This is a genomic window from Candidatus Saccharimonadaceae bacterium ML1, from assembly GCA_030253535.1.
GTDB lineage: Bacteria > Patescibacteriota > Saccharimonadia > Saccharimonadales > Saccharimonadaceae > Saccharimonas > Saccharimonas epibionticum.
Genome location: CP124550.1, coordinates 802,933 through 860,603 on the forward strand (window position 1 = coordinate 802,933; position 57,671 = coordinate 860,603).

The 57,671-nt window shown below is 45.5% G+C and carries 54 protein-coding genes, 1 tRNA gene and 2 pseudogenes (2 of these 57 only partly in view); 23 read left to right on the plus strand and 34 right to left on the minus strand.

From position 1 onward, the window contains the following. From SEML1_RS04205 to SEML1_RS04230, 6 genes are all read right to left on the minus strand, one after another. A protein-coding gene (locus SEML1_RS04205) for a GIY-YIG nuclease family protein (protein ID WP_376753966.1) crosses the window boundary here: on the minus strand, positions 1 to 396 show its 5' portion. It extends 27 nt beyond the left edge of the window; 396 of the gene's 423 nt are visible here — the first part of the coding sequence; its start codon is at positions 394 to 396; the stop codon falls past the left edge of the window. Then, positions 393 to 3,149 carry a restriction endonuclease gene (locus SEML1_RS04210; RefSeq protein WP_376753967.1) on the minus strand — a complete coding sequence of 919 codons (2,757 nt, stop codon included), beginning with the start codon at positions 3,147 to 3,149 and terminating at the stop codon, positions 393 to 395. Before SEML1_RS04210 ends, SEML1_RS04205 begins: the two co-directional genes overlap by 4 nt. Before the next feature lie 182 nt (positions 3,150 to 3,331). Further along, the gene (locus tag SEML1_RS04215) at positions 3,332 to 4,165 is read right to left on the minus strand and encodes a DUF3800 domain-containing protein (protein ID WP_376753968.1); all 834 of its coding nucleotides are present in this window, start codon (positions 4,163 to 4,165) and stop codon (positions 3,332 to 3,334) included. Positions 4,166 to 4,339: 174 nt separating this feature from the next. Next, on the minus strand, positions 4,340 to 5,779 hold the full coding sequence (locus SEML1_RS04220; RefSeq protein ID WP_376753969.1) for an ATP-dependent nuclease: 1,440 nt from the start codon (positions 5,777 to 5,779) through the stop codon (positions 4,340 to 4,342). After that, positions 5,779 to 7,623, minus strand: coding sequence for a site-specific DNA-methyltransferase (locus SEML1_RS04225; RefSeq protein ID WP_376753970.1), 1,845 nt, complete (start codon positions 7,621 to 7,623; stop codon positions 5,779 to 5,781). The genes SEML1_RS04220 and SEML1_RS04225 overlap by 1 nt, the downstream gene beginning before the upstream one ends. Before the next feature lie 19 nt (positions 7,624 to 7,642). Further along, the gene (locus SEML1_RS04230) at positions 7,643 to 8,818 is read right to left on the minus strand and encodes a Fic family protein (protein ID WP_376753971.1); all 1,176 of its coding nucleotides are present in this window, start codon (positions 8,816 to 8,818) and stop codon (positions 7,643 to 7,645) included. 199 nt (positions 8,819 to 9,017) lie between these two features. On the opposite strand from SEML1_RS04230, the gene SEML1_RS04235 reads away from it, so the two are divergent. From SEML1_RS04235 to SEML1_RS04245, 3 genes are all read left to right on the plus strand, one after another. Then, complete coding sequence (locus SEML1_RS04235; protein WP_376753972.1) at positions 9,018 to 9,800, plus strand: ADP-ribosyltransferase; 783 nt, start codon at positions 9,018 to 9,020, stop codon at positions 9,798 to 9,800. 112 nt (positions 9,801 to 9,912) lie between these two features. Then, positions 9,913 to 10,158 (plus strand): hypothetical protein, encoded by a 246-nt coding sequence (locus tag SEML1_RS04240; RefSeq protein WP_376753973.1) that lies wholly within the window; start codon positions 9,913 to 9,915, stop codon positions 10,156 to 10,158. Between the two features lie 87 nt (positions 10,159 to 10,245). Then, on the plus strand, positions 10,246 to 11,484 hold the full coding sequence (locus tag SEML1_RS04245) for a polysaccharide deacetylase family protein (RefSeq protein WP_376753974.1): 1,239 nt from the start codon (positions 10,246 to 10,248) through the stop codon (positions 11,482 to 11,484). A gap of 3 nt (positions 11,485 to 11,487) precedes the next feature. On the opposite strand, the gene SEML1_RS04250 is transcribed toward SEML1_RS04245, so the two are convergent. From SEML1_RS04250 to SEML1_RS04305, 12 genes and pseudogenes are all read right to left on the minus strand, one after another. Next, positions 11,488 to 12,840: a hypothetical protein gene (locus SEML1_RS04250; RefSeq protein WP_376753975.1), complete on the minus strand. Its 1,353-nt coding sequence runs from the start codon at positions 12,838 to 12,840 to the stop codon at positions 11,488 to 11,490. Next, a complete protein-coding gene (locus tag SEML1_RS04255; RefSeq protein ID WP_376753976.1) occupies positions 12,830 to 13,567 on the minus strand; it encodes a TIGR03943 family putative permease subunit in 738 nt (245 codons plus the stop codon). Before SEML1_RS04255 ends, SEML1_RS04250 begins: the two co-directional genes overlap by 11 nt. Before the next feature lie 7 nt (positions 13,568 to 13,574). Continuing rightward, positions 13,575 to 14,456, minus strand: a complete 882-nt coding sequence (locus SEML1_RS04260) for a permease (protein WP_376753977.1) — start codon at positions 14,454 to 14,456, stop codon at positions 13,575 to 13,577. 31 nt (positions 14,457 to 14,487) lie between these two features. Beyond that, positions 14,488 to 15,057, minus strand: coding sequence for a non-canonical purine NTP pyrophosphatase (locus SEML1_RS04265; protein ID WP_376753978.1), 570 nt, complete (start codon positions 15,055 to 15,057; stop codon positions 14,488 to 14,490). Further along, positions 15,058 to 15,585, minus strand: a complete 528-nt coding sequence (locus SEML1_RS04270; protein ID WP_376753979.1) for an AAA family ATPase — start codon at positions 15,583 to 15,585, stop codon at positions 15,058 to 15,060. Positions 15,586 to 15,629: 44 nt separating this feature from the next. After that, positions 15,630 to 16,040, minus strand: a complete 411-nt coding sequence (locus SEML1_RS04275; RefSeq protein ID WP_376753980.1) for a hypothetical protein — start codon at positions 16,038 to 16,040, stop codon at positions 15,630 to 15,632. Between the two features lie 147 nt (positions 16,041 to 16,187). Continuing rightward, positions 16,188 to 16,718, minus strand: a pseudogene (locus tag SEML1_RS04280) (Shedu immune nuclease family protein); the annotation flags it as partial. 252 nt (positions 16,719 to 16,970) lie between these two features. Further along, a complete protein-coding gene (locus tag SEML1_RS04285) occupies positions 16,971 to 17,273 on the minus strand; it encodes a hypothetical protein (protein WP_376753981.1) in 303 nt (100 codons plus the stop codon). Continuing rightward, positions 17,266 to 18,423: a hypothetical protein gene (locus tag SEML1_RS04290; RefSeq protein WP_376753982.1), complete on the minus strand. Its 1,158-nt coding sequence runs from the start codon at positions 18,421 to 18,423 to the stop codon at positions 17,266 to 17,268. Before SEML1_RS04290 ends, SEML1_RS04285 begins: the two co-directional genes overlap by 8 nt. Before the next feature lie 796 nt (positions 18,424 to 19,219). Continuing rightward, positions 19,220 to 19,294 (minus strand) — tRNA-Asn (locus SEML1_RS04295). A gap of 57 nt (positions 19,295 to 19,351) precedes the next feature. Next, complete coding sequence (locus SEML1_RS04300) at positions 19,352 to 19,690, minus strand: LexA family protein (protein WP_376753983.1); 339 nt, start codon at positions 19,688 to 19,690, stop codon at positions 19,352 to 19,354. Beyond that, positions 19,662 to 21,014 (minus strand): O-antigen ligase family protein, encoded by a 1,353-nt coding sequence (locus tag SEML1_RS04305; protein ID WP_376753984.1) that lies wholly within the window; start codon positions 21,012 to 21,014, stop codon positions 19,662 to 19,664. The genes SEML1_RS04300 and SEML1_RS04305 overlap by 29 nt, the downstream gene beginning before the upstream one ends. A gap of 40 nt (positions 21,015 to 21,054) precedes the next feature. Here SEML1_RS04305 and SEML1_RS04310 point away from each other — a divergent pair, with 40 nt between their 5' ends. Next, entirely contained in the window at positions 21,055 to 22,491 is a 1,437-nt protein-coding gene (locus SEML1_RS04310; protein WP_146477684.1) for a sugar transferase, read from the plus strand. A 3-nt stretch (positions 22,492 to 22,494) separates the two neighbouring features. Beyond that, complete coding sequence (locus SEML1_RS04315; protein ID WP_376753985.1) at positions 22,495 to 23,031, plus strand: nucleoside/nucleotide kinase family protein; 537 nt, start codon at positions 22,495 to 22,497, stop codon at positions 23,029 to 23,031. Here the strand turns inward: SEML1_RS04315 and SEML1_RS04320 are convergent. After that, positions 22,992 to 24,041, minus strand: coding sequence for a UbiA family prenyltransferase (locus SEML1_RS04320; protein WP_376753986.1), 1,050 nt, complete (start codon positions 24,039 to 24,041; stop codon positions 22,992 to 22,994). The two genes, SEML1_RS04315 and SEML1_RS04320, sit on opposite strands and share 40 nt — an antisense overlap. Further along, the gene (locus SEML1_RS04325; protein WP_376753987.1) at positions 24,032 to 24,640 is read right to left on the minus strand and encodes a hypothetical protein; all 609 of its coding nucleotides are present in this window, start codon (positions 24,638 to 24,640) and stop codon (positions 24,032 to 24,034) included. Before SEML1_RS04325 ends, SEML1_RS04320 begins: the two co-directional genes overlap by 10 nt. 73 nt (positions 24,641 to 24,713) lie before the next feature. On the opposite strand from SEML1_RS04325, the gene SEML1_RS04330 reads away from it, so the two are divergent. After that, positions 24,714 to 25,832: a glycosyltransferase gene (locus tag SEML1_RS04330; protein WP_376753988.1), complete on the plus strand. Its 1,119-nt coding sequence runs from the start codon at positions 24,714 to 24,716 to the stop codon at positions 25,830 to 25,832. On the opposite strand, the gene SEML1_RS04335 is transcribed toward SEML1_RS04330, so the two are convergent. Further along, positions 25,833 to 26,267 carry an adenylyltransferase/cytidyltransferase family protein gene (locus SEML1_RS04335; RefSeq protein WP_376753989.1) on the minus strand — a complete coding sequence of 145 codons (435 nt, stop codon included), beginning with the start codon at positions 26,265 to 26,267 and terminating at the stop codon, positions 25,833 to 25,835. It lies immediately after the preceding gene. A gap of 49 nt (positions 26,268 to 26,316) precedes the next feature. On the opposite strand from SEML1_RS04335, the gene galE reads away from it, so the two are divergent. From galE to rfbA, 5 genes and pseudogenes are all read left to right on the plus strand, one after another. Continuing rightward, positions 26,317 to 27,333 carry a UDP-glucose 4-epimerase GalE gene (gene galE, locus SEML1_RS04340; protein ID WP_376753990.1) on the plus strand — a complete coding sequence of 339 codons (1,017 nt, stop codon included), beginning with the start codon at positions 26,317 to 26,319 and terminating at the stop codon, positions 27,331 to 27,333. Between the two features lie 15 nt (positions 27,334 to 27,348). Then, positions 27,349 to 28,362, plus strand: a complete 1,014-nt coding sequence (gene rfbB, locus SEML1_RS04345) for a dTDP-glucose 4,6-dehydratase (protein WP_376753991.1) — start codon at positions 27,349 to 27,351, stop codon at positions 28,360 to 28,362. A gap of 10 nt (positions 28,363 to 28,372) precedes the next feature. Next, positions 28,373 to 29,808: pseudogene (locus tag SEML1_RS04350) on the plus strand (sugar nucleotide-binding protein). A gap of 86 nt (positions 29,809 to 29,894) precedes the next feature. Further along, positions 29,895 to 31,058: an ATP-binding protein gene (locus SEML1_RS04355; RefSeq protein WP_376753992.1), complete on the plus strand. Its 1,164-nt coding sequence runs from the start codon at positions 29,895 to 29,897 to the stop codon at positions 31,056 to 31,058. Next, positions 31,055 to 31,909: a glucose-1-phosphate thymidylyltransferase RfbA gene (rfbA, locus tag SEML1_RS04360; protein ID WP_376753993.1), complete on the plus strand. Its 855-nt coding sequence runs from the start codon at positions 31,055 to 31,057 to the stop codon at positions 31,907 to 31,909. The genes SEML1_RS04355 and rfbA overlap by 4 nt, the downstream gene beginning before the upstream one ends. 147 nt (positions 31,910 to 32,056) lie before the next feature. Here the strand turns inward: rfbA and SEML1_RS04365 are convergent, their stop codons facing one another. Both SEML1_RS04365 and SEML1_RS04370 read right to left on the minus strand, forming a co-directional pair. Continuing rightward, positions 32,057 to 33,382 (minus strand): DUF6056 family protein, encoded by a 1,326-nt coding sequence (locus SEML1_RS04365; protein ID WP_376753994.1) that lies wholly within the window; start codon positions 33,380 to 33,382, stop codon positions 32,057 to 32,059. A gap of 67 nt (positions 33,383 to 33,449) precedes the next feature. After that, positions 33,450 to 33,845, minus strand: a complete 396-nt coding sequence (locus SEML1_RS04370; protein ID WP_376753995.1) for a GtrA family protein — start codon at positions 33,843 to 33,845, stop codon at positions 33,450 to 33,452. Positions 33,846 to 33,906: 61 nt separating this feature from the next. On the opposite strand from SEML1_RS04370, the gene SEML1_RS04375 reads away from it, so the two are divergent. Further along, positions 33,907 to 34,086: a glycosyltransferase gene (locus tag SEML1_RS04375; protein WP_376753996.1), complete on the plus strand. Its 180-nt coding sequence runs from the start codon at positions 33,907 to 33,909 to the stop codon at positions 34,084 to 34,086. A 41-nt stretch (positions 34,087 to 34,127) separates the two neighbouring features. After that, a complete protein-coding gene (locus SEML1_RS04380) occupies positions 34,128 to 34,976 on the plus strand; it encodes a sugar phosphate nucleotidyltransferase (protein WP_376754435.1) in 849 nt (282 codons plus the stop codon). Here SEML1_RS04380 and SEML1_RS04385 read toward each other — a convergent pair. Beyond that, the gene (locus SEML1_RS04385) at positions 34,973 to 36,556 is read right to left on the minus strand and encodes a hypothetical protein (protein WP_376753997.1); all 1,584 of its coding nucleotides are present in this window, start codon (positions 36,554 to 36,556) and stop codon (positions 34,973 to 34,975) included. The two genes, SEML1_RS04380 and SEML1_RS04385, sit on opposite strands and share 4 nt — an antisense overlap. Positions 36,557 to 37,099: 543 nt before the next feature. Beyond that, positions 37,100 to 37,357, minus strand: a complete 258-nt coding sequence (locus SEML1_RS04390) for a GtrA family protein (RefSeq protein ID WP_376753998.1) — start codon at positions 37,355 to 37,357, stop codon at positions 37,100 to 37,102. A 45-nt stretch (positions 37,358 to 37,402) separates the two neighbouring features. Between SEML1_RS04390 and SEML1_RS04395 the strand changes: the two genes are divergently transcribed. Then, positions 37,403 to 38,356 (plus strand): glycosyltransferase family 2 protein, encoded by a 954-nt coding sequence (locus SEML1_RS04395; protein WP_376753999.1) that lies wholly within the window; start codon positions 37,403 to 37,405, stop codon positions 38,354 to 38,356. Positions 38,357 to 38,361: 5 nt separating this feature from the next. Here SEML1_RS04395 and SEML1_RS04400 read toward each other — a convergent pair whose 3' ends face one another. Genes SEML1_RS04400 through SEML1_RS04420 form a run of 5 tightly spaced genes read right to left on the minus strand, consistent with a single transcriptional unit; the run spans position 38,362 to position 43,066 of the window. Next, the gene (locus tag SEML1_RS04400) at positions 38,362 to 39,006 is read right to left on the minus strand and encodes an HAD family hydrolase (RefSeq protein ID WP_376754000.1); all 645 of its coding nucleotides are present in this window, start codon (positions 39,004 to 39,006) and stop codon (positions 38,362 to 38,364) included. Continuing rightward, the gene (locus SEML1_RS04405; protein ID WP_376754001.1) at positions 38,990 to 39,871 is read right to left on the minus strand and encodes an NAD-dependent epimerase/dehydratase family protein; all 882 of its coding nucleotides are present in this window, start codon (positions 39,869 to 39,871) and stop codon (positions 38,990 to 38,992) included. The genes SEML1_RS04400 and SEML1_RS04405 overlap by 17 nt, the downstream gene beginning before the upstream one ends. Further along, positions 39,872 to 40,951, minus strand: a complete 1,080-nt coding sequence (locus tag SEML1_RS04410) for an ATP-grasp domain-containing protein (RefSeq protein WP_376754002.1) — start codon at positions 40,949 to 40,951, stop codon at positions 39,872 to 39,874. A 17-nt stretch (positions 40,952 to 40,968) separates the two neighbouring features. Next, on the minus strand, positions 40,969 to 41,970 hold the full coding sequence (locus SEML1_RS04415) for a Gfo/Idh/MocA family protein (protein WP_376754003.1): 1,002 nt from the start codon (positions 41,968 to 41,970) through the stop codon (positions 40,969 to 40,971). Beyond that, entirely contained in the window at positions 41,963 to 43,066 is a 1,104-nt protein-coding gene (locus SEML1_RS04420; protein WP_376754004.1) for a DegT/DnrJ/EryC1/StrS family aminotransferase, read from the minus strand. Before SEML1_RS04420 ends, SEML1_RS04415 begins: the two co-directional genes overlap by 8 nt. Positions 43,067 to 43,207: 141 nt before the next feature. On the opposite strand from SEML1_RS04420, the gene SEML1_RS04425 reads away from it, so the two are divergent. From SEML1_RS04425 to SEML1_RS04435, 3 genes are read left to right on the plus strand one after another with little or no spacing between them, the layout of a single operon-like run. Beyond that, positions 43,208 to 45,238 (plus strand): DUF7657 domain-containing protein, encoded by a 2,031-nt coding sequence (locus SEML1_RS04425; protein ID WP_376754005.1) that lies wholly within the window; start codon positions 43,208 to 43,210, stop codon positions 45,236 to 45,238. 47 nt (positions 45,239 to 45,285) lie between these two features. Then, the gene (locus SEML1_RS04430; RefSeq protein ID WP_376754006.1) at positions 45,286 to 45,873 is read left to right on the plus strand and encodes a hypothetical protein; all 588 of its coding nucleotides are present in this window, start codon (positions 45,286 to 45,288) and stop codon (positions 45,871 to 45,873) included. Beyond that, the gene (locus SEML1_RS04435; protein ID WP_376754007.1) at positions 45,874 to 47,571 is read left to right on the plus strand and encodes an FG-GAP repeat domain-containing protein; all 1,698 of its coding nucleotides are present in this window, start codon (positions 45,874 to 45,876) and stop codon (positions 47,569 to 47,571) included. Between the two features lie 126 nt (positions 47,572 to 47,697). On the opposite strand, the gene SEML1_RS04440 is transcribed toward SEML1_RS04435, so the two are convergent. Genes SEML1_RS04440 through SEML1_RS04450 form a run of 3 tightly spaced genes read right to left on the minus strand, consistent with a single transcriptional unit; the run spans position 47,698 to position 51,485 of the window. Beyond that, the gene (locus SEML1_RS04440) at positions 47,698 to 49,500 is read right to left on the minus strand and encodes a glycosyltransferase family 2 protein (RefSeq protein ID WP_376754008.1); all 1,803 of its coding nucleotides are present in this window, start codon (positions 49,498 to 49,500) and stop codon (positions 47,698 to 47,700) included. Position 49,501: 1 nt separating this feature from the next. Further along, a complete protein-coding gene (locus tag SEML1_RS04445) occupies positions 49,502 to 50,674 on the minus strand; it encodes an ABC transporter ATP-binding protein (RefSeq protein WP_376754009.1) in 1,173 nt (390 codons plus the stop codon). Position 50,675: 1 nt separating this feature from the next. Beyond that, positions 50,676 to 51,485, minus strand: a complete 810-nt coding sequence (locus SEML1_RS04450) for an ABC transporter permease (protein ID WP_376754010.1) — start codon at positions 51,483 to 51,485, stop codon at positions 50,676 to 50,678. A gap of 31 nt (positions 51,486 to 51,516) precedes the next feature. Here SEML1_RS04450 and SEML1_RS04455 point away from each other — a divergent pair, with 31 nt between their 5' ends. The 6 genes from SEML1_RS04455 to SEML1_RS04480 are packed head-to-tail and all read left to right on the plus strand — an operon-like array spanning position 51,517 to position 56,904. Next, a complete protein-coding gene (locus SEML1_RS04455) occupies positions 51,517 to 52,542 on the plus strand; it encodes a glycosyltransferase family 2 protein (RefSeq protein ID WP_376754011.1) in 1,026 nt (341 codons plus the stop codon). 1 nt (position 52,543) lies between these two features. Next, complete coding sequence (locus tag SEML1_RS04460; RefSeq protein ID WP_376754012.1) at positions 52,544 to 53,602, plus strand: ATP-grasp domain-containing protein; 1,059 nt, start codon at positions 52,544 to 52,546, stop codon at positions 53,600 to 53,602. Continuing rightward, positions 53,599 to 54,459, plus strand: a complete 861-nt coding sequence (locus SEML1_RS04465; RefSeq protein WP_376754013.1) for a succinate--CoA ligase subunit alpha — start codon at positions 53,599 to 53,601, stop codon at positions 54,457 to 54,459. Before SEML1_RS04460 ends, SEML1_RS04465 begins: the two co-directional genes overlap by 4 nt. Positions 54,460 to 54,471: 12 nt before the next feature. Then, entirely contained in the window at positions 54,472 to 55,419 is a 948-nt protein-coding gene (locus SEML1_RS04470; protein WP_376754014.1) for a glycosyltransferase family 2 protein, read from the plus strand. Next, positions 55,403 to 55,813 (plus strand): GtrA family protein, encoded by a 411-nt coding sequence (locus SEML1_RS04475; protein ID WP_376754015.1) that lies wholly within the window; start codon positions 55,403 to 55,405, stop codon positions 55,811 to 55,813. Before SEML1_RS04470 ends, SEML1_RS04475 begins: the two co-directional genes overlap by 17 nt. Then, a complete protein-coding gene (locus tag SEML1_RS04480; protein WP_376754016.1) occupies positions 55,813 to 56,904 on the plus strand; it encodes a glycosyltransferase family 4 protein in 1,092 nt (363 codons plus the stop codon). Before SEML1_RS04475 ends, SEML1_RS04480 begins: the two co-directional genes overlap by 1 nt. Here the strand turns inward: SEML1_RS04480 and SEML1_RS04485 are convergent. Continuing rightward, positions 56,893 to 57,671, minus strand: the 3' portion of a protein-coding gene (locus SEML1_RS04485; protein ID WP_376754017.1) for a TIM44-like domain-containing protein. Its footprint extends 580 nt past the window's final position; 779 of the gene's 1,359 nt are visible here — the last part of the coding sequence; its start codon lies beyond the right edge, outside the window — the gene reads right to left on this strand; it ends in the stop codon at positions 56,893 to 56,895. The genes SEML1_RS04480 and SEML1_RS04485 overlap by 12 nt on opposite strands.

Sequence of the window (57,671 nt, forward strand, 5' to 3'; positions counted from 1 at the left end):
AAGATCGATCAAAAGGTATAAACATACGAACTGCATGAAGATTATATATGATAAAATACCCCAACTTTCTCTTGTGAATATCCGTCCAAAATGTCGTACATAGTCGCCTATATCTGTAAGGTCGCCACCACGCACATTATTGTCACCATACTGTTCCATGTATTTTCGCGTCACACGACCTTCATATAATTGAGCTTTCTCAATGTCGCACAGGCCAAGGTCTTTCGTATCGTGAATTTTCAGAGGTTTATATTTTTTCGTCCAATTCGCACCAGCAAAACCCCGTTGATGCTCACGAAACCGTTTTTCGACTGAACGCGAAGTGATACCAATATACCATTTGTCTTGCTCCAGTTTTAAAACATAGAGCTGCCAACGCGACTTTTGCTTATTCACCACTTCCGTTCTTTCATATCACACTTTTTTAGCGCACTCTGCAAATCCCGCACTGGCGCCACATATTCAACTTCAACTTCTACGAAATGCTGTCGTGCAGCCAGGATTTTGCCCCGCTCGCTCGCGCTCAGATGTGAATTGTTGATTTTATTCACTCCTTTTGTCTCTGCAACAAAATAAACTCGTTCGTCGCCATCAAATACCACCGCCCAGTCTGGATTATATGACCCGAGCGGCGTCGGGATCGTGAACCAACCCGGCAGCTTTACATAAAACCGGATGTTGCCTGCTTGCTCTAACGCTTTCATAAACTTATACTCCACCTCTGAATCAACCGTCACGTAATCATATATCGTTTTATCCGGATTATCAACAGCAATCGCTCCGCTTTTCATCGCCGCATCGTACAAATAAGCTTCGAGTTCATGGTTTTCAAACAGACACATATCGTAACTTTCGCCAGTTTTTTGGTAACTAATTCCGTCTACCATCACCTCTTGCTTAGCACGATTGATAGCCCGCGCCGCCTCGTCGATCATCTGTTGTGGATTACGTGCTAATTTACCAAACACATCTGCCTTATCAAGCACGGCAAAAATCATCGCGCGCGTCAATCCTGTTCGCTTTTCCAGCACACTCAGAATATCTGGCACATACACCTTCTGGATATTCGCTGCTACACCAGCACCTGGCGTTTCACTGACCGTAAAACCGCGCTCCGCGCCTAACTGTTCAATTCGTACTCTGGTATCAACAATCTGCGGACGGACGACCTCAACCAATACTAATTGCTTAGTCGCTTGACGCACTAACTCATCTACATCAAACGCCACACGATAAACGGTTTTATGTTTTATCCGCTCCCACAATTCCTTAAAATCGTCGCTCAAAGCCAGGCTTTTTGTCAGCCGTATCCGCCGCCGATCGTCGCGATTCTTAATCCGCCCGCTAAACGAGATTCCCGTTTCCTGTTCAATCTCGGTCTGCAACTTTCGGCTAAAATCCGCGTAACTTTCGTTAGCTACCACCGTCAGCACATTAGTATTCTGGTCGTGAACTCGCTCGCCATTGATATCTACCGGTAAGCGCAACCCCCGCCCAATTTCCTGGCGCTTTTTCATTTCACTTGACGTTTCGTTCAACGTACAAATTGTAAACACATTCGGGTTATCCCAACCCTCGCGCAGCGCCGAATGACTGAAGATAAATCGCAGTGGCTCGTTCGGATCAAGCAGCCGCTCCTTGTCTTTCATAATCAAGTTGTATGCGCTATCATCATCTTTTGTCCGGCCACCTTCGCCCTTAGTGTCACGCGAGTCCTTCCACTGCCCGATTTTGTCTTTGGCAAAATAGCCATCGTGCACCATCTCGACCGCCAGCCCGTCTAGCATGCCAGCAAAGCGTGGTTTAGCTGCCACTTTTTGGTAGATTTCTTCAAACCACTCAGCAAACTTACCTTTCACTACACCGCCTGGCGTATACTCACGGTAATTCGCCACTTTGTCGATGAAGAACAGACTCAAGACTTTAACATTCGTGCCCAGCTGTTTCTGTTTGTCAAAATGGTCTTCAATCGTCAGTTCAATCTGCCGCTTCAAAATCTCCTCGCGCAAGCTCTCGTCTTTCCGTCCGACATACACCGTCTTGCTATTAGCAAATTCTACCGCCTGCTCGATAAAATCAATCCGCTCCACCACGTAATTTTCGTACACCGCACGACCTGTCAATTCCGCCAAATCATCGCCCGGACTCACTTTTACCACTCGCCGTTGTAAGCCACGCTCATCACTAGTATCAACTTCAACATGCGCGATAATCCGGCTCTTGCCTTTGCGTTCTAGCTTTACCACATTCACATACGCGTCATTGTAGCTATCCTCGCTCAACACACTGTGTACCTCAATCTTCTTTACCAAATGTTTATCATAGGCGTCAACCGGCGTCAGGCGATAGAGTAGATTGTACGGGTTTTTATGCGTGGCACTATAACGCAGCGTACAGAGCGGATGCAGGCTTTCAATCGCTGCTTTTCGCGTATCGGTTTCCATATTCTGCGGCTCGTCGACAATCACCACCGGATTAGTCGCACGAATGAAATCTAGTGGACGACCGTAATCACTCTGTTTATTCATGATGTTAGCCGCCTTAGCGAAACTATCAATAGTGATGACCATGATTTGCAGCGTATCATTGGTCGCAAACTCGCGTGCTTGTCCCGTCTTTTTGCTATCCCAGACATAATAATTCATCTCCGGATTCTGATATAAGTCAGCGAAGTGCTCCCGAGTGATTGCCAGGTTCTTCAGCACACCCTCGCGAATCGCTACGCTCGGTACCACGATGATAAACTTCTTCCAACCATAATGCTGGTGTAGCTCATGAATCGTCCGTAAGTACACATACGTTTTGCCTGTACCGGTCTCCATCTCGATGGAAAAGTTCATACCGTGCTTCAGAGATTTTTCACTGGTTTCCAGTGGAAAATTCGTCGGAAAACTAAAGTCGCCTTCTTTAGTCTCACTTTTCTCGATATCATTTTTCTCTTGAATCTTGTGTGTATTCTCAATTATCTGAGCCACATCTAGCGTCAAGCTATTCCCCTTGGCGATTGTCGCCTCCAAGCTTAACTGACCATCCTGATCCATATGGCGAGTTGCACCGTCAATGTCTTTTGGCTGGCCAGTAAATATATCCACCACCGCGTTGATGGCGTCGAGTTGATATTGCTGGTTGGGGTCAAATTTTAGTTTCATCAAGAAATAGCTCTTTTGAATTAAGAAGATTACATATGTTTGACAATAAACAATTCTTCAAAGTATAATTTACATAGGAACAATTTTGTTTCACGAAGACCTGTATCATTTGAAAGCTGGCTTCACGCCATCGAAGGGTATCCTTCTCAGAATGATATGGGTCTTTTTGAAATACAGAGCACCTAATCATTATCAACCACCTTATTCTGCTTTGTAAGAAGGTTTTTCGGTCCATAATAATTCTGATAGTTCTCGTATTTTGTCGTGTCATACAAATCCAAAATTAACGGGATTCTATCTTTTACAACATCATAAAAACGCGTTTCCCCTTTTTCAAAAACTCGCTGCACCGTCCATAAAATATAATCTGTTATTGCCAGCACTGGCTCGCTACTATACCTCTGGACATTAAATTTTATATCGGCCCTGTACTTATATCGACGCGTCTTTGCATGGCGTTCATGCGCCTGCGATAAAGCAATTTCTAGATTATTATTTTTCGTACTACTTCCACGCTCCGCAATGTTAATAACTAACTTTTCGTAATTTCCCTTATCTTTCAATAGATGAGAAAGTAAGTCAGCATAGAATTCTCTTTCCTGAGAGTGATGTTTATTGACAAACCTCGTAAGCCGTTTACGCCCTACCACCATCTGTACAGAGAAATCTACGTTCTCAAGCAAGAACATAAGAAACTTATACCGAAGCTCTGGCGGATCATCCTTGGCGTGCAAATAAAAACTACCTTGATCTATGCGCTTTTTTACGCTAGGTATTTCGTTAAAATACGGGTCATTTTCTATTTCTTTGCAAAATATCCTAATAAAATTACGCACCTGTTCTAAATCTTGCTTTACATGCGCCATACCCAATATAAATGTTCTGGAAATACCGTTGCTGCCCAAAGGCGCTGGAGCTTTCCCTTTCAAGAAGAACGTCATGTCGCCCGCCTCGTCAATAAAACGGTGGTAAGTATAAGGCTTTAAGTTGTTTTTCATTTTACTAGATCCAATCATTACACCACCTCCACAAAATTCGGAAATCCCGAATTTTCTACATAGCTATTCATAATTTCCGAACAAGTGACTATTTCGTTAGTTGTCTGGTTTTTCCGGACAACTGGAGCTATATTAAACTTACTCTTACTAAACAAGAGCTGTCTATCATTGGTGATTCTGCACAACAGAGAATTAGGCATTGTTAGATCCTGATTCATTTTGATATTCTCTTCTTATACATTCTCTTAAAAACTTGATGGATTCCTGCAAATTATCCATTATAAATTGGTTTGTGCAATATTCATTTTCTTTATTTTCTTTATGGTGAAATGCATTGCGCAAGACAGAATGTATACTTAATCTATCTACCCAACCGTTATCTCTCTTCCAGTCGTATTTCTCAGCATCAGTAACATCAAATGTTCTATCTAACGCACTTGGGCTAGACTCACCTCTAAGATAGGACAACTGGCCATATAACTCGTTATGATACTCAAGAGTAGGATAGTTGAAAGCGAGATAATTTATTTCAGCAGGAGTGGCTCTAGGGAGAAGCGCTTCTTCAATCTCTACGTTTACGACACTACCATCCGTACCCTTCTTTAGCAGATGCTTCTTGGTGTTGCCAATGGCATCAGCGAGAAAAAGCTCGTGCACGAAAATTGGTGAATGAGATGTTATAAATACCTGGACAGACTTCGACAACTCCATTATTTCCTGCACGAGTATCTGCTGCAAAGAAGGATGCAGGTGCATTTCTGCTTCGTCAATCATAACAATTAAATCATGCCTCTTCGTTTTAGCTACTTCTTTCTTAACCAAAAGCGCTAACAATAATTGATACCCTTTTCCTATCCTATCTATAGAAACATAACTATTCTCGTCGATTTTCTGCGCCAGGAAGGATCTTGAAAAAAGCTCACTATTATCAACGTGTCTTAATTCTACCTTTAGATTCGTTAGTTCATTAAATTTTTTTACAGAACTACTTAATACCGTACTCTTATTAACTTTAGCTAGCTCACCTTTTATTGTGCCATTAACGTCCGATTTATCATCTACATCTCTTACGTAATGATAGTTCAAGTGTTCCAGAGTGCGATCAAACTCAGTTTTATTAGACACCCCCGAAACTATAGAACCAATCCGAAAGTCCACATCTATTATCTGGTATTCTTGATTGTACCGAGCTTCCCCAAAAGTACCTTTTAGATCGGCACGCAAGTCAGGTTTACCTTCTTCAATTTCATCAGATAGCAGTAGACTCTGTGTAACAACCATTCTGTCAAGCGAACCACCCGATCTTTCTCGTAAATATCCTTTGAAACACAAGCCATTTGCTTGAAAATCACCACTATATAACTTTTTAGCCGTAAAGTCAGTATCGGCTTTAGCGATAATAGTGGCTCTTGAGTCTGCTTTATGCAGATCGTGAAATGAAAAGCTATCAACCTTATAGCTTCCTAGGGCAAGTGCTATAGCATCAAGAATTGATGTCTTACCACATCCATTTTCTCCTAAAATAACATTTAGTCCACTCCCCAAATTAGTATTATCTGGTACAGCTATGTTTTTAAGAATAAAGTCGTCAAAACCTCGATAATTCTTTATTTCTAGTTCACGAATAAACATTATATTGCCTCCACCTCAACACCTTGCCGTTCGGCTTGCAGGAGTAAGTTTACTTTTAGATTTATGTCGTCACCGAAGGCTCGGTCGAGGATGATGATGGATGATGGTTTGGTAGCGAGAATGGTCGTAAATAATTCCTCCGTCATGGAGTGCGCTAAGCAAATGACGAGCTTTTCGGACGGGATAAAGCAGAAGTTATCATACTGGTCGATCTGCGCCAATGGCGAGATGCCGCGCTTGAGCAGGAGCTCGGTCAGTAGGTCATCGTCAGTCACACCATCTTCCAGCGGGTCGAGGCTGGCGAGGGCTTGCTGGCGAATCTCCTCCGGGTCAGAAACCAGCTCGTTCCACTGCTTGAAATTACTATCACTCACCCGATACGCTCGGAAGCCAAGGTCAAGCGGGACATTGCGAGAAGCTAACTTGTCCGTCTGATCGGAACGGATTTTGGCGCCCGCCCGACGGATGCGCTCACGAGCAATGTCTGCGATGGTGCGATAGCCAGCTTTATACGCCTCCGACTTCTCGTCAGCCAGCTCAGGTAACTGCACGCAAATCCAGCGGCGATTGCCACCATCTTCGGCGTTGAGTTGCATCACAGCGTGAGCAGTTGTACCGGAACCGGAGAAGAAGTCAAGAATAATATCGTTACTTTCTAAACTAGTACCAATTTGACAAATTCTTTTTATAAGTCCCAATGGCTTTGGTGTATCAAAAACATTCTCTGGCATCAAATCTTTCAATTCTTGTCGTGCTTTATCGGTACTTCCGACTTCATCATATTTCCATAAGCTCACTGGAAGTATATCGCCGACCTCATCAAGATATCTCTTAAAAACAGGAGTTGAGTCTTTATTCTTCCCGAAATAAATCCTACCCTCAGCTTCTAATTGTTTTATCTTTTCCTGACTAAACCTGTTGTATGTACCAGCTGGTGGATGCCAGATGCGACCGTTAGTAAACATAACCTCCTGAGAGTTATTGCCGCTTCTGGCGTGCAAGGGGATAGCTTTCCAAGGGCCCCTTGGATCGTCATCAGGATTAGTATAACGACTATTTTGCTGTTCAGTTCGTGGTAAACGATTTAAAACAGAGACTCTCTCGTTAATTGACCTAGCGTAGCACATAACGTATTCATGGGTACAGGAAATATTTTTAGCATCATTACTTTGCGTATATTTCTTTTGCCACACAATCTGCGCTACAAAATTCTCCTCCCCAAATATCTCGTTCATCATCAGGCGAAGGTTGTGGACTTCGTTGTCATCGATCGAGACGAAGATGACGCCGTCTTGGCGAAGCAGATTGCGTGCCAAGAAGAGGCGTGGATACATCATGTTCAGCCAGTTGCTGTGCTTGTGCCCGCCAGTATTGGTACGCAGGCCATCGTCGCGAGTGATATTTCCCTCGTCGTCGGTCAGGCCAGCTTCGGCCGCATAGCTGGCGCGAGTTTGCTTGAAATCATCGTTGTAGACGAAATCATTGCCAGTGTTGTACGGCGGGTCAATGTAGATCATCTTCACCTTGCCGTAATAACTTTTGTGCAAAATCTTCAACGCCGCCAAGTTGTCGCCCTCGATGAACATATTACTCGTGGCATCCCAATCAACGGAATTAGCTCGGTCAACATGGAGCGTCTCGACCGTCTTCTCTTGGATTTTGGCAAAAACGTCGCTCTTACCCTTCCAGCCGAGACCGTAGCGCTCACCCAAATCGACCGCCTCGCCGAGCGTCGCCTTGAGACGCACCCAGTCAATTTTATCCTCGGCAAACACCTCCGGAAAAAGCTGGCGGAGCTTTGCTAGTTGATCGTTCGTTATGTCGTCGTTGTAGCCGTTCATCATACTTCCTCTTTATTATAAATCATCCTAGAGATTCGTCTTCTGCGAATACTTCTACATAATCTTTATACGTATACTTCTTACCATAACCATCGTTCTCGTCGGCTGGATAAAGGATATTCATATCAACGAGACGATCTATCAGCTTGTAGGCTGATGGCCTACTGTACCTAGTTTGATTAACAACATCAGCGATACCTACAGTTGGCATCTTATAAAGAAAGCGAATCATATCAAGTGTTTTCGGAGCTGTAGCCTTGCCAAGTTTCTGAGCTTTTCTCATATCTCGTTCTCGTAATTCGGTTATCTTCCGACATGTCTCAATAGACGAATTAGCGATATCTATCACGCCGTCTAGAAAGAACTCCACCCATTCTTCAGCGTTACCGTTCTCTGAATGGTAAGCATTGAGTTTTTCATAGTAGGTTTCTTGATGTTTCTTAAAATACGTTGACAAATAGAGGACTGGCATTTCCAGTAACCGCCGATGCCACAAAAACATCGTCACGAGCATGCGTCCAGTTCGCCCATTGCCATCAAGAAATGGGTGGATTGTTTCAAACTGGGCATGCAACAAACCAGCTTTGATAAGCGGTAAATATTCATCGTCAGCATGAATGAATTTTTCCAGGTCGTTTAGCGCTTGATTCATTTCGCAAACAGGCGGCGGCACAAAGCGCGCGTTATCCGGACGGGTGCCGCCGATCCAATTTTGCGTACGACGAAACTCACCGGGGAAAGGGTTGTGCGTATTGCGCGCACCAGTCATGAGTTTCTCGTGTAGCTCACGGATGAAACGCAGCGAGAATGGAAAATCCTTTGCCCGCTCTAATCCATAATTAAGCGCCTCAATATAGTGCAAAATATCATCAACGTCTTGCGGCAAATTATTACGCCGCTCAATATTTAGCGCCTCGATTGCGTCAGAGATAGATGCCTGTGTACCTTCAATTTGGCTTGAGGATGAAGCATCTTTGCGAACGAACATTTCCAAAAAATAATCTCTATCTGGCAGTAAGGCTGTAATGCCGTCTAGTTTCCCTAAGAGTCGCATCGCCTCAGCATGCTTCTGTTGAATAGCCGATGAGAACACTAGTGTATCTTTTGGCGGAAACGGCTCTAAGACAAAAGCCTTAAACCCTTCTGGCTGGGGTCTATATACACCAATCCTAGGATTTTTACTGCTAATCTTAGTCATACTATGTAAAGATTTTAGCATTTTTTATTTACATTTACAATAATTTGTAAAGTTTTTAGCTATTTTATTTACATATGACATAGAGATGTAAAGTTTTTACATATCACTGAGGTAATTTACGCCTAAAGAGCGCAAAATGACGAAGTGGCAGCCGCCATTGCACTTCAACTGCCGTTGTATATGGGTAATGATACGTAAGATGTCGGATGACTACAAATCACCTGAAGTTACCGGTATGAAGAACGAAGCGCTTGCCGATAAGGTAGAGCATCTCAAAACAACGCGCAAGCAGGAGCTGATTGATACTGGCTTTTTACTAGGCGGCATTACAAAAGTTGAGGTGGAAAGCTTGCTGATGTATCAAGGAACATATTACAGAGAAATCAACGACCACTTCCGATTTGGCAAAGCTATCACGCCTGGTGCGCTCAAGGCGTCGCAGCGTGTTGACAATGTTATCGCACGCAGTGCAACGAATGGTCGGATTCCAGTGTATCGCGGCATTGGACTAAACGATGAACTGAAAGTTGGTCAGATACTGGAGGAAAGTGCTTATATGTCGACAAGTTCATCACGTACCATAGCCACAGAGTTTGCGGCAGTATCAAGCAAGACCCATAGATATGTCCTGGAATTTGAAATTCCAAATGGCTATCATAGTGTCTATATGGATAAAGTACTCGGTGAACGCTCGCAATACGACGAGGCGGAATACCTGCTTGGCAGAGGTAGGCGTGTTATAATCAAGAGTATGGAACAAGATGGCGATATCACAAAGGTAAAGGCTGCACTCATTGATGAAACGGGGCGCGAACTTGCTGATAAACAGAAGCCGGTTTTCATCACTACTCCGGAAGAGGCGGCAGCGGCAGCCGCCAAAGCCGAAGCTAACTTCGACATCAACAGTCCGCGTACTCGGCGTATATTCAAACGCTGGAAAGAAGACAACGAAAGCTTTGCAAAAGCGAACGGTTTGAAGTAGTTGCCAACTCTCCTCTCTCTGTAGTACAATAACCGTAAGCAACGTGGTCACAAGCAGTGGGCACGTTTTTTCTTTCTCTCGCAGTCCGGAAAGGTAATATGCCGCCGCTATCGTGGCCATTTCAAACGTTGCTAAAGAACAAACAATCATGAAAACACAAACAAACACGAACACAAACACACTACGAAGCCGCTATGTCGCGGTTACCGAGCATGAAGATGTAGAGCTTGCCGATGCTCATAACGGCAAGTTCAAACGATTCAAGAAGATGATCGCCGGCTATGGCGACTTCGTAGACCCGCGGAATGCGGGGAGGAAGATGGTGCTGGATAAAGAGTTCTCACGCAAAACCAGTTAATTCGGGTAGTAGAGACCCATTTTAATAGACGACTTCGGTCGTCTATTTTTTATGCTACGGTATAGTGCATTATGTTATAACTATAATATGACGCGTTCAAAAACACATAAAATCACATCGCCCGTGCCAAAGAAATCGACGCGAAAAATGCCAAGAAAACGGCGGAGCATTTCTTTGAAAAAATCATGCATCATCGTCTTTGCTGTAACGCCAGTTCTTGCAACCACATGCTTAGCGCTCGCGTTTCACCTGAACCGCCCGCATGTTACGCCAGCAGCCGATCCCGCCGACACCAAATATTATTTCGCAAATCCAAAATATCGCGACATTACGTCAAAATTTGTGCAGCGCCGCAACCGCGCCGAGCAAACATCACTTGAATATCCCATTACGAAAAATCAGAAGATTAACGATACGATCGCCGCTGCTATCAACGAGAAAGACCGCGGCTTTCGCGATACGCTCGCCAAACAGTCGGCGCACATTACCGAGCCATTCACGAACACAGCGGGCTACCAAGTGCTGCGTAACGACGACCGTTTTATATCAATTACAGTGCTAATTAAGCAAAATATGCACACTACGCACTCCGAGCAGTATTTGCTATCATGGACGTTTGACAAGCAAACAGGCGATATTGCAGGATCTAACGATCTAGCGTCAACTAATCCGCCAGATAATCCTACACCATCTCCCGCTGCTCCGCAAAACAGCACAATACGGTGCAGCGGCAAATGTATCGCGTTGACATTCGACGATGGACCGGGAGCGCATAGTATGCGTTTGCTTGACACGCTTGACGCATACCACGCTAAAGCAACCTTTTTTGTAATCGGTGAAAAAGTAGCAGCACACCATGCAATTCTACAGCAGCAAGCCGCCCGCGGGCATCAAATTGGCAACCATTCATGGCGGCACCCCGATTTAACAGCGCTCGCGCCAAGCAGTGTTGCAAACGAAATCACGCAAACTAACCGCGCGATTCATGCCGCTACCAAACAAACACCGGCAATAATGCGTCCGCCGTATGGCGCGATCAATGCCTCAGTTTCGCAGCAATTACAAACATTTGGCATGTCGTCGGTTCTGTGGTCGGTTGATACGCGCGACTGGGCTGATCGCGATAGTAATATCGTATGCTCGCGCGCCGTCAGCAATGCGCGCGCCGGCGCAATTATCTTATTCCACGATATCCACCCGACGTCGGTCGACGCTATACCGTGCGTTCTTAATGCATTATCAAAGCAAGGTTTCACATTCGTGACAATTGATACGCTTTTTGGCGGGAAGCTACAGCCAGGACGATCGTATTTTAGCGCGATATAAATCCTATTTCCACACAACATCACACCCGTCTATCGTGCGCATAACGGCACCGTTCTGATCAATGAGTACGGTGCGCGTCGACATATTGCGCCCATTAACAGGATAATTGTCAAACGATGAACCCTGCTGCGGTGCAACTTCAACGGCAGCATACTGGCTGTTCGGCGATGCAGATAATCCCGTAATGTCATGCGCGCCGTCTGGATGATATAGCCTGGTTATGCCACGCCCGTCATCATATGTGACCTCACTGCCTGGTTTTCTGTCGGCAATAAACATACTCTGCATCAACCAGGCATTCTTTTCCAACAGTTTAAGCCGCACAATGTACGAATTCGCGTGCGCCGAGTCGCTGAAAACGGCGCGGCGTTCATTCTTCTCAAGGTCATATATCATGAAACCACCCGCGCTTCCGAGAAACGATAATTTCCGCCCATCGCTTGAAAAATCGCCAAGCTCGCTCGCGCTACCGAGCGGCCGCGGTTGTTTTTTACCTGTCGTGTCAACGAGTAGCAAATCGCCCTTCACCGTGACGGCCGCTATCACACGGCCATCAGGACTAGCACGCCAATCAGTCACCGCGCCCGCATGTTCAATCGCGCGCGGCGATCCGTTTGTTACGTCTAGTAATTGGAGTTGCCCGCCTTTCGTATCGGAGTGCTCTCCCGTGATGTAGCCGACGCGCCGTCCATCGCCAAGCGATTGCAGTTTCGCGGCAAGTTGTGGTTTTGCTACCGGCACCATTTGCGTGCGCTTATCATTCACGTTAACGCGCTGCAATTGCGACACGCCGTCGCGATAGGTATTCACGACCAGTTCGTCGCGCACTGCGACAAACTCAAGGATTCGCGGCGCCGCAAATAATACTTCGGTTTTTTCAGATTGCATGGTTGCCGCGATAATTTGGTCATTTGCTTTATTCTCATCGCCGCCACTATATTGCCGATGCAGGTAATATAATTTCGCCGCCGGCGTGGAAAAACGATATTCAATATCGCTGCGCTGCCGCCCATATTGGCCTGCTACATCATGTATACGCACACGGTAGTCCGTTTGATACCGCAATCGTTCATTTGGCGTGATAATTATTGTGTTGCCGTTTGTCGCCACCGATACGGAAACGGCTGGCGCCAGCGATACCTGCTCTGGCGCAACACGCTTGATCGGCACCGACGTATGCAGCACAATCCGCCCGTTCGCGTTCGTTAATTCAGCTGGATTAAGATCGGCGTAGCGTACACGAACGCCTGCATTTGCTGTTGCTATTGTGAGAATTACTATAATAGCGCTGCAAACAGCTGCCACCAGCGTAAACCGGTGCAAACACAGCCTCTTCAGCTGCACTTTAATACACATACGGCTCCCGCGGCGGCGTGACCGATTGAATGCGCGATGGTTTCAAAACGATTTTATGCAGCGAATCTGCGTCGGGGTTTTCGATAAACTCACCCGTGATTTCAAGCCAGCTATTCGGTGCGTAGCGATGGCGCCAATCCGGCGCGTAAACCGGCACGCCGATCGGCTGCGCGTCAACCACGCAGCATGTCACGAAAAAACGCGAGGCAAAAAATATATTTGCGTTACCATTATCGGCAACAAATCCGGTAATTGAAGCGGTCTTGCCCACGATAAAATTCGCGTCGTAGTGCGCCAGCAGCGACGACCAATCTTTGATGCCGAGCTGCGAGTAATCAGCCGTATCAAATAGCGCTTGCGAGACACTTACGTCAGTCAGCGTCGGGTTGCGGTCAATACCGCGGCTAACTGCCGTACGCGAACTAAGTGTTGCCGGCTGCACGAAAAGGAAACCAGCACAAGCCATTACGAGGAGAAGCGCTGTCGCCACTCTCATCGTTGTAGGACGGATACCGGTGTACACAGCTGGCTTAATAGTCTGCCGCAAACGACAGCCGGCCATCATACTTACCAACGACACTATCAATCCAACGCCAGCCATCACTAATGTAAATATCGTGTAGCGCGGATGAATATAGAGGTGCAGTTTTCCAAGCATGCCCAAGCGAATGATTCCAGCGCACAGTAGTGCCATCGCAATCGCGCCGCAATATTCAACATACCGCACCGACCATTTACAGTACACAATTCACCCCCAATCCTATTGCCGCAGACATCAACAATACCAACAGCGAAACCTGCATCAGCACTTTCGGCTGATACGTCGTCCGCATCAAACTAAGTAATTTAATGTCGATCATTGGCCCAAACGTCAGAAAACTCACAAGCGAACCAGCAGTAAACGTATCTTTAAATGCCAACGCAAAGAATGCGTCAACATTCGAGCAAATAGAAATCACGAATGCCAACGCCAGCATTGCGACGATAGACCATGCCGGGTTGCTGCCAAGTGTTAATAAAATTTCACGCGGCACAGCAACTTGCACCAATGCTGCTACCGCTGCACCGAATAAAAGCGCCGGCAACATATGGCTTGCCTCGCGGCGGAATAGTTCTAAACTACGCACCCATCGCCGTTCATGAGTGTGGCGAGAAATTTGGCACGTTTTGATAAAATCTGGCTGTAGCAATTCATCGCGCCGGCGCTTCATAAACACCCAACCAACCATATTCGCGATGACAAAACCACCCGCCATACGCCCAGCAAGCACCACCGGATCGTTCGCAAATGCTTGCTGCGTGGTAATAATCGTCACCGGATTCAATACCGGAGCGGCAAGCAAAAATACCAGCGATTCCGACGCACTCAAGCCTTGCACTAACAGTCCGCGTGCCAATGGCACATTACCGCACTCGCACACCGGCACAAATACACCCAACAACGAAATAGTAACTTGCCGCACCCAACGACACTTTGGCAACCGGCGCAACAACCAGCCTTCCGGCAGCCATACTTGTACTGCCACCGAAATTATAATACCGAGCACAACAAACGGCAGTGCCTCAACGACAATACCAATCAAAAATGTGAGAAAATCTTGCAGAGGGGTGGGCATACAACCTCTATTATACCAATCGCAAGCTCACCTATATCACCTCCTTTTGATGTTCTTTCATCCACGCTGCAAATTCCTGCCATACTGGCGCAATCAGCGCTGTTTGTTCCTCGTCAGAGAGCTCTGCAATAGTTTTGTCTTTGCCGTCAGCGACAAAATATTTATCGTAATTACGCCCATTCATGCCACGCGGTTCACGAACTAATATACCAGTCACTTTTGATGAAAACGTCTTGAGCGTCACGCCATCAAAATATGTAATCGTTCGCTGCGCGAATGCTACTGGCTTTTCAATATTTCGCGCTAGATCAACTAACTTATCTATACCGAGTACATCAAGCACATACTTTGTATATACACCAGGAAAACCACCGAGCGGTTCAATAAATAGCCCTGAGTCCATCACTACTACAGGGCAGCGCAATAACGCATGGTATTTTATCGCCTTGTCGACCGAGACCTCCGTTTGATCATCTGACTGAATTTCTGGAACGTCCGGTAAATCAATGCTTGGCGGCATTAATTCAATACCCGTACCGGCAAGTGCACGATTAGCACCGCGAAGCTTATGTATGTTGGTAGTTGTATAGAGGAGTTTCATTCATGACCCTTTCATAGTATTATTGCTGCCTGTTACGCAATCATTCAATATCTTTCTCAGCATAGCATCTGCGCTCATCTTTTCATTAAATATCTGCTCTTCTTTTACGCCAAGTACGTCACTACTCCTCCACCATTGGCGCATCTCCGCCTCGCCAAACTCATGTGCATTCGGCTTCGTGGCGTGCCGGCGTAATGTTTCATCAAACGGAATATCAAAGTAATAAACATGAACGACTCCATTAAAATTTACCATTAATTCCGCAAGCTTATTGCCGTACACGTCGCAGCGCAAAATTCCCTCTAGAATGACAATCTTATTAAGACGATTACCATACAAACACAGTTTATAGATAAGCTCAACTGCTGGATTATTCGGTACGTCTTTAACACGAAGCATAGTACGGCGCACGACATCTTGCGACACAAGCATCGCGTCCGCATGGAAATGGTCAAACAACCGTTTTGCCACCGTTGTTTTACCGCTACCAGAATTACCGCGGAGGATAATGAGATGCGAATCTTCCATATGTCTAGTATATAATTTATACCAACGCTTTACGGAAAATCATATTATCGGCATGGACGAATTATATGCGCACTATCCGTATACTCCGACCTTACTAATACAGTATCAGCCGTATCTACTGACAACAACGGCACCTCTTCAAAATACTCCACATATCTATACGCGCTAATTGCGTTTGCGAGCAGCGTCGGCAGTGTTGCAGCCGTCAATCTAATATTGCACTCTAGTACATCTAGACTATCCTTGCTTATCATCAAGTCAACACCAAAAAATCCTGTATAGCTATGGATAAGCGAGTCAATCCTGCGGCACGTCTCAGCCACAAAATTACATAGCCTATCTTCCATTACAGCTTTAATGTCTAATATTTTAGCCCCAACAAAATGAGTTCCGTCCATATACTGTTTAGAAAAACCGTAAAGTGTATATTCTCTACCATGTTTGTATATCTGCACGCAATAGTAACCACATTTTTCTTGTCATTAGCTGCAGCCTTTAGCTCCAACACTGTTGATTCGCCATAATCTGTAGTCGACAGTCGTTTCTGAAGATCGGCTAGTGTTTTTTATCTTATCGTAGAGTAAGCGTGTCGAGTTCATTTATCATTCTCTTGATTCATCCACAATAAAATGTGCTCGCTCCAGGATTTCATCAAACGTTAGCACCTCTGGATTCTTCAAATTGCGCCGAAACAGTTCAAATGAATTCTTTTTGTCACGAGTATCTAGCTGTGACGTGTTACCTATAATCAAAATACTTTTAGGGCAAACCGTGAAAGCACCACATTCGTCCTCAACCCTATCACGATTGCCATTAGTTCGCGAACCTTCAACCTCCCACGTTAGGGAATTTGTCTGTAATTGCGCCACACCGCCAGCCAGCTCATTACTTACACGCCATACTCTGTTCCTGTATTGCGCACTGTGCAACAGGGCTGTTACTGGCTTCTTTATCTCTACCAAAACAGTAAAACCAACATTTGCGGCTGTGCATTGCAGAAAGTCGCCACGCTGACCGCCAGAATCTGTGATATCTGCGCCGCCATAGTTTGGTTGCTCTTGCACAGTGCGTTGTATTTGATAGTTTAGACCATAACCAAATATCCACTTATTATTTGAGAAGAAATTTTGCCACCAGGCTTCATCTTTTTAGGTATCGCTTATAGCGTGTTTGAATTCAGTAAGTGTAGCTGCCCGGTTAGCATGTATTTTTGCCCACGATAGCCGTGTAGTAAGATCCGGATTATTTTGCGACAAATCACTCCATACTTCTTCAGTCAGGTTTCGTTCAAGCAAGCCGTTAACAACCGCCACTTTGTTTGCGTCAGTGATGACAAGCGCGCCAGCTTCATTAATAGAGAACTGATGCTGACCATACTGAACGCCTCATTCCTGGAGTAATTGGGTGAGCTTAGCGAAGGCTTCATCAAGCTTTTTTGCGGCTTCAGTTTTAAGCTTGATTTCAACACCCTCATTCTCATGTAGCTGATTGAAATTAACCGGCACTACTTCTTCAGAATTACCGTTAGCATCCTTACGATAGCGAATTATTTGACCACGAAAACCACCTCTATGGATTTGTGCTCGAAAAACAGTTTTTGTGCGAGGAGTATCGTCAAGAACGAAGTCTTCTTCTACCTCAGCAAAGCCACGTCCAACACTACGAGTGGTGATTGTTTCGTCAGGCATTATTTTTATCCGTCTTCTTTTTGACCTGTTCACGCGCATCGCTTGGGTATTCCCACGCATGACTTTCGTGCATTTTAACGTTCTTCCAAATGTTTAGCTTCTCGCGATATTCACGTGCCCTATCACCGTATCCCTTTTCGAATTCATCAGCCGTCATATCAAGCATCACCCATTCAAAGCTACAGTTAGGTGTCTTTATCATGTGCAGTTCGGACGCTATAGCAATGAGCATGTCATTCTGTGGCATTATTTGTTTTGCCGCTAGCGCTGTGGTGTAGAGAACTTTTTGACGATATTCGCGAGGTGTATTCTGATCGCCAACAAACAGGAACAAATAAGTGATGTTGTGCCCATCTTGTGGTATTAGACGCCTGTAGACGATAGACTCTTTATAGGGATACTTCGCTGCTTGGGCTGCCGCATCAAAGAACTGCTTACCGAGCACGCGGCGCTCAAAGCGATTATGACTCATCATCTTTTGCAGGAACTTGTCATGATCCGGGCTGTTGTCCTGTGTGCCGTCTAATATAAGACGACCGACGCGCTTCCTTTCGATTAGCTCATCCCAGCCCTTGCTCCAGTAGTCAGCTTCAAGCTTTTCGGCGTAGTCTTCATCCTTATTTTCTAGCTCATCGGCCGCGCCTTCAAGATCCATGAGCATCATATCTACATTTTCCGCCTCACCCATGTTGCCAAACGTGCGCTTGTTTTGAAGATATATCGCCAGCAGATCTTCCTCACCGCCAGCCATCAAAATAATATTCTTATGAATAGCTAGGAACTTTTCTTTATATCGCAAGTACTCCACAAAATCTGATACTGTGTTTAGATGTTTGACCGCGAAGCGAGTGAAGTTTTCAAAAAATATATGCACATTGCCACTGTTGTTTCCGTCATCGTAGTAGCGACCAAAATCCGGCATACCGCCTTCAATAGCCGCGATCAAAAACACTTCCTTAATCTTGGTGGTGTCGATGACTTTACTTTTGCCGGATACATTCTTGAAATTTACCGTACCGAGCTTTAAGAGTCGTCGCCTAGCACCACGACACTGTCTTATGGCTTTTTCAATATCTGATGTATTAAACTGACCAGACTTGAGTTTGATATTTTTAATCTGCCAGATTATGGCTATATCATCCAGCACCACGAGCACATCACAGAGCTCTTTACCTCTAGCATAGTGAGGGTTTCTGAAGCAAAAATCCTCAAAAAACGCATCCTTGCAAAGAGTAGCTATTAGCCGTTCGGCTACCTCACCTTTGATATTGAACTCATTTTGTGTTTTTATACCACACCTTTATCTTTCCAGCAAAAGTACTTTGCGCCACCTACCACACGCAACACCGACAGTATCTCATAGGTATTACACGCTGCTGAAACTTGACTTATTGAGGTTACCTGCATTTCCATATTTGCCTAATTGTACCATAGTTACCTTAATAAATCACACCTAGCTCCGTGCGCAGGTACAGCCAACTAGCCTGGAACAAGCGTAAACCTTAGATATGTTAATGGATCTTTAAATAACTCTGAATGGTTGGCTCCTAGCCATCCATTCCTTTCATAGATCCTGTAACTGATAGAGCTGTATACGTTGTCCATAGAACTTTCTCATACTGATTCTTATCTATATGATTAAGGTGCATTATATTATGTATTCGCTGGAATTATTATAATAATGAACGCTAATTTTTGTATATCTTTAATTTCATTAAATTTTACTATTTGTTTGCAAAAGGTTTCAAGATTCCAGTAATTATAGCCAACAAGGCAGCAATCCTTCACCCACCTTGATTAAAACAGGGTATAAAACAAAGAAACTACCCTTTCGGGCAGTTCTAACATTTTCTATACTTTATTAAAGTTTTAACTTCGTTTCTCAAACTTAACAAAAAAATAAGCAATTAGCCTGAGAAACCGATCAGGGTTTTCACTGCTGAGTTTGGCTCCGGGGGCGGGGTTCGAACCCGCGGCCTAATGGTTAACAGCCATCCGCTCTACCGCTGAGCTACCCCGGAATACATCAGTAATTGTACTGTATCAGTGCAAAATTGTAAAGGCAAGCACGCCAGCTGTTACCGCTTAACAATCGCAAGCGCTTGCCGCAAAATATCGCATTCTTTTTGCGCCGTTTCGTCGCTCATTCCTTCGCGTTTTTTCACTTCATACTCTAAGTGGCTCCACCATGGCTGCTCGGCTACACCCTGCACCACTTCAAGTGTACGCGCTGAATTGTCTTTTTTGACTAGCCAGCCGCGCGCAATAAGCCCATTCACGTGCATAGCGACCGTCGACACGCTTTTGTAGTCAAGCGCGCGCATAATTTCACGAAAACTTGGACTATAGCCGTTTCCTTTGATAAATCCGTCAATAAAATTAAGTAATTCACGCTGCTTTTTTGTGGGATACGTCATATGTTCCTCCGTTATAATTTTTACTACAAACTGCCGCTGCCAGCCCCCACCATACGATTGACACGGTATCATCCGCCCACACCGGCAGTACAATCCCGACAAACGCCAGCCCAACACCGCTCGCCCATAGGCCGACCGCATACCACTGCCGTCGCTGCTTCCATAAACCACACAGCACGAGTGTATAGATCAACACAAACAGAGCGAGTCCCAACCAGCCAACTTCGTGCGCCACCATCACGTATTGATTTTCGATAATGTGCGGCATACTGCCGTACATCGCCGCCGAACCTGTCGTACCGACACCAGCCCCAAGCGGCTGTTGCGTCATACGCGCAATACCCGCCGATAGCGACTTGACATGGTCGTCGTTTGATGTGGTACGCGCGCCTGTTGTTGGATTGTCGTGAATGATAACCGTATGGAAAAACTCTGTATTACGGATCAGATATAGTCCCGCTATGCACATTAACATGATTCCTATGCCCGCTAGCCACACGCGCCGCGAAACTCTACGACCAAACCGAAGCGCCGCAACCAGCCCAACACTACCAGCCGCCGCCACCAGCGCGCTGCGCGAATAGCTCACCCACGCCGCAACCGTTCCGATAGCCGCATAGAACGCCGGTAGCGCCAGCCACCGCTTATCACGCAATTTTTTCGCTCGTATAAGCCACCACGCCGTTGCAATACTGACAACAATAATCGCATACGCGCCAAGCGGATTCGGACCGCGCAGCGTGCTGTTGTAGCGCACAAACGCCGGATTCATGTCGACCAGCATGTACGGCGCAATTGTCGCTTCGTTGTAACCGAGATGCTTCAAAAAATCGACCGGCAATACAAATTGCACCAACAAAAACCCTAGCACAACCGCTGCACCAATCGCCGCCGTATGCCACAACCACGCGCGATACCACGGATTATAGCGCGTAACTACATATATTAGTATGAAATAAGCGATGTAGCGCAAATCAACCATCAGTCCGGCGATTGCCGCTAGTCCACCATTTGCCGCCGGTAGCGCTAACACAATGTGCAGCACGATATACAAGCCGCACAAAATCACGAGCGGATCCCGGCGAAAATCACGCGCTAAACGCTGCCCGTACCGCAGTATAATCAAAAGCGCGGCGATCACCATTAGGATCTCTTTCCAAGCCTTTATACCGAGTGCAACCGCCGGAGCCTTACTGCCAATAAAGACGCTCAGCGGCGCATGAACTACAATTAGCGCCATAATCACAACAAGCAGTCCAGCAATCGTACGGTCCAAGATAGCGCTATACCGCGGCGGCGCCAATCGCAAAATAACCCGTTTCATCTAGTGCTATTATAGCGGAATTGTTATAATGGTGGTACTTATGCCGTCGAGAAATACGAAAGCATACAGCATTTTGTTGATGATTGTCGACGCGATTATATTCGCTATCGTATTCTCTTTGGCGTATTATGTGCGTACGCAGCTTGACCACCGCGCGCTTTTACACGCTGTTTACACAACCGATTATATCGTCAGCTTTTTAGTAATCGCGCCCGTTTGGATTTTGATTTTCGCATCGCTTGGGCTTTATAGCGCAGGCATTTACACGCGCCGGCTCGTCGAGTGGAGCCGCATCATTCTCGGTACATTCATTGGTATTCTGCTCGTGATTGGCTGGGAGTATTTCACGAACATTCATATCTTTCCGGCGCGGCTAGTGGCATCGTACGTGTTCATTGGTTCGACCGCCGCGATTATTATCGTGCGCGAATTAATACGCGATATTCGCCATGAGCTGTTTCGTTATGGACGCGGCGTAAGCCGCGTACTTGTTGTCGGCAACTCCGACGCAACGACCGATATTGCGTTAGCGCTTGGTTCGACGCACAAGTCTGGCTACCAAATTGTTGCGTTCGCCGGTCCAACTCGATTATTGCCGCCGCATCTTGGCATTAATCACTACACGCGCGTTGAAGACGCGCTGCAAGACATTGATAAACTGAATATTACCACCATCATCCAAACCGATTTATACGATAGCGGAACGCGCAATCATAAAATCTTGAGCGCCGCGCAAATCGCACATATTCAGTATAATTTTATTCCTGGCGAGCCTGAGTTCTATACCGGAAAAAACACAATTGACGTATTCCTCGGCTATCCAATGATTACCGTTAGCCAGACGCCGCTGATTGGCTGGGGGGCAGTTTGCAAACGCCTATTTGATTTTATTCTCGTCGTCGCGGCGCTGCCGTTATGGGGCAGCGTTTTACTTATATTATCGATCTTCCAGAAAATTTTTAATCCCGGTCCAGTTTTTTATCGATCCAAGCGCCTCAGCCAGTATTCTAAACCGATTAAATTATATAAATTCCGCACCATGGGCGCGCAATATGGCAAAAAAGACGCCAGCTTAGAATTTGAGGACATGGGGCGACCAGACTTAGCAGACGAGTACCGGCGCAATCACAAAGTCGAAAACGATCCGCGCATTACGCGCTTCGGCAAAATATTGCGCGACACATCGCTTGACGAATTTCCGCAGTTTATTAATGTGCTGCGCGGCGATCTAAGTTTAGTCGGGCCGCGCCCAATCTTGCCGCAAGAGGTCAAGTTCAGTCAATCGCGTACCGCGCTCTTGCATAGCGTTAAATCGGGCGTCACGGGACTGTGGCAAGTGTCAGGACGATCCGACCTGAGTTTCGACGAGCGAATTGAGCTAGAACTATACTACGCGCAAAACTGGAGTTTTTGGCTCGATTTACGCATCCTATTCAAAACAATCGCCGTCGTTGTGCGCAAGACAGGCGCACGGTAAGTCATGACTCGTAAACATCAGCAGCTCATTGCTATTATTGGCCCATCGGGCGCCGGTAAAAGCACGCTTATCAAGCAGTATCTTACGCACCGGCCGTACGCACACATTCACCGTACCGTTACGACACGCCCTGCACGATCACTAAATGACGATTCGCATATATTTGTTGATGACATTACATTTGAGCATATGTTTCATAACGGAGATCTTCTTGGCATGTTTCCTTACGAAGGTTACCGATACGGACTAACGCCAATAAATTATGCAAACGCATCGCTCGTATTTGTCGCTTTGCGCGCACCCGTCGTAGCACAATTTTTATCATTCTATCCTAATACATTTGTCATACAAATTGAAGCACGAACGGAGACTTTATGTAAACGCTTACATATGCGCGGTGATAGTTCACGGGCGCAAGCTACTCAGCTTGAGGCGGAAATTACAAGCGGTAGATCTATCGCAAGCAACATCATATCGACCGATACAGCCGGCGCTTACCATCAGTTTGAAGAATTATGCGATTCATTTCTCTTAACGTGAGATTTCGGCGCAATACACGTTTTGTCATGTTTTGAACTATACAGCCACCACAATGCCATTGCAAACATTGCCGCTGCTACCGCCAAAAGATACACTGATTGAACCATCGGCACATGATAGATAGAGAGTAATCCAGCAAGCAATAGCATAAATACCCACCAGCTCATCAACCGCCCAGCGAGCGCGATGTAAACTAACTGGTCTGCAAGCACATGTTCATAACAACAACGCCATAAACACCACCACGCACCACCGATCACGGAGCTAGCAATCAGCCCAAGTCCAATTTGAAAATGATGGCTAGCAAGCCACATCGCGGCAACACCAATTGCCATCAATCCACCTGAAATGATAAGCGTTGCTTTTGGGCCATGACACACCAGAAACGTTCGTTTACCCGTTGCACGGTCGCCTTTTTCGTCGCGAAAATCTTTCAAAAACAGCCGCCCCATAAACAGCATAAATAAACCTGCGATACTTATCATTATCTCTACTGTCATATGCGATTTCCCAAGCATATACACCAATCCAGCCGGATACAATACATATCCCACCGGTAGTAGTAATAATGCCAGCACACCACGCGCCGATATACGGAACGGGCGCATTGAATAAGCGTAATTCAAAAATAATAGTACTACCGCACACCATACAGATCGCATATCAATTGCCGCCCATAGCCCGATTAATATAATTTCTAAAAAGTGTAATATCGTCCATAACGTTTTGCTATCGCTTGACTGATTGACAAGAGGTCGGTCGGATGCATCATCGCGATGCGTTAAGTTAATCATATCAACTTCATAATCGCTCAAATCATTCACTGCTACTGCATGCATATACCAACACGAGATCAAGACAACAATTACCGTTAATTGCCACCACGAAGGCAGGTCGCCGCATACTATCATCCACACAAGCAGTGTCTGTAAAATCAAAAGTGTCGCTGTTTTTGGGCGCAGTAGTTGCCATAACACGCGCCCATACCGCAGAATTATCACTATAGACATTTCGAGCTTCGCGCACACGCAACTGCTTGATTTGTCATCAAAAATAACACAACTACCCACACAAGCCCCATAATGCCGCCGCTTAGTATACCAACAAGCGCAGCAGCACGTAGACCAGCCTCCGGCGCACTAAGTTGCACGTCAGCAAGTGCCGAGGTGTATGACTTTATCTCTGGATTATTTGTGCTCGCTTCGTAAAGATAACAGTACACTTGTCGCGAACAGCGCAACTGTTTAAAAAGAAAACCGAGGCAGATCACCGGCGCTAGTACCCCAGCGCAACAAAATACCGAAATAAAGACGACTGCGCCAATGAGCGTCGACGCCGCACCGCGCGCCAAAAGCTCACTAATCAGCACCATCACGATAATTGACGTTACTATAAATGCCGCAACAACACTGTAATATATTAGATACGCCGTGCGTGTCGTATGCCCTATTATCGTTTGAAAATCGCGTTTTATCTGTTGATCAATCATGGGGTCGCTCATTATTTTTTGCGTTGCTGCCAGCACGCCACGCCGAACGCTAAAACCTGAACTTGCCAGTACTATACCTATTGCAATACCTGTTAGATTGATGAGGGCAATGACATCCATTACTATTTTAAGTATATCCAATTACTAAGCAAAAAACTAGCCGAATACCGCCACAAAACGGTATACTATCATTATGGCTACTCCGAAAATTGCGATCGTGTGCGAATTTCTCACCGTGATGGGCGGCGCCGAGAATGTCGTGCTTGCGATGCACGAAGCCTTCCCTAGTGCGCCGATTTATACCGCGCTATACAAGCCCGAAGCTGTGCCCGCGTTCAACCACGCCGATGTACGCACATCAAAATTACAAAAATTACCAAAATTCCTGCGCAAAACACACCGGCTATTTCCAACGCTCGCAGTCAAGGCATTTCAAGAATTTGATTTAAGCGAGTTTGACATTATTCTTACAAGCGCTTATTTGAATGCGAACCAGATCAAAAAATCGCGTCCCGGGCAAAAAATTATTTCGTATTGCCATACGCCCGCGCGCTACTACTGGAGCCACTATGATTTATACCGCAAGCAACCCGGGTTCGGCATGCTTAATCCAGTCATACGAGCGCTGATGCCGATTCTCGTACCGCACCAGCGAAAACTTGACTACGAAGCAGCGCAGCGCGTGGACGTTTGGATTGCCAACAGCACCGAAACGCAAAAGCGCATCAAAACCTATTACGGCAAGCAGGCAACCGTCATTCACCCGCCAGTTGAGACAAATCGATTCACGCCCGCCCGTACGCGCAGCGATTACTACGTCACGCTGGGACGCCAGCTGCCGAATAAACGATTTGATTTGGCGGTGGCGGCATGCACGGAATTAGGCGTACCGCTCAAAGTATTCGGCAAAGGAGAAATGCACGACGAACTGCGCAAAATCGCTGGTCCAACGATTGAGTTTTACACCGACCGCTTCGGCGACGCCTCCGACGAAGCCGTTGAACGTGCGCTCAATCACGCAAAAGGTTTTGTTTTCCCAAGCGACGAAGATTTCGGCATTGTAAGCGTTGAAGCCCTCGCCGCCGGCGCACCTGTTATCGGCTATGATAGCGCTGGCACGCGCGATATCGTCACCCAAGGAGAGACTGGCGTGCTCTTCGCCCGCCAAACCGTCGACGATGTCGCCGAAGCGATAAAACGCGCCGAAACAATTCGTTGGTTCCCGAGCAAACTCAACCGCACAGCACGGCGATTCGACAAGTCGCTCTTCCTCACAAAACTACGCAAAGTTGTATACGACCAGTGGCGATAACTATTCGTTGCCTGTTGCCCGATTAATACGCGTCGATGAGTCGGGTTTACCCGCACCCGCGTCAAAACGCATCGTGATGTTGTGTTTTCTACACACATCTGCCTCCGGAATTGCTTTTTCAGTATCACGATCGCCGCCGTTTGCAAAAATCAATTCGTCGCCCGGATACTGCCCTGCTACCATTTCGAGCGTTTTAATGATCGTCGGATCTTCATCAACTGAAAGCACTACCTGATCAACGCCTTTAAGTGCGCGCATCAAACGCAGGCGGTTATTTTCATCCAAAATAATCTTGCCTTTTTTTAGCAACTGTTGCTTATCGTTGTTAACGATCACGATCAGTTTATCACCCATCTGCGCCGCTGCCTCAATCATATCAAGATGTCCGCCGTGCAGCGGATTAAAGTATCCGCTTACAATCACAATTTTCATCATCTATCCTCCGTCATTTGCTGTCTAACGCTCTTTATTTTATCATAGAATTATGAAAACAATCCTTGTTACGGGCGGCGCCGGCTACATTGGCAGCCATACGCTCATAGAACTTATCGCACATAATTTTAACGTTGTCGTAATCGATAATCTCGTAAACGCTAATGTCGAAAGTCTGCGGCGCGTCGAGAAAATTACAAACACAACTATTCCATTCATTCAAGCAGACGTTCGCGATCAAGCGGCACTTGATGATATTTTCACAACGAATACTATTGACGCCGTGATTCACTTCGCGGGACTCAAAGCAGTCGGCGAATCGGTCGCCAAGCCGCTTGAGTATTACAATAATAATCTCGTTTCAACGCTCTCGCTACTTGACGCAATGCGCAAACATAACGTGAATAAATTAGTCTTCTCCAGTTCAGCAACCGTGTATGGCACGCCGAACGAGCTTCCCTTGCGCGAAACCTCGCAAACCGGCATCGGTATCACAAATCCGTACGGCTGGACAAAATACATGATTGAGCAAATTATACGTGATTACAGCGCTGCTCATGCTGATTTTCAGGCAACAATTTTGCGCTACTTCAATCCGATCGGCGCCCACGAATCCGGTATGATCGGCGAAGATCCAAACGGTATTCCGAATAATTTATTGCCGTACGTGGCGCAAGTCGCCGTTGGCAAGTTAGCGAGCGTCGGCGTATTTGGCAACGATTACGATACGCCAGATGGTACAGGCGTACGCGATTATATTCATGTCGTTGATTTGGCGCGCGGACATGTCGCTGCCTTGCAGCATATGCAAGCGGGCGCGCACGTATACAACCTCGGCACAGGGTACGGCACGTCAGTTCTCGAAATCATTCACGCGTTTAGCGAAGCGTGCGGCAAAGACCTGCCATACGAAATCAAACCGCGCCGCGCAGGCGATATCGCCGCCTGCTACGCTGATTGCAGTAAAGCCGAACGCGAGCTTGGCTGGCGCGCCGAGTTAACAGTCAAAGACGCGTGCCGCGACAGTTGGCGCTGGCAATCGCAGAACCCAAATGGCTATTCGTCGTGATGATATACTAGATACATGACCAACTTGCTTGTCACGGGAGGTGCGGGGTTTATCGGGTCAAACTTCGTGCAATATACCGTGAAACACAAACCCGAATACCACGTAACGGTAATTGACAAACTAACGTATGCCGGCAACCGCGCTAATCTTGAATCTGTCAACGACCGCATTGAATTTATTGAGGGCGATATCTGCAACGCTGAGTTAATGGATCGGCTCGTAGCAAAAAACGATATTATCGTTCACTTCGCCGCCGAGAGTCATAACGACAATAGCTTGCGCAATCCCTGGCCGTTCGTCGAAACCAACATCGTTGGCACGTATACGATATTAGAGGCGGTGCGCAAATACGATAAGCGCCTCCATCACATCAGTACCGACGAAGTGTTTGGCGACTTAGAATTAGACGATCCGAACCGCTTTACTGAAAGCACGCCGTACAATCCATCCAGCCCCTACTCCAGCACCAAAGCGTCAAGCGACATGCTGGTGCGCGCCTGGATGCGCAGCTTCGGCGTTAAAGCAACTATCTCCAACTGCTCTAACAACTACGGACCGTACCAGCACATTGAGAAATTTATTCCGCGCCAAATCACCAACATCTTGTCCGGCATCAAGCCGAAACTCTACGGCACCGGCGAGCAAGTTCGCGACTGGATTCACGTCGATGACCACAATGCTGCCGTCCATATCATTCTAGAAAAAGGCACGCTCGGCGAGACGTATATCATCGGCGCCGACAACGACCACGTCAACAACAAAATGGTTATTGAGCAAATTTGCGAGCTAATGGGCAAGGGCAAGGATTGGTATGAGCACGTCAACGACCGGCCGGGCCACGATCAACGTTACGCCATGGATTCAAGCAAGTTGCGCCGCGAACTGGGCTGGCAGCCGCGCTACACCGACAATCAAACCGGCATGCATGATGGTCTGCTGCAGACTATTGATTGGTACCGTACGCATGAAGACTGGTGGCGTCCGCAAAAAGAAGCAGTTGAGGCAGCGTATGCTAAACAGGGGCAATAAGGAGAATGGTATGAATTTTGATCCGTCAGCATATAACGAATTAACCGTCACCGAATCGCCGATTCCTGGTCTGTTCGTCGTGAAGTTGCCTGTCCACGGCGATAACCGCGGCTGGTTCAAAGAAAATTATCAAAAAGAAAAAATGGAGGCTCTCGGCTTACCTAAGTTTACAATCGTGCAAAACAATATCAGTTTCAACGATAAAGCCGGCGCGACGCGCGGTTTGCACGCCGAACCGTGGAATAAATTTATCTCGACAGCAAACGGACGCGTATTTGGTGCGTGGTGCGATTTGCGAAAAGGCGAAAACTTCGGCCGCGTATTTACGCATGAAATTAATCCGGGAACAGCGATCTTCGTGCCGCAAGGCGTTGCTAACGGCTACCAAACGCTTGACGACAACGTCGCTTACACCTATCTTGTTGACGCGCACTGGTCGCCAGACGCGCAGTATACGTTCGTCAATTTATTCGATCCAGCCCTTGGCATTGATTGGCCAATCTCGCAAAAAGACGCGATTATTTCCAGTAAAGACGCTGCTCATCCGTTATTAGCAAATGTAATTCCTCTGGAGGTTTAACTATGGACGACAATAAAATCTTTATCGTTGGCGCAAACGGGCAACTTGGCACGGCATTGCGCGCGCAATATCCTAATAGCAGGTTTGCCGATATAACCGAGCTTGATATCACAGACCGTGATTCTGTTGAAAATTTTGACTGGTCTCAGATTGAAATAATTCTCAATGCCGCCGCATTTACAAATGTTGATGCCGCCGAAACGCCGGAGGGTCGTGTCGCCGCATGGAAAGTAAACGCCGAAGCGGTCGCAAATCTCACGCGTGTTTGTCTGAAACACGATATGACGCTTGTGCACATTTCAAGCGATTATGTGTTTGACGGCACACGTGAACCACATCTTGAAACTGAGAGTTTCAGCCCCTTATCTGTCTACGGCGATAGTAAAGCTGCGGGCGATATTGTTATTAGTCTATTACCAAAACACTACGTCTTACGCACCACCTGGGTCATCGGTGAAGGTAAAAACTTCGTCCGTACCATGCTCGAACTCGCTAAAAAGAATATTTCACCAACAGTCGTGTCCGACCAGATCGGACGGCTGACCTTTACATCGGAACTCGTACGAGCAATTGATCACTTACTCACCACGCACGCTGATTATGGTACGTATAACGTCACCAACGACGGACCGCTAGCGAGCTGGGCTGATATCACCCGGCAAATCTTCACGCTCGCCAGTCGCGATGACCTGACTGTCACCGACACAACCACTGCCGAATACTTTGCCAATAAGCCTGGTGTCGCACCGCGACCGCTCGGATCGGACATGAGCCTCGACAAACTGCATGCGACAGGATTTACTAGCCGCAATTGGCAAGACGATCTATCTGAATATATCAAGAAAGAGACGACAAACCTGCGTTAATCACCGTTTTTTCGACGGTTGACCTGCGTTAATCACCGTTTTTTCGACGGTTGACCTGCGTTAATCACTATGTTACGCTACGATATATGATTCAGCGAGATGCTCAATCAACGGTAAAACCCGTTCTTAGTCAAGGGCTTGTCGCTATTATTTATGGCGCTCGACAAACCGGTAAAACAACGCTTGCGAAACAGGTTGCCACAAACTATAAAAAACCGCTCTACCTCAACTGCGATGATCCAACAGTTGTCGCCAACCTCACAGGACGATCCGCCCAGGAGCTAAAATCATATATCGGAGACACCGATTTTGTCGTCATTGATGAGGCGCAGCGGGTCGAAAATATTGGAATATCGCTGAAGCTGCTACACGACAGCTACCCGAGCATCCCGCTGCTCGTCACTGGATCGTCTAGCCTTGATTTAGCGAATCGCGTCGCTGAACCTCTTACCGGACGAAGTATTGAAATCCAGCTTTATCCCCTTAGCGTGCGAGAAGTGTCTACAGATACCCCATCAATGCTGGCTCACGCCCGTACGCTAGCTGTGCGCGGCGGTTATCCTGGTATGTGGACACTTTCTGGAGAAGAAGCATCGAAACGTCTTCGTAATATGGCTATCAATTACATATTCCGCGATGCTTTCTCGCCTGTTGTTGTTTACGACCAAACTATCTTAAACAACTTGCTACAACTGCTTGCATACCAGATAGGAAACGAAGTGAACTACAGCGAGCTCAGCCGAAAACTAGGCGTCAGCCGCGAAACTGTCGAACGCTACATTGATTTGCTGGAAAAAGCATTTATCGTTTTCAGACTCAATCAATACCGTAAAAATCTCCGAGCCGAGGTTGGTAGGCTTCGGAAAATATATTTTATAGATCTCGGTATACGTAACGCTCTAATTAATGATTTTCGCCCTCTGCATATTCGTGAAGACGCTGGATCTCTATGGGAAAATTTTTGCATCCTTGAACGTAGAAAATACCTCTCTACGACAGACCGTCTTGTTCGTTCGTATTACTGGCGAAATAGCAAGAAGCAAGAAATTGACCTTATTGAAGATGAACAAGATGTTGTTCGGGCATTTGAAATAAAATATGGTAAAAAAGAACCTAAGGTTCCTACAGAGTTCACGAAATTATACCCAAATAGCGAGTATACTGTCGTTAATCCAAGTAATTTCAATGATACGTTATTTCGAGCATTGCCTGATGATAAAATAAGTTTGTTCCAAGGAGGATTACTATGAAAGGAATAATTCTAGCTGGCGGATCTGGCACGCGCCTCTGGCCAATTACCAAAGCAATCAGCAAGCAGCTGATGCCAATTTATGACAAGCCGATGATTTACTACCCGCTAACAACGCTGATGCAAGCGGGTATCCGCGAGATTCTTGTTATTACCACGCCAGAAGACCAGGCTGGATTCAAACGCCTGCTCGGCGATGGTTCACAGTGGGGGCTTGATTTGCATTATGCCATTCAACCAAGCCCAGACGGACTCGCCCAAGCATTTATCATCGGTGAGGAATTTATCGGTGACGATAAGGTAGCGCTAGTACTCGGCGATAATATCTTTTACGGCGACGCGCTTGATGACTCCCTGCGTGCCTGCACCAATCCAGATGGCGGCACGGTGTTCGCCTATAAAGTATCCGACCCCGAGCGCTACGGCGTCGTAGAGTTTGACGAACATAACCACGCAATGTCAATCGAGGAAAAACCGCAGCAGCCAAAATCAAACTACGCTGTAGTTGGCTTGTATTTCTATGATAACGATGTCGTAGAAATCGCGAAAAACGTCCAGCCATCAGCGCGCGGCGAATTAGAAATTACTTCAATTAATGCTGAATATTTACGACGCAACAAGCTGAATGTTACTACACTTGAACGCGGCGATGTATGGCTCGACACCGGCACGATCAATAGCCTAACTGACGCCGAAGACTTCGTCCGCGTCATCCAAACCCGCACCGGACAAATTATTGGCTCACCGGAAAAAGTCGCCCACGAACAAGGCTTCATCAGCCGAGAGCAGCTTAACGAACTGGCGCAACCGCTCAAGAAATCAGGTTATGGTAATTATCTATCTTCTCTATAGCTATTCTTATTTATTAAAATTATTGACAAGTATAGGCTTACGGAACGAAACATTCGCTATTGAATATATTATTGGAAACTGATCTATCATCATAAAGAGGGTTTTATCTATGGTACGTTGGTTGCCAGAGAAAGAATATATCACACTTTAGCCGGTGGTGTTTAGTTCACCAAGTCTATCAATCAATAGCAAAACAACTAACATTAACAACAGCGACGCTACATACACTACTCTATACCCGCTCGCATACATCGTTGGCGAGACCCACAGCATGGCTGTTGCAGTAGCTGCTAAGAGACAGCCAGTGATGCATATTGCTGCTTTTTGACGGGATCTTATACCAAAAACAACGGCAATTGCGGCGACAGTCAAAACTAACGCACACAACCAAAATATCACCGGAATCCATTGCGCAAAACTACCAACATAGCACCATGAAGCGTGAAAATTAACGATACCACCAAAATGAACTTTGCGTAATAGCATCATAAACTCCACATCAAGCATGATAGTTTTAGCTAGCAAGAACACACTAGCGAAACCACCAAGCATGATAGCTAGGACTTTTTTATGGAGCCGCCAAAGCATTATACATAGCAAACACCATACTATTGACAATGACGCTCCTGTATGGTTTATTATAATATCCATAAACCATCGGATGGAAGATTCTGCTCGCACCGCTGTAGGCACAGTTAGCATGTCAGGAAGCCAGTTGTTAATCTCCTGCTGGATTCTCAAAACATTACCAGACGCACGAACAACACATAACACACCGATAGACAATAACACGGTCATGGCAGCTAATAGCGCTGCAACTTTTTTCGACCGGTTTTTCTGGTGTAAATACCAAGCGAGTACTGCTAAATATATCAGCGCCAGGATAAAACCAAATTGCTCGTGCGATAAAACTGTAGCAACGCTGGCGATAGACGATACAACTGTTTGTGCGACCGAAATCTTGCGCCGTAAAAATATAGCACAAGGCAAATAAATTGCTATTAAGAATAATGTCCCTACCCAGAAATAGTTTACTGAACCAGTTAACCAAAAAACCGATTCTGTCGCTACGCCTTGCGACAGCAGCCATACAAATGCACAGCTAGCTGTAAATGCCGCTATATCAGTTTTATGATTATTTACTGTACGGATTGAGCGGTAAAATTTAAAAAGATAAACAGTGCCGACCATATACGCAACAGTGTTTAACAGTGCCCAAATAGCTGGTCGAGGTGCCAGTAGCCAAAGCATCATCTCTGGAAAAACTCGGCTGCTCCAGCTGCTCCAACGATAGATAATCCAGTCAAACAAGCTAAACTCAACCGTCTTTGCTGCAAACCAGATATCATCATCGCGAAAAACAGTTTTCAATGACATGATAAAAAACACCGCCGTACATACTACAAAGATGAGCAAAAATGGTCGGTTGCGTTTATCAAGAACAGTATGCTTAAGGTCGCCTAAAAGCTTCATGTGTACCAAAATTATACCATCATAGATATAAAAAGCAAATGAACCATCCGAGCAGTACTAAGCGTTATTACTTCTTAGAGAAGATAACTAACCTAAATGCCAAGAAATTCCAAACTGCACATGCAGCTGTAATGATTATTTTTGCGTGCTGAATTTTTAGCAAATTGAGATTTACGAGCCCAGCGACAGCAGCAGAAGTAGCAATGAGGTTAAAAGCACTCAGCGCCGCATACAGAGCTATCTGCGTACGCAGTGAAAAACGATCATCTGTACTATGATTAAACACTCTTTTGCGATTCATCGGAAAATTAAAGAAAAAACCCGACAAAAATCCGACTCCACTAGCTAAAAAAGCCTGTAGATGGACGAAATTATATAACATATACGTTACCGAAGTATCAATTATAAGCGTCACCACGCCCACCACGCCGAATAATACCAGCTGCTGTATAAGTTTTTTCATAGCTTCCGTGTTATCATATCACGATTTTATGATTTCACACACCCATGATACAATTTAGGGTATGTACAGAAAATTAGAGACTGCCGTTGTGATTCCATGCTATAACGAAGAAAAAATGATCACTCAGACTATTAAAAAAATACCAGAATTTATTGATCATATTATCGCCGTTAACGACGCGAGCACCGACGATACAATTGGAGTACTAAATAAGCTAAAAAAACCAATTCACGTCTTATAGTAGTAGACAACAAGATAAATCAAGGGGTTGGCGGAGCTCTAATATCAGGCTATGACTACGCCATGAAAAACACTAAAGCTACCGCTATCGGGATAGTGGCGGGCGACGACCAGTTTGATTCGTCATACCTGAGAGCAATGCTGGATGATTTTATTAACTATTCGGCAGACTACGTCAAAGCTAGCCGTTTCTTTCATCGCGAAGCTTTCAAAACTATGCCAAAGTACCGCCAATTCGGCAATATCTTTATCACTTTATTAACTAAATTCTCAACTGGCTACTACTCTGTAACCGACATCACTAACGGCTGCGGCTGGCTACGCCGTGATGTTCTAGAAAAAGTTGATTTCTCAATCGTTGAGCGGCTGGACGAGTCACTACGAGAATGTACTAATCCTGACGGTGGTACGGTTTTTGCTTACAAAGTTTCTGACCCGGAACGCTACGGTGTTGTCGAATTTGATGACAAAAATCAAGCTATTTCCATTGAAGAAAAACCAGCCGAGCCAAAATCAAACTTTGCCGTTGTTGGTCTATACTTCTACGACAATGATGTAGTCGAAATCGCCAAAAATGTCAAACCATCTGACCGTGGTGAGTTAGAAATCACCTCCATTAACGCTGAGTATCTCCGTCGCGGCAAACTACAGGTTCAGACCCTAGACAACGGTGACGTTTGGCTAGATACTGGGACGATTGATAGTCTAACTGATGCTTCTGACTTTGTTCGTGTCATCCAAAAACGAACCGGCCGCATCATTGGTAGCCCAGAAAAAATCGCTTTCAAAAATGACTGGATTAGCCGAGAACAACTTAACATGCTTGCTGAGCCGCTCAAAAAATCTGGTTATGGCAAGTATCTAATTAGAGTAGATCGTCAATCAAGCTAAAACATGCCTCGCAAGCTGCTGCATATCCCATTCAAGCTATCCTTTGATACGTTGCTGGGGTCAGCAAATAATACTCTTTCACTGCCTAAAACCTCAATAAATATAGACTTTATGTCGTCACTACGCGTCAAAATCAGGAGACGAGATTCTGGGGTTATATTTCTATTCTCGAGCAAAGTCTTAGCTATAACCTGCTTTGCACTATGTATATTAGCATTAGAAGTTGACCACCTGGAAATTATTTCCTGTGTAGTAGTAGACTGTCCAGTCAGAGTCATCATAGATCTATTAAAAAATATATCACCATCAGTTTTCCGATCACTTCTGACCGAAAGTATAGCCGTAGACTTTTCTCGACAGATTGGATTCTCAGCTATAGTAATCGCATGGTCAAATAACTCTGGTGTAGTAAACGCCGCCTTTACCTTACCCTGCAAATAAACTCCAAACACACCAACCCCGTTTGAAAAGGCCATCATTATAATGCCTATAATCATTAAAATCTTGACGCCACTTGATTGTGCTTTGTCTATAAGCGACATAGTTAGCATTGTCATAGCCAAGCTAGTCAATAGGAGTAAACTTAATACAGATTTATGATAATAATAGCCGACTTCACCATTGGTCATTTTTTGAAATATAAATAACGCCAGAGAAAATACTAATGACACAACTAGCCCAATAGTTAGTGGATTAACTGTTCGCTTCTTATGATTATTCCACAAATATGCCATAGCAAAAACCGCCCAACTTAGCACGTAGAATACATCAAAAACCAACACCCCACCCTGATCATTAATTTTATCTGATGTCACCCTCTCAAGTAATACGTAAGTAGCCCCCTGTACAACGCTAAAACTGACAATAAACAAAAGACTGCCCAGCAAAAGTTTTGACAACTTTGCTTTTTGATTACTACAAAAATAATCAGCCGCTAAAGTAAAGATAAATATACCCAACGCAACTGGAAGTAGGAAAAAATAGGATAGACCAACACCAATAACAGAAAAGGTTGCTAATAGCCCGTAGGTATACTTTTGTGTAATATCGCTTTCCTTGCAATATAAAAATAGTAAGGCTATAACCGAAAGCAGCAAATGGAGACTCATAATTTGTGGCATGAAACCGTAAGTAAACGCAGAAAACATCAAACCTAATAATGTGTATATCGTACAGGAAATAACGATAATAGCTGACATCCATGGCTTTTTCTTATTGTCTAATTTAACCAGTTTCGTTGCCAGAAAGATAAACGCAAACACTAAAAATACATAGTTAATTATCGAATATAATAAAAAGCTAACTAGCTTTTTATTAATGTCAGTAAACCTACTCATAAACGGTTGTACAGCCTCATTAAAAACCCAAGCATTTATATGATAGCCCTGAGGGTAATTGTTGGCAGCAGAGCCTAGCATAGAGTTAATCGGCAACTGGTTACCTCTTGAACCATAGACATAGCCCTTTTGCCTCTCGACGGTGTCTATAAAACTAAGATGAGATATATTATCTACCCCTGAGCCGTTAGCCACTCTTAAAAGATCAGCGCTCTGAAAACTAGAAAAAGATTGCGTCAACATCAGGATAAATACAGTAAGGCTCACTAGAGAACTAATAATCTCGCTTAATGGGAACCATCTGCTGGGAGGAGTGAAACGACAAAATACAACAAGACCTAGATTAAATACACCGACAGTCCAGGCAAAGAGCCATATTGACATCGGCACCTTGAGTGCCCATGGTACAAAAGCCAACAAAGTATTAATACTTATGTAAACCGAAAGAGTAACAAATAGTCGACCCATAAGACCTAGTCGTCTAGTCGGCAGAAATACTACCGCGGTAACTGTTGCAGTCATTATCAAAATTAAGGCTTGATTGAATACAACACCGAGAAAAATAGCTACAATATAAGCTATTATATGTAACCTACGGTCATGCAACCTATCTATTAGAGTATTACACATCCTGCCTCTCTTCGTGCGATGCTTTCTTTGAAAAAATAAATAGCTTAAAGACCAAAAAATTCCAAACAGCAAATACAATGGTCGTGACAATCTTTGCCCATTGAATCTCTAGTATATTCATTTTTACTAATAAATCAACAGCCGTAGAGGTCGCCATCAAATTAAAAAACTTAGCAAAGCATATAAGCAAATTTGTGATTTTAATGAAAATCGATCGTCTTCGCTGTGATTAAAAACTCGTTTCCTATTCATAGGAAAATTAACACAAAACCCCGATAAGAAACCAATGCCGCTCGCCATAAAAGCTGGCATTTTAGCTATATAGTACAATATGGAGGTAACTAATGTATCAACCGCCAGCGTCGTCACACCGACAATGCCAAATAAAAATATCTGTATAACAAACTTTTTCATACTAACCAACTAACCCATAATACCATTTATAGTATAATGAGAGGTATGTACAGAAAATTAGAGACCGCAGTTGTTATACCTTGTTATAACGAAGAAAAAATGATCACTCAAACGATCAAGAAATTACCAAAGTACATTGACCATGTTATAGCCGTTAATGATGCCAGCACTGATGACACCATTGGCATTCTAAATAAATTAAAAAAGCAAAATGATCGACTGATTGTTGTTGACAACGAAACAAATCAAGGTGTCGGCGGCGCTCTCATCGCAGGATATAATTACGCTATTGAGCACACCAAAGCGACCGCTATCGGGATAGTGGCGGGCGACGACCAGTTTGACTCGTCATACCTCGAGGCGATGCTAGACGATTTTATCGATCAATCAGCAGATTATGTTAAAGCCAGCCGCTTCTTCCACCGAGAGGCCTTTAAGACTATGCCGAAATACCGCCAATTTGGCAATATTTTCATATCATTGCTGACAAAATTCTCGACTGGATATTATTCCATCACAGACATCACTAATGGCTGCGGTTGGCTACGCCGCGACATAATTGAAAAAGTCGATTTTTCCATAGTCGAAAAGCGCTACGACTATGAAACCAGCATGCTGACCGCTCTATCCATAGTCAATGCTAAAGTCATTGATCACGCCGTGCCAGCACATTACGGCAATGAAAAATCAACCATTAAGCTTATCCCGACGGCATGGCGCAATTTAAAAGCAGTTTGGAAAGGATTTTGGCGGCGCATCTATTATAAATATGTACTATACGGTTTTCACCCAATAGCACTATTTTTGTTTGCGGGGTTGTTTTTCTTTGTATTATCTGCAGGCGCGACGATATTCTTACTATGCGCCAAGTTATTCGCGCATCAATCACCAACAGCAGGAAGCGTTATGCTCGCCGTACTTCCGTTCATATTGAGCGTTCAGTTTATCTTGACCGCACTCTCTATGGACATCGCAAACGAGAGCAAAGTAAACCGCTAGGTTTACTACAAGATATCACCGACTGATCTAATGATAATATCTGGAGATAACTTTTCCAGGAAATCATAATCACGTATACCACTTGTCACCGCAATACTCATTGCGCCAATTGATTTCGCAGCAGCTACATCTGCTTCTGTATCACCAATTATCACTACATTTTGCGGGTCTACTTTTTGGCTACATATTATATCCGCCTTCTTCCTAAGTGTACCGCTTTTCGTATTGCTATGTCCGGAAAGTATGTCGCGAAAAAAATGCTGTACGCCTAAATGATCAATCTGTTGAGCAAGCGCCTCTTTATCTCGCCGTAAACTCAGAAGGTATAGTGCATTTTTACCAAATAATCGTTCAAGCGCCCCAAAAGCACCCGGTAAAAGTTTATCTTGAAAAAGCTCGCCAGACTTTTCAATACGGTCCCTAAACTCTTCAAGAAATTCTCTTTCACGTTCGGGCGACAAACTACTTTGCTGCAAAATATTATTCCACGGCGTATCACACCGTTTCTGCCGCCAGTACTGCTCAAAAGAAATAGGGGTAGTACCCTTAAACATCGTTAGTGACTCTGTATAGACACGGTAATGGCGAGGTGCTATATCAACAAGCGTTCCGTCTAGATCAATAAAAATAGTTTTATTTTCGATATTCATCTATCATCTTCTTGAGTTTAGCAGGAAACAGTACACTAGGCTCGTATCCGATCGATTTCTTAGCCTTTTCGATATTAAGCACAATATCTACACCGCCCGCCGCTGATTGTATGTCAATTTTACTGCGGGAATCCGTACTATTCACAATTTCTTTCGCCGCATCGTAAATTGAGACACCCCTACCGGTACCGATATTTAAAACGCCAGACCCTTGCGACGTAATCGCGCACATGATGCTTTTCGCGACATCATCAATATGTACGTAGTCCCGCAAGACTTCAGCACCACGGATGGTAATAGTTTCACTATTCAGTGCTGCTCTGATGAAATTTGGGATCGCTCGCGCAATAGGATCAAAACCGCCATACATAACAGAGAAGCGAAGAATAGAAAGCTCTTTATTATTCTTTGCCGCAAACGACTGCATAATAAACTCGCTACTCAGTTTCGTCGCTCCATAATATGAATATGGTTTAACGGCATTCACCTCTGTGATTTCGCCGCTTATCATTGATTGATCATACACTTCAGCTGTGCTACCAAAAATAATTTTTGGCGCGCGGCTGCCGAAAAACTCAAGCAAATTTACGGTTGCTGTAATATTACCGGCAACCACATTCTCTATTGTATCCTCTTCTGCGGTTTTTGGTACAAATGCCGCTAAATGAACAATGGCATCAAATAAACTATCTTTTAATACATTCGCCGCCTCACGTACACTGATTTTATCAGATAAATCGCAGATGACCGAGTTGCTACATTCCAGTTTCGTTCTTCCAAGCGTTGTTATACGCCAATCAGACGAAGCAATATCTAAAAATCGTCTGCCAACAAATCCGGAACCGCCTGTTAATAGAATATTCATTTACAGCTTCTCTAGAATGCTATCGCGTTCGGCAACAGCAGCATCTACTGTATTTATATCGGAGAGTACTGGTAAGAAATCCATGCCGCGTATCCATACTAAGCCATCTGGGAGCGGATTTGTATTTTTCTCAAGCACTGGTACACTTTCATTATAACCAAGCTTCACGAACATCTCCGGCATATTTAGCCCAGCCTGAGTGAAAAACTCATGCGTCGTAAAGAAACGACCGATGTTAATCTCTGTCGGATTCGGTACGCCGTTCTTATCGTACGCCATATCAACCCCAAACAACCCGTCTGGCTTATCGTCTACTGCCAATACGGCGCGTCTTGCAATGTCGTCAAGCTCTTCGCTTGAGTATGTTAAACCTGTACCTGTCGCGCCCGTCACGCCCGATGGAGAAATCTTCGCAAGTTCCCAATACAAACGTTTGCGGCCTTGAGCAACGACCAGCTCACCGTCTTTCCACAACGACATCCATGTCACAGTTTCCGGTTCAAGCAGCTCAGACGCTGTAAAGTTACCGTTCCATGAGCCATTTTTCTCTTGAAAATCAAGCCAATTTTTTGCACTCTTCACATCATAAACTGGCAAAGACCCTCGTCCGCCCGCGCCAGAAATCGCGCGCAACCACATAGAACCACCCATTTCATCAAGCAAAATACCAAGATCAGTATCCCGCGTTATCAACTGAGTTTTCGGCACTTTAATGCCAGCTTTTTCCCATAGTTTAAACGACTCGAATTTATCTTGTAGAATTTTAACAGTTTCTTTTGCGGGGAAGAATGTCTTCGCTTTAATTTTTTCGCGGTTTTCGCTCAAAAAACTAACTTCAACATCATTTTGAGCGTGCACAAACTCAACTTCTTCTTTTTCAATAATATAGTTCAAAAAATCAATATATTTTGGATCGTTGGCAAGCGGCGCCAAATAACGCCTATCAACCTCTGCACGCTGCAGGTAATATTTATCTGCATCAGTACCAATGATACAATATTCCTCATTTGCCGCCCGCAGTGAACGAATAAAGTTCGCCGACGGTGATCCGCCAGCACCCGTCACTAAAATACGTTTCATTTATTTTCCTCCTTCTTTTATTCATTATGCTCAAATGGTTTCACCGCCTCAAGTGCAATTCTCAGCGCCTCTTGGGCATCCCTTGGATCAACCACTGAGACGGTGCGCCCAAGCGCCCTCGCCAAAAATGTTTTCAATTCTACGGCAAGCGGCTCTTCAAAATCAACCTTTATAATTTTCTTCTCAGGCTCACCGACTTGAAGTACAAAATTCGTAAAGCCATCTTTTGTATTTTTTTTCATGTTATGCTTATAGAATTGGAGTTCTTGCGTGATATAGTTCGCTTCAAGATAGCCTTCGGAACCGGTTAGCGCAATCGTTCGGATTTTCACCGGCGTCAGCCAGTTTGCCTGAATAAAACCAGACGCACGACCATAATCCATCAAGATTTCTGCCGAATCAATATTCTTACTGTGACGCGTCCGCGAACCGTGGCTTGTAATACTTTTCGGCTTAGCACCGAGCAGATAGCTCACAAGGTCAATATCATGCACCGCTAAATCAATAACAACATCCGTTTTTGGCTCTACCGCAGGAAAACCCCCTACACGCTTACACACAACTGATGTAATATCACCAATGGCTTTCTCATCAAGCATCTGCTTCAGCTTACGAATTACAGGATTAAAGCGCTCAATATGCCCAACCGTGAAGACGACTTTGTTCTTTTCCGCACATTTAATAAGCTCGTCCGCCTCTTCAACAGACGATGCGATTGGCTTTTCAAGCATACAATGAATGCCTCGACACATCACTTCGCGCGCAACTTCAAGGTGAAATGGCGTCGGCACGACAACCGATACTGCGTCAGGACGAACCTCGTCAAGCATCTTTTTATAATCAGTGAAGAAATTTGTACGGTATTCGTCAGCAAGCGCCTTTGCTGCGGAGTTTACGTCAGCAATACCCACTAGCTCAGCTTCCGGAAGCATAAAATAATTTCGTACATGATTCTTACCCATGTTGCCCGTACCGATGACGGCAGTGCGCAACCTTCCTTCTTTTTGCTGACTAGCCATTTGTAAGCACCTCCTTGACCGCCTTAGCAATAGTAATAACATCCTCATCCGACACTTTTGGATGAACTGGCAGCGATACAACTCGAGCCGCCAAATCTTCTGCCACAGGGAAATCGCCGACTTTATAGCCAAGTTTTGCGATGTGCGGATAAACATGCAGCGGCTTTGGATAGTAGATCCCAGCACCAACGCCGCGCTCGCGCAAACCGGCAACAAACTCATCGCGCGAAACGCTCGCGTCATCAGTCAATACAACCGTATATTGATGGTATACATGCGAACGATCCGGAGCAACGCTCGGCAGCTGAACCCCCTTTATGTCATTGAGTGCTTTGTTCAGCTCACTCGCAACATGCTGGCGACGCACCGTAAAGTTATCAACTTTCTTCAGCTGCTCGACAGCAATTGCCGCATGTAAATCTGACATCCGGTAGTTATAGCCAAGCTCAGCGTATTCATACGGCGCGACCATACCATGCTGGCGGAACGAGCGAATTGCCGCAGCCTGCTCGTCGCTATTGGTTGTGACGATACCGCCTTCGCCGCACATAATATTTTTAGTAGCATACAGCGAAAAGCAGCCTAAATCACCGAGCGCACCTGCTTTCTTGCCTTTATAGTCAGCACCGATCGCTTGGCAAGCGTCTTCTATAATCATCAAATTGTGCTTATCAGCAACCGCACGTAATTCGTCCCACTCGCACGGTTGACCGTACAAATCAACCGGCACGATCGCCTTCGTTTTTGATGTCACCGCTGCTTCAATTTTTGTCACGTCAATGTTAAACGTCGCCGGATAAATATCAACTAGTATTGGACGGGCGCCAAGCATCAAAATCGGGTTAATCGTCGCAATGAAGCTATACGGTGTCGTGATGACTTCATCGCCCTCGCGCACACCAGCCGCATACAGCGCAGAATGTATTGCAGCCGTACCGCTATTTACTGCAAGCGCATATTTTGTGCCGCAGTATTTCGCCCAATCTTCTTCCAGCTGAGCAGTCTTTGGCCCCTGAGCCAACATCCCCGACTCAAGCACGTCATTGACGGCTTTTATTTCCTCACTCTCTACAATTGGCGATGCGATTGATATCATAATACCTCCTTATCAACTAACTCTAGTATAGCACCAATTAAACCATAAGCTAACAGCTGTTTTTGACAATTTTAAAATTAAGCTACCACCTCAAGTTATCATTATTATGCAATATTATTTTATGCTATACTGTATGGAACAATGCATAAGCTTAAATCTCTCGTAAAGCGCGTTAAGCCAGTTTGGATTTTTCCGATAATTATTACTGTATGCCTCGGTGCAGCAACAGTCGGTAAGCTTTCAGGGTCGTCATTTGGACCGTATTATGACACTTTTTTGACAGGAAGTGCGACTCCACGCTTAATCGCAGGTTCAACTCAACCAATACGTAGCGACGAATGGTTAGTGGTGACGCAGTTTACAATTGCTCAGGAAAAGGCTGGCTACCCGCTTATTAATCACAACCTAGGCTCCGGCAAAAATATGAGCCTAGTAACAGATGCGCCGTACAAAGAATGGTCGGTAATATTTAAGCCACAAAATTTAGCATTTTTTGCTATGCCTTTTGAGAATGCTTTTGCGTTTAAATGGTGGTTTTTGCTTGCGGCGCTATTACTTGCTATCTATTTTCTAACTTTACGGTTTCTACCGGATAAATATCTAACTGCTTCACTTATTTCAATTATTGGAGGCTTTGCCCCGTTTATATTCTGGTGGTATCAAAGCATTACCGTACTTTCGGTTGCATGGGGCTGCTTTGCGCTAGTTCTAGCTATGCGCATCGTCGAGATGAGATCACTTTCCATTTTTTCAGCAAAAAAGCGCAGCCTGCTATTCACCCAGATTCTACTCAGCTCGCTGCTTACCTACACAATTACTGCATTCCTACTTCTGCTCTATCCAGCCTTTCAAATACCAGTACTTATCGTTATCGGACTTATATTTACCGGCTGGTTTCTTAACGCAGTATTCTCTACCCGCAAAAAATCACAAGCGCGACGCGCGCTGTACAAAAGCTTATTCATGCTAGCTGGCTCAGCAATAGCAGCAATACTTATCGTAACAATATTTCTACTCACTCGGCTTGATGCCGTTAAAGCACTTACTCAAACTTCATATCCAGGCTCCCGCGTCGTTGCGTCCGGCAACTATTCTAGTGTCGATCTGCTGAGACAGGCTGGGTTTAATCAATACCGTCTGCAAGATCTAGCAGCGGTATCCAGCCTCGGAAAAAAATACGAGCACAACCCAAAAGCTTCCAGTATCAACCAGAGTGAACTGTCATCGTATATCGTTATTCCGTTTATTCTACTACCGCAAATTATATTCTTTATATGGGCTCGCTGGCGTAGCAAACGCAAGGTTAACTGGCTCGGTAGCGCTATTATCCTATGTAATATCATTTTCATGGCTCATATATTCATACCGAATTTCTCTGTTACTGTTATTTTCAAACCACTTGGACTTTACCTTATTCCAATTCCCCGCCTACAAATTGGGGTTGGGTTACTTGGTATTATGTCGCTTATCTATGTCATCAAACGAATGCGAATTCTGCCGTTAAAATTCACGCCGTACCTTTACATATACAGTGGTGCCATCGTACTGTTCTACATAGCGGCAGCTATAATATTTTCCGTGAAGACAAGCGGTTTTAGCGGCGACATTCGTGTCGCATTAATTGCAGCCATCACACTAGCCGCCGGGCTCGTACTAGTAGCGACGAAGCATCGCTACAACACAGGATTATCGCTTATCGTCGCGCTATCCATAGGCTCAGTCGTATTTGTACAGCCGCTATACTCAGGACTTGGGGTCGGCTATCGCGACAATACAATAGTAAATAAGATCGCTGCTATTTCGGATAAGGCGTCTGTTTGGGCGGTTGCTGATACTGTTGTACTCGAAAATTATCCATGGCTTGCCAACCGAAAAACGATTTCCGGCGTACATCCATACCCTGATCTAGCATTTTGGAGCCAAGTTTCATCAAATAAAAAAACTTACAACCGCTACGCACATGTGCTCGTGTCCGATTCCGTGCAAGAAGAGCTTGCACTCATACAGCCAGACGTTTTCATTGCTAAGCTTTCATGTACAAACCACATCGGCAAAACCGTCACGCATGTTTTAACTGCTCACCGCATGAATTTACCTTGCTACCAGCTAACTGGCGAAACGACGGTCGGCAGCGGAACATACTTCTTCTACAAGAAAGCTAAACAAGCATAGACATCATAATTTCATCTTGATATAATTATTAGGTAAGAGATTCAGTTATGAAAATAAAAAATAAAAAAAGAATACCAAAGAAAATTATTATAACCATAGTTATACTAGTCGTCTTAATCGGAGGCGCGTTGTATTGGTGGTTTGTTTTACGAAATCCAGGACCGGTTGTCCCTGAAAAAACAACCGAGCAAACCCATTCGGAAAAAATCCACTCGAAATCAAACGACAACAATAAAAATAATACAAAAAACGCCACAGAGACAGCGCCAAGCTCACCAATCGGCAATTCAAAAGAGCCCGCTACCAACAATACCCCGCCGTCATCTAACACTACCCCGCCAGAAACGCCAAGCGGCACGTTCGTTAGCAACCACTTTGTAAATCTAACCTCTTACACGTCGCAGAATTCAGTATGTCATACTTCGCCTGGCGCGAAATGCACAATTACTTTCAGCCAGGGGTCGACGATGCGCTCACTACCCGCTAAACAAACCGATGCAAATGGTAACACTAGCTGGGACTGGGACATAAAAGAACTTGGGCTTACTACCGGAACCTGGACAATCACTGTAAAAGCGGCCAACGGCAAGTACACTTCAACAACCGTTGACCAGATAAATTTGGAGGTGAAATAAATGAAACGAGCTTTTCTCGCGGCGATAGCACTTACACTTGTTGCGGCATCAGCGACTGTATTCTTAAACCAAGATAAAGCATTAGCTTCAGTCGATAATATCATTAGTGATGCAAATTTTATCAACGAAAACGCCATGGACGAGGGGCAAATCGCTGCTTTCATCAATAAATTTCCAAAAAGCTGCCTACTGCCGCGAAATTATCCGCAAGACTTAAGCCCAATCTCATTTATCGAACCAAATAATTATTTCGATCACGGTTCGCAGCAAACATCAGCTGCGCGTATTATTAATAAAATGTCGAAGTATTACCACCTTAACCCGCAAGTTATCTTGACAACTCTTGAGAAAGAGCAGGCCTTAGTGTCTGGCAGTCAAGGCTGCGCATCATGGCGCTACAATTCAGCGATGGGGTACAACTGTCCAGACGGCAGTGAGAATTCACTTAAAAATTATCCCGATTTAGGTATCTATAGAACCTGTGTTAAGAACCCTGGAAACGCCGGCTTCGCTCGCCAGGTCAACCGAGCTGCCTGGCAATTACGATTTGATCAGGAGCGCGCCTACGGCAACCTAAGCTGGGGGGGCGACGGGAATGTATACTATTACGGACGTATGACGGAAGGATTTCGCTCCCGCAGACAAGGAGAACCTGCCATATATTACGATGGCGTTATTGCAATCGGCGGGAAATCATTCAAGCTCGCCAATGGCGCAACCGCTGCGCTTTATAACTACACGCCTCATTTCAATAGTTTTGAGCGGATCTTTACCGCCTGGTTTGGGGATCCGCACGCTACGCCAGAAACTGCATACGTTTGTAGAGATGGAGTAAATTTAGCTGGCGTTGCGACTGGCGCTCGTGTCGTACCAAGCCGTACCAATGCCGCAAACGATAACCTCACCGTCTCAGCGCCAAACAATACCAGTACAAGGTGCGCCGAGTTCCATACCTGGGCGAACGCAGGTTTACAAACATGGGGTAAACATACTGCGTCGAACTCGTACACTTTCGACCAAAAATACAGCAAAGTAGTCTCATACAAAACGGATGCAAAAAACTCGCTGCTCACCAAAGTCGACTACTCCGGTACCGCCAGCGGGCGCGTTGAATTCCACACGTGGACGCAAAATAACCTCCAATGGATCGCCCACACCGCTACAACAGCCGGTCCTATTGATCCGCTCTTGTCGGAAGTTATAACGGCTGATACCGACGGAGATGGACGCGATGAGTATTACCTCGTCAATTACCAGCAAACAAACTCTGGCATGATTGAGGTCCATGGCTGGAGCAACGGTGGCAATAGTTGGTTCCGCCACACTGCGACCAATCACCCGAGCGTCAGCATGCAGGAGGGGCGCGTCATTGCTGCCGACCTCAACGGCGACAAAAAAGATGAGTTTATTTTCGTGCGTTTCGGCAAGACTTCAAGCGGGCGCGTTGAATTCCACGTATGGGACAATAGTCTACAACATTGGGTACGCCACACTGCAAGTAATTACCCGGAAGCTGGCTACGATGTCAACCCAGATGTCAATGAAATTGTCGCCGCGGATCTTAGTGGTCGCGGTAAAGATACTATCTACTATGTAAAATATTCAAATACCGCAAGTGGACGGCTAGAGGTTCACGGTTGGACGGATGGCCAAGAATCATGGATAAGCCATATCGCTACATCATCAGGCAGTTACTAGCTTGCTAATCAGCAAACTAAAAATACCCTCGCAAAACCTGTGAGGGCATTTTCACAATACATAAACTGCCGTCCGGCCAGAAACGTAGCCGAGTGCAGTACAACGTTTAACCTCTTGGTCCTTCCGTTACTCTTTCGGCAATCGATACCCCGGTCCAAATTGCTCAAAGTTATCATTATAAAATGGATCTCGCTTCAAGTATTTGCCCCAACGTTTACGCATTAACTCTTGCGCCGATTTAAGTTCAGTCTGATCGCGGCTGCTCGTATTGACGCGGCCAACACTCACTGACTCGTAGTGAAATAGCTCAGCATACGGCGTGTAAAGATTGTTATACCCGGCTTCTCGCAGTTTCAAGTTAAGATCAACATCATTATAGGTCACACGCAACTTTGCATCAAATCCGCCAACCTCTTCAAATTTTGAGCGCGCCACCATACTACATGCTGCTGTTACGGCCGACACCTCACGAATATTACTAATAAATATGTATGTAAAGATATCAAGCAGCGGATTGCGCATATAGAACGGGTGGAATGCAATATCGCGCTCACTCAGCACAATACCAGCATGCTGCACTTCTTCATTCGGGAACAGTAGTTTTGCGCCGACCATGCCAATCTCTGGACGTTGAGCATGTTCCAGCATTGCCTGAATCCATTCCAAGGTGATAACTTCCGTGTCATTATTGAGGAACAAGAAGTACTCTCCCCTTGCTTTCTTCGCACCGTAGTTGCATGCTTTCGAAAAGTTAAACGGCTGTTCGACAAACTCAACAACATTCACCGGCTGCTTTTCTTTTGCAAGCTTTTGATAATATTCTGCCACTTTCTTATCACTACTGCCCGTATCAACCACGACAATCTCAAAATACGGATATGTCGTTTTCTCGATGACTGAGTCAATACACTGCTTGATAAGCTTATAGTTATTCTTCGTCGGAATAATGATCGAAACCAGTGGCGTCTGCTCAATAACATAACGCTTGCGCCAAAAACCAAGCGCCATATGCTCTTCAATGTAAGCATTCTCTTTTCGCGCTACGACACTCTCACGCAACACGCGCTTTTGGTTGATATATGCATACGGCTTACTGTCGGCATTCATCGCAGTTGATGTTTCCGACTTGCGCCAATGGTACAGAATCTTTGGAATGTGGTAGACATTTTGCGTTTGTTGCGTAATACGCAAGAATAGATCCCAATCCTGCGCACCATGCGTACCAATAGTAAAGCCTCCGATGCGTTTCATCACTGTAGCACGAATCGTCGCAAAATGCGTAATCACATTACACGAGTTAAGGAAATTCGGGCTCCAGTCAGGCTTGAAGAACGGCTCAATGTGATTACCGTCGCCGTCAACCTTATCTTCATCGGTATAGATTAGGTCAACGTCTGGTCGCTCATTGATAACCTTAACCGCTTCAAATAACGCACTTGGCGGCAAAATATCATCATGGTCAAGCAGCGAAATAAATTCACCTTTTGCCATCTTGAGCGCAACATTAGATGATACCGAAATATGCCCGTTTGTTTTGTTGAATGTCGCGTTGATGTTGCTATATTTTTTTACAAATCGTTTAATAACATCACGCGTCTCTTGGCTCGGTGATGCATCGTCTGAAATACATAACTCCCAGTTGTCGTATGTCTGCGCCAGCACCGACTCAATGCATTTCGTCAAATACGCTGGATCGGTATTGTATGTTGGCAGCAAAATACTAATCAATGGGCGCTCGCTCAATTTCGCTGCCTCATCACGTTGTACAGCTAGCTGTTCATCGGATAGCTTTTGGCGTTCAAACCAGTCGGCATACGACTTTTCGCGCTCCATGTCGATCTGCTTGCGTATACGGTGCAAACGCGCCATCGTCATACCGTAGCGCGGATTAGCTACTGATTTTAATGCGATTTTTATTCGATGCCTCATATCACTCCTTTACCTGCTGATTTGACCATTGTCCCTCAAGCCGCATCGGTCCATCGCGCGAAGGATCATGGCCTTTAACCATAAATGAAAACACACGTGGCTTATGTTCTAATAGCTTATTGTCGCGTGTTCGATGCAGTGTCAAATGTACATCATAGCGCCCGCCGTTAAGCCCCTCAAGTTTGGTCTTAAAAATAAACCATTTACCTTGCTTCAGGCTATCTTTTTTGTCGTTATACTTTGAGTTTCTGTCGGCGATAACAAAGCCGTTATATACTAGCGAGAAGTTCACGAATGCTGGCGATACAAGCTTTGGACAGCGCACGCGCAACGAAACCGTATCGCCAACTGAATAGGCTTTTTTAGCGTCCAATATCTCATACTCAAACAAATCTTTTCGTTTTTCCTTTTTAGTTTCTTTCTTTTGCTCAATATTTTTCTCTGTATATATCTCAGCGATCTCTTCCGGCGTACCGATTTTCTCAATTTTACCTTCAGAAATGATCATCGCTTTCGAGCAAAACCGCTTGACCGCATTCATGTCGTGCGTCACGAGTACAACCGTCTGTTTCTCTTGTCGCAATGTCTCAAAATAGTCGTAGCATTTTTGCTGGAAAGCCGCATCGCCCACTGCGAGAACTTCATCGAGTAATAAAATATCGCCATGGGCTTTAATTGCAATAGAAAAAGCCAGGCGCACCTGCATACCGCTTGAGTAATTCTTGAGGCGCTCCTCCATAAAATCTTCAAGCTCAGCAAACTCAACGATTTCTTCGTACATTGTATCAACTTCCGCATGGCTAAAACCAAGCAACGCGCCGTTTAGGTATACATTTTCTCGTCCCGACAATTCAGGATTAAACCCGACGCCAAGTTCAATGAACGGCACTAGCGTACCTTTTGTCGCAACCGATCCCGCTTGAGGACTGTATATGCCCGCCAATGTCTTGAGTAGCGTACTCTTACCGCTACCGTTTTTGCCAACGATACCGTAGAATTCACCCTTCTTGACTGTAAACGATATACTGTCTAGCGGTGTAAATTCTCGATACCCCTTCCTACCTTTTAACGCATTGATAAGTTTTTGTTTTATCCCAGACGAAGCTTCGAGCGGAATACTAAATGACTTTTTTAGATTCTTCACGACAATGGCATCACTACACGACTGAGGCATATCAAATTTTCTCCGCAAAACACTTTGAATGTTTATTAAAATACAGGATTCCCCCAATAAAAACAATAAATACAATAAGCAGAGGTATCGCCATTGATTTTACCCCGACAAGGCTGCTAGTCGTAATAGTTTCTTTTGTAATGAGAGTGTAGCGCGCATCCTGAATCGCCTGTGCAACAGGGTTCATCATGATGAGTTTTGCTATAGCCTCGCTTTTTGCAATGACAATACTAAGCGGATAAATTATCGGCGTGCCGTAAAAGGCAGCCTGCATGATAATCTCCCAAATATGCCCCGTGTCGCGGTATTTTACATTGAGCGCCGACAAGAAAAAAGCAATGCCGAGCGCGAATAAATATATCTCCAGAATAAAGATCGGCGTCAGAAGCGCAGACCAATGAATCGCCACGCCATTTACTACAGCGAGAATAGCGACAATAACGAGATTAAACGCAAGGTTTACAAGAGCCGAGATACTTGTAGATATTACAATAATATATTTAGGAAAGCTAATCTTTCGTATCACATCACCGCGCATAACAATTGAATTCAGCCCTTGCCCCGTTGCCTCTGCGAAGAAGTTCCACAGCACAATCCCAAATAGTAAATATACAGAATAATGCTCAACGCTACCCAACTTAACAAGCATGCCAAACACGACATACATGATAGCGAATAAGAAAAGCGGCTTGAGAATAGACCACAGATACCCCAATACTGACCCCTGATACCGCAACTTGAAATCCGTCACCACCAGCTCGCGCAGCAAAACGCGGTTGCGTTTATTGAAAACACCCGACACATTTATCATACTGGGTCTAGTATAATATAAAAGAAGATTTATGAGTAGTGCACTAAATAAGCCCGCGATTATCATTCTCAACTGGAACGGCGCCGATGATGCATTAGAATGCGCCGAATCGTTATTGGCGCAATCACTACAACCTAAACTTATCATCATCGATAACCATTCGCACGACGATTCTGTCGAGCGCTTCAGGAAATATATAAACGCTCATCCAAAGGCGACTATTACGCTACTTGAGAATAAACGTAATCTCGGCTTTGCCGGCGGCATTAACACCGGTTTACGCTACGCAAAAGATCACCATTTTGAGTACGTCGGCGTTCTCAACCCCGATGCTATTGCCGATAAACACTGGCTGAAATCACTCTACACAGAACTTACTTCACACCCCAGCGCAGGTATCGCAACTGGGCTATTATTGCGCCGCGACGGTAACACAATTGATACATCTGGCGACTTTTATACCACCTGGGGTCTTCCTGGGCCGCGAAACCGCGACGAACCGACAGTTAATGCGCCAAATCAGCCAGGTGAAATTTTCGGTGCGACAGGCGGCGGTGCGCTGTATCGCACAACAATGCTTAGCGACATCGGGTTGTTTGACGAGGATTTTTTCATGTACTACGAGGATGTTGATCTCAGCTTTCGTGCGCAGCTCGCCGGCTGGAAGGTGCGTTATACGCCAAAAGCAATCGCATACCATAAAGTTGGCGCAAGTAGCCAAAAGGTTCCAGGTCTCGCCGTGTTTAACACGTTCAAAAACCTGCCGCTCGTACTCATCAAAAACGTCCCAGGACGGCTATTCTGGACGATTGGCGCGCGCTTTTTCCTAACGTATTGGCTGATTTTTGCGAGCGCTATCCGACACGGCAACGGCTGGCCGGCGCTCAGAGGTATTTTTACATCGCTCATTCGCCAACCGCGCGCCTGGGTACATCGCGTTAAAATTCAGCGTAACCGTAAGGCTTCAATCAAATATATCCGCAGCCTTATCCACGATGGACCGCTGCCGAATCAGACAGGATTGCTTAAATTTAGGAAATTTTTTACCGGTAAGTAATATGCGCCTGCTTGAGTACGAAGCTAAAAAAATCCTATCAACGTACAGTGTCCCTATTCCGTACGGCGTGATTATTGAAGTAAACGACCTGCAAGCAAACATCACCGTCCCTGTTGTGCTGAAGTCACAAGTGCCGACCGGCAGGCGTGGTAAAGCAGGCGGCGTCATTATTGTACGCGAACCGAGCGACCTACAGCCTACTATTGCCATATTATTTGGTCGTACAATTCACGGGTTCACGCCGCAGAAGCTTCTTGCCGAGGAGCTAATTGACATCAAACGCGAGTTCTATTTCTCGCTTATCATCAATCGTGAGACTAGCCAGATTGAGCTACTCGCCAACACAAACGGCGGTATTGAAGTTGAAGAGCGAGACAGCGAAGCCTTCTTCCGCCATTCAGTTGATCCGCGCTCATTTGAGACATTAAGCGACGAACTGGCTGATTGTCTTGATATCTCTGATAAGGCTTTCTTGCTGCAAGATATTATCGTCAATACGTATCATTGTTTTATAAACAACGACTGTTTACTACTTGAAATCAACCCGCTAATTTTGACTACGGATGGAACACTGGTTGCAGGCGACGCCAAAATTACGCTTGACGATGCAGCACTTTTTCGCCACCCTGAGTGGCATTTTAACGAAACGCCCGAAGGTAATAACTTCGTTATGCTTGACCCAAACGGTACGATTGCAACAATCGCTAACGGCGCTGGGCTTGCGATGGCAACGGTTGACGCGGTTGCAGATGCCGGCTTTACACCCGCGAATTTTTTAGATATTGGCGGCAATGCTACGCCGCAAAAAATTATGGACTGTTTTCGGCGTATTGACACGCTACCGCATGTAACGGCAATTGTTATCAATATTTTCGGTGGAATCGTCCGCTGCGACGACGTTGCGCAAGCTATTCTGGACGCAAGAGAAACATTCCCGAACTTACCACCGCTGCACGTCCGCCTCGTCGGTAACCGCGCCGACAGAGCAAAGCAACTGCTCGCCAATGCCAATATACCGCTACACAGCACTCTCACTGATGCACTGGAGACACTTTCATGACACCAGAGCTATTCACCCATCGGAATGTCATCATTCAGGGTATTACTGGCAGTAGCGGCACAGTACACACCAAAAATATGCTCGCGTACGGCACGCGGATCATTGGCGGTACGTCGCCAAATCAACAGATCAAAGATGTCCACGGCGTACCAGTCTACCGTACGATTGCCGACATCCGAACCAAGCATGATGTTGATATCTCAATAATTTTTGTTCCCGCACCGCACGCCAAAGCCGCAGTCCTTGAAGCAATTGACGCGCATATTCCGCTCATTATTTGTATCACCGAGAATATTCCCGTTCACGACATGTTGTATATTACGCAACGATTAGCATGCTCGTCGTCAGTGCTCGTTGGCCCAAATTGTCCAGGTGTACTAATTCCCGGCGTCCATAGCCTCGGTATTATACCGACAGCACTCGCGACACCAGGCGACACGGCGATTATCAGCCGCAGCGGCACGCTTACGTACGAAGCGATGAGCCTACTCACCCAACGCGGCTTCGGGCAAAAATATATCATCGGGATCGGCGGCGATATGGTGCGCGGCATAAGCTTCACAGACTGCCTTGATCTCTTTGAGCACGACTCAGATGTTGCGCGTATCATCATGATTGGTGAAATTGGCGGCACGAGCGAGATTACTGCCGCCGATCATATTAAGCAACACATCAGCAAACCGGTGTATGCGTATATTGCCGGGCATCATGCACCACGCGGTGTACAGCTTGGGCACGCCGGAGCAATTCTCGGCACAAACGAGCTTGAATCTGCCGCCGCAAAGACAATTCGTTTACAAGCCGCCGGTGCTGTAACTGCGACATCAATCGACAAACTAATAGCACGTGTAAAATGATATAATAATCCCATGAAAAAGACTATCTCTGTCCTCATTCCTGCCTATAACGAGCAAGCTGTGCTCGCGGCGCTTTTTGAGCGGCTTGATGCGCTTACAGCATCGGTCAAGGGCTATTATTTCGAATTCCTTTTTGTCAACGACGGCAGCCGCGATGAAACGCTTGAAATCATCAAGCGGTACGCCAAAACTAACCGTCGCGTGTCATATATCAATCTATCACGCAATTTTGGTAAAGAGATTGCTATGATCGCCGGCATTGACCACGTACAAGGCGATGCACTCGTCATCATTGACGCCGACTTGCAAGACCCGCCCGAGTTAATCCCTGATATGATTAAGCTATGGGAGCAGGGCTACGACGACGTCTACGCGCGCCGCAAAAGCCGCGATGGCGAAACCTGGCTCAAAAAGAAAACCTCGCAGTGGTACTATAAACTTCTGCAATCATCAACCACGATTCCGATTCAAATCGACACCGGCGATTTTCGCCTGCTTGATCGCCGCTGCATTGATGCGCTTAAACAATTTCGCGAATCGCAGCGCAATACCAAAGCCATGTTTAGTTGGATCGGTTATAAAAAGAAAGAGATTTTTTATGACCGCGATCCGCGCATCGCCGGCGAAACGAAGTGGAATTACCGCAAACTTATTAATTTAGCAATCGACGGTATTACTAGCTTCACGACCGCGCCGTTGCGCATCGCTTCGGTTTTCGGACTAATCGTATCGTGCTTGGCGTTTTGCTACGTATTATACCTCGTGATTCGTCCATTATTTGGCGTGCCAACTGGCGCCGGCTATTCATCGCTGATGGCAGTAATTTTATTCATGGGCGGCGTGCAAATGATCTTTCTCGGCATTATCGGCGAATACATCGGCCGAATTTTCAACGAGACAAAACAACGCCCGCTCTACCTCATTGAGGAGTATCACCAAGCGCATGATAAAAAACAATAAAATCATTCGCTTCGGCATCGTCGGCGCAATCAACACTGCGCTTGATTTTGGGCTGCTGCTTTTGTTTACGCACCTTGGGCTGCCAAAAATCGCTAGCAATACCCTGTCGACCGGGATGGCCTTTATTTTTAGTTTTTTCGCCAACAAAAAATATACCTTTCGTTCAAGCAGCGGTAATGTTAAACGCGAGATAGCGCTATTCACTATCGTGACACTGTTCGGGCTATGGGTATTGCAAAACGGCGTTATCTGGTCAATCTCACCGTTATGCGCCGCGTTACTGCATAACGAATCGCTTGCGCTTCTCGCTGCAAAACTCGCCGGTACAATCGTATCGCTTACCTGGAATTATCTCACGTATGATATATTAGTATTTCGAAAGGATATCACGTAATGCATATTGCAATTGACGCGCGCGTTATTAACTCCGGCACAGGTACATACATCGTTAAGCTGCTGGAGTATTTGCAGCAAATTGACAACGAAAATTCTTATAGCATACTCGTACGCGCTAAGGACAAGCACTACTGGCAGCCAGCAAGACCAAACTTCACCGTGCGCATAGCGGAGTTTGATAACTATTCATTCGCCGAGCAGATCGGCTTCAAGCGTTACCTCGACGAACTCAAACCGGATTTAGTGCACTTTTGCATGCCGCAACAGCCGATTTTATACCGCGGCAAGCACGTTACGACTGTGCACGATATGACATTGTTCAAAACCTACAATTCCGACAAAAATTGGTTGCTATATCATGCTAAGCAGCTCGTTGGACGCTTCGTGTTTAAGCGTGTGGCGCATACAAGCAACCATATTATCACAATCTCTGAGACGACTAAGCGCGAATTTCAAGCGTTTACGAACATTCCCGACGACAACATAACGGTGATTTACGAGTCGGGCGAAATTCATAAGGGGGCGCTTAAACCGTATCGCGAGTTGCCATTTCATAACTTTATCATGTATGTCGGACAGCAGCCAGATTATAAAAACCTCCGGCGTTTAGCGGCCGCGCATCAACAATTACTGAAAAAATACCCCGATCTAGGGCTGGTATTTGTCGGGCGTATGAACCGCGACACGAAGATAAACAAAGCGTTTTATGAAAAACAAGGCTATCGCAATATTCACTTTACAGGATTCTTGCCCGACGAACAACGCGACTGGCTACTCACGAAAACTGCTGCATATGTTTTTCCATCGCTCATGGAAGGGTTTGGCTTGCCGCCACTTGAAGCGATGGCATACGGTACGCCAGTCGTTAGCAGCAATGCGTCATGTATGCCCGAGATTTTAGGCGATGCCGCCGAATATTTCGATCCGCTTGATACCGACGATATGGCCGCTGCAATTGAACGTGTCATTACTAATCCAAAAAGACGCCGCGCGCTCATTAAAAAAGGCACGGTGCAAGTCGCCAAGTATTCCTGGCGGCGTATGGCGGAAGAAACACATGCGGTGTATATGAAAGTGCTACAGCCGTAGTTCTTTGAATGCTTTATGCACCAAATCAAGCATTATGCCGTAGGTCGCAACATCGGTGCCACGCTCATCGGTATAGAGATAGATTACGTTGTCTACCACTTCAATCGTCACCGCGAACGGCAGCGCCGCGAGCTGTTCCATATACGTTGGATTAAGCAGTTCAAAACTTGTCGCCTGCTCAGCATTTGACGCGTACACTTCATACTGCTGATTAAATTGAATCCACTCGGTTTCAATACGCTCTAATCCACGCGTGTTAATATTTGAGCTCTGTTTGCGGTGGACGATAATGTTACCGTACGTTTTTGGTACATTCACCTGCGCAATTACCCGCGGCTGCGCACCATTAAATGCAGCGTACGTGTATAATTGCACTAACAGCGACTCTTTATACAACCCCACGGCATGGTTATTAATATCTGAGACGCCAAACTTTGCCTGCCCAAACAATTGTCCGCGCTCCGGTATGAATAGCCAACCCATATCAACGCTGTAACAATACTTATTACGCGCCGCAAACGCCGCCAGCTCATTATTATAGGCATCCATGTCTGCTGTTGCCTGACCGATATCGGCAAGCAGCCATGTTGATCCGCTCCGTGCAAATGTCCAATATTCCGTGAATGAGCTGTTGTCTGTAAAAATCGCCGCGTTTGCCGCCGTATTGATAAGCGTATCTTTAGCGCGCGCCGTAATACCTATCGTCACTCGGTCGTTCGCGTCATTCTGGTCATCATGAACCTGCATAACAACTGCTTCATCAATCA

Excerpts from the sequence above, each read along its gene's own strand:
- SEML1_RS04415 (WP_376754003.1), bottom strand. The coding sequence starts at position 41,970 with ATGGCTAGTCAGCAAAAAGAAGGAAGGTTGCGCACTGCCGTCATCGGT.
- SEML1_RS04385 (WP_376753997.1), bottom strand. The coding sequence starts at position 36,556 with ATGTTGACGCAATCTTTTTCTAGTTTTCAGAGCGCTGATCTTTTAAGA.
- SEML1_RS04300 (WP_376753983.1), bottom strand. The coding sequence starts at position 19,690 with ATGACGTATCCCACAAAAAAGCAGCGTGAATTACTTAATTTTATTGAC.
- SEML1_RS04460 (WP_376754012.1), top strand. The coding sequence starts at position 52,544 with ATGCGCCTGCTTGAGTACGAAGCTAAAAAAATCCTATCAACGTACAGT.
- galE (WP_376753990.1), top strand. The coding sequence starts at position 26,317 with ATGAAAACAATCCTTGTTACGGGCGGCGCCGGCTACATTGGCAGCCAT.
- SEML1_RS04480 (WP_376754016.1), top strand. The coding sequence starts at position 55,813 with ATGCATATTGCAATTGACGCGCGCGTTATTAACTCCGGCACAGGTACA.
- SEML1_RS04270 (WP_376753979.1), bottom strand. The coding sequence starts at position 15,585 with ATGGAAGATTCGCATCTCATTATCCTCCGCGGTAATTCTGGTAGCGGT.
- SEML1_RS04235 (WP_376753972.1), top strand. The coding sequence starts at position 9,018 with ATGTCGGATGACTACAAATCACCTGAAGTTACCGGTATGAAGAACGAA.
- SEML1_RS04395 (WP_376753999.1), top strand. The coding sequence starts at position 37,403 with ATGTACAGAAAATTAGAGACCGCAGTTGTTATACCTTGTTATAACGAA.
- SEML1_RS04330 (WP_376753988.1), top strand. The coding sequence starts at position 24,714 with ATGGCTACTCCGAAAATTGCGATCGTGTGCGAATTTCTCACCGTGATG.
- rfbB (WP_376753991.1), top strand. The coding sequence starts at position 27,349 with ATGACCAACTTGCTTGTCACGGGAGGTGCGGGGTTTATCGGGTCAAAC.
- SEML1_RS04400 (WP_376754000.1), bottom strand. The coding sequence starts at position 39,006 with ATGAATATCGAAAATAAAACTATTTTTATTGATCTAGACGGAACGCTT.
- SEML1_RS04215 (WP_376753968.1), bottom strand. The coding sequence starts at position 4,165 with ATGATTGGATCTAGTAAAATGAAAAACAACTTAAAGCCTTATACTTAC.
- SEML1_RS04470 (WP_376754014.1), top strand. The coding sequence starts at position 54,472 with ATGAAAAAGACTATCTCTGTCCTCATTCCTGCCTATAACGAGCAAGCT.
- SEML1_RS04285 (WP_376753981.1), bottom strand. The coding sequence starts at position 17,273 with ATGCCTGACGAAACAATCACCACTCGTAGTGTTGGACGTGGCTTTGCT.
- SEML1_RS04210 (WP_376753967.1), bottom strand. The coding sequence starts at position 3,149 with ATGAAACTAAAATTTGACCCCAACCAGCAATATCAACTCGACGCCATC.
- SEML1_RS04230 (WP_376753971.1), bottom strand. The coding sequence starts at position 8,818 with ATGACTAAGATTAGCAGTAAAAATCCTAGGATTGGTGTATATAGACCC.
- SEML1_RS04310 (WP_146477684.1), top strand. The coding sequence starts at position 21,055 with ATGCCGTCGAGAAATACGAAAGCATACAGCATTTTGTTGATGATTGTC.
- SEML1_RS04325 (WP_376753987.1), bottom strand. The coding sequence starts at position 24,640 with ATGGATGTCATTGCCCTCATCAATCTAACAGGTATTGCAATAGGTATA.
- SEML1_RS04245 (WP_376753974.1), top strand. The coding sequence starts at position 10,246 with ATGACGCGTTCAAAAACACATAAAATCACATCGCCCGTGCCAAAGAAA.
- SEML1_RS04410 (WP_376754002.1), bottom strand. The coding sequence starts at position 40,951 with ATGAAACGTATTTTAGTGACGGGTGCTGGCGGATCACCGTCGGCGAAC.
- SEML1_RS04315 (WP_376753985.1), top strand. The coding sequence starts at position 22,495 with ATGACTCGTAAACATCAGCAGCTCATTGCTATTATTGGCCCATCGGGC.
- SEML1_RS04335 (WP_376753989.1), bottom strand. The coding sequence starts at position 26,267 with ATGATGAAAATTGTGATTGTAAGCGGATACTTTAATCCGCTGCACGGC.
- SEML1_RS04370 (WP_376753995.1), bottom strand. The coding sequence starts at position 33,845 with ATGAAAAAACTTATACAGCAGCTGGTATTATTCGGCGTGGTGGGCGTG.
- SEML1_RS04375 (WP_376753996.1), top strand. The coding sequence starts at position 33,907 with ATGTACAGAAAATTAGAGACTGCCGTTGTGATTCCATGCTATAACGAA.
- SEML1_RS04260 (WP_376753977.1), bottom strand. The coding sequence starts at position 14,456 with ATGCCCACCCCTCTGCAAGATTTTCTCACATTTTTGATTGGTATTGTC.
- SEML1_RS04435 (WP_376754007.1), top strand. The coding sequence starts at position 45,874 with ATGAAACGAGCTTTTCTCGCGGCGATAGCACTTACACTTGTTGCGGCA.
- SEML1_RS04475 (WP_376754015.1), top strand. The coding sequence starts at position 55,403 with ATGATAAAAAACAATAAAATCATTCGCTTCGGCATCGTCGGCGCAATC.
- SEML1_RS04455 (WP_376754011.1), top strand. The coding sequence starts at position 51,517 with ATGAGTAGTGCACTAAATAAGCCCGCGATTATCATTCTCAACTGGAAC.
- SEML1_RS04425 (WP_376754005.1), top strand. The coding sequence starts at position 43,208 with ATGCATAAGCTTAAATCTCTCGTAAAGCGCGTTAAGCCAGTTTGGATT.
- SEML1_RS04250 (WP_376753975.1), bottom strand. The coding sequence starts at position 12,840 with ATGTGTATTAAAGTGCAGCTGAAGAGGCTGTGTTTGCACCGGTTTACG.
- SEML1_RS04365 (WP_376753994.1), bottom strand. The coding sequence starts at position 33,382 with ATGAAGCTTTTAGGCGACCTTAAGCATACTGTTCTTGATAAACGCAAC.
- SEML1_RS04450 (WP_376754010.1), bottom strand. The coding sequence starts at position 51,485 with ATGATAAATGTGTCGGGTGTTTTCAATAAACGCAACCGCGTTTTGCTG.
- SEML1_RS04320 (WP_376753986.1), bottom strand. The coding sequence starts at position 24,041 with ATGTCTATAGTGATAATTCTGCGGTATGGGCGCGTGTTATGGCAACTA.
- SEML1_RS04220 (WP_376753969.1), bottom strand. The coding sequence starts at position 5,779 with ATGTTTATTCGTGAACTAGAAATAAAGAATTATCGAGGTTTTGACGAC.
- SEML1_RS04440 (WP_376754008.1), bottom strand. The coding sequence starts at position 49,500 with ATGAGGCATCGAATAAAAATCGCATTAAAATCAGTAGCTAATCCGCGC.
- SEML1_RS04420 (WP_376754004.1), bottom strand. The coding sequence starts at position 43,066 with ATGATATCAATCGCATCGCCAATTGTAGAGAGTGAGGAAATAAAAGCC.
- SEML1_RS04305 (WP_376753984.1), bottom strand. The coding sequence starts at position 21,014 with ATGAAACGGGTTATTTTGCGATTGGCGCCGCCGCGGTATAGCGCTATC.
- SEML1_RS04430 (WP_376754006.1), top strand. The coding sequence starts at position 45,286 with ATGAAAATAAAAAATAAAAAAAGAATACCAAAGAAAATTATTATAACC.
- SEML1_RS04225 (WP_376753970.1), bottom strand. The coding sequence starts at position 7,623 with ATGATGAACGGCTACAACGACGACATAACGAACGATCAACTAGCAAAG.
- SEML1_RS04405 (WP_376754001.1), bottom strand. The coding sequence starts at position 39,871 with ATGAATATTCTATTAACAGGCGGTTCCGGATTTGTTGGCAGACGATTT.
- SEML1_RS04355 (WP_376753992.1), top strand. The coding sequence starts at position 29,895 with ATGATTCAGCGAGATGCTCAATCAACGGTAAAACCCGTTCTTAGTCAA.
- SEML1_RS04465 (WP_376754013.1), top strand. The coding sequence starts at position 53,599 with ATGACACCAGAGCTATTCACCCATCGGAATGTCATCATTCAGGGTATT.
- SEML1_RS04265 (WP_376753978.1), bottom strand. The coding sequence starts at position 15,057 with ATGAAACTCCTCTATACAACTACCAACATACATAAGCTTCGCGGTGCT.
- SEML1_RS04390 (WP_376753998.1), bottom strand. The coding sequence starts at position 37,357 with ATGAAAAAGTTTGTTATACAGATATTTTTATTTGGCATTGTCGGTGTG.
- rfbA (WP_376753993.1), top strand. The coding sequence starts at position 31,055 with ATGAAAGGAATAATTCTAGCTGGCGGATCTGGCACGCGCCTCTGGCCA.
- SEML1_RS04445 (WP_376754009.1), bottom strand. The coding sequence starts at position 50,674 with ATGCCTCAGTCGTGTAGTGATGCCATTGTCGTGAAGAATCTAAAAAAG.